The organism is Streptomyces sp. NPDC057565 (genome assembly GCF_042801455.1).
Taxonomy (GTDB): domain Bacteria; phylum Actinomycetota; class Actinomycetes; order Streptomycetales; family Streptomycetaceae; genus Streptomyces; species Streptomyces yanii.
This window is the reverse complement of record NZ_JBHVFU010000031.1, coordinates 1-55,676: the sequence shown is the minus strand read 5'-3', so window position 1 is coordinate 55,676 and position 55,676 is coordinate 1. Positions and strand designations below refer to the sequence as shown.

The following is a 55,676-nucleotide window of genomic DNA, read 5'->3' as shown; positions in this document are numbered from 1 at the left end:
CCGATGAAGCCCAGCACCGACGGCAGCAGCGGCCAGGACACCGCACCGCCGGAGGACGGGTTGCCGAGCAGCACCATCAGTCCCCAGGTGGGGATCATCGCCCAGCGCCCCATCAGGGTGTTGAACATGGTGAAGACCATGCCCGTGGTGAACATCGTGAAGGCGAGGATCATCCACGACTGGACGAACGGCAGATCGACGGAGCCGAGCAGCCAGTCCACCACGGCGGCGATCGCGAAACCGCCGAGCAGCGCGTACGCGACGGTGAAACCGATCCGCTCCAGCGGGTCCAGCCCCTTGGCGTGCACGCTCAGCTGGATGGCGCCGACGAAGCCGATGACGACCGCGGCGAGCGAGATGTAGAAGAGAGCAAGGCCACGGGGATCACCGCGTTGCAGTGGTTTCACATCGGTGACCTTGACCGGCACATGGGTTGCTTCCGCCACCTTCAGTGCGGACTCTGCGAGCAGCTGGGCGACCGAGGCTCCGGACGCGCTCGCGACATCGAGGGCGACCCCGCCGTTCGCGGACCGCAGGACGGCGAAGACCTTCTGCTCCTCCAGTGCGGTGCGGGCCTCGGCTTCGGTGGCGTACTCGCGCAGCACCAGCGAGGTGTCGAGCGCGACCTCCAGCCGGGCGAGGAAGGCCTTGTCGCGCACCGAGTCGAGGCCGCCGACCGCAGCGGCCGGGATGTTGCGCGGGGTCGGATTGGCCATCGCGTACGTGTAGGACCCGGCAAAGAGACCGGCCGCCGCCGCAATGATGAACAGCAGCACGACGGCGGGCAGATACGGGGACTCCTTGAACGCCGCCCAACTGTCACCGCGGGTCCGGGGGCGGGCGTGTTCCCCGTGCGGCGTGACGGGCTCCAGGTCGGGCGCGCTCATGCCTCCCCGTCCTCGTCGCGCCGGGCGCGGCTCGGCTGGACCCGCTTGGGTTCGCCGGGCATCTTCGGGTACTCCGGCGGGTAGGGCATGTCGCCGAGCCCGCGCTCCCGCTCGTCCCGATCCGCCAGTTCCAGCAGCCGGTCGAGCCGGAAGGCGTGGTCGTCCATGTCCGCGTGCACGTCGCCGACCTCCATGTACCGCTTCGGCATGGTGCGGATATCGAAGTCCTGCGGCTCGGCGTCGTCGATCTCGTCCCATCGCAACGGCGCCGAGACCGGGGCGTGCGGGTGGGGTCGTACGGAGTAGGCGGAGGCGATCGTCCGGTCGCGGGCGGTCTGATTGAAGTCGACGAAGATGCGTTCGCCGCGCTCCTCCTTCCACCACGCGGTGGTCACCCGGTCCGGCATCCGGCGTTCGAGTTCGCGCCCCGCCGCGATCGCCGCGCGACGGACCTCGGTGAAGGTCCAGCGGGGTTCGACGGGGACGAAGACGTGGATGCCGCGGCCACCGGAGGTCTTGGGCCAGCCGCACAGACCGTGGTCGTCGAGGACGACGCGCAGCTCATGGGCGGCGGTGACCGCGTCGGCGTAGTCCGTGCCGGGCTGCGGGTCGAGGTCGATGCGGAGCTCGTCCGGGTGGTCGGTGTCGGCCTTCCGTACCGGCCAGGGGTGGAAGGTGAGCGTGCCGAGGTTGGCCGCCCACAGGACGGCGGCGAGTTCGGTGGGGCAGATCTCGTCGGCGGGCCGGCCGCTGGGGAAGGTGATGCGGGCGGTGGGGATCCAGTCGGGGAGGTTCTTCGGGGCGCGCTTCTGGTAGAAGAAGTCGCCGTCGACACCGTCGACGAAGCGCTGGAGTGTGGTCGGCCGGTCCCGCAGGGCGCGCGTGATCCCGGCGCCCACGGAGAGGAAGTACTCGGCGACGTCCCTCTTCGTGTAGCCCTTCTCCGGGAAGTACACCTTGTCGGGGTTGGACAGCCGTACCGCCCGTCCGTCTGCATCCAGCTCCACCGCCGCGCCCATGGGGCCACGGTAGGCCGAGAGCTCGCATATGCCGTATATCGGGAGTCGTGTCGAGGTATCCGGGCAAGAATCGGTCCATGGATCTGCCAGTGATGCCGCCCGTGAAGCCGATGCTCGCCAAGTCCGTGTCCCGGATCCCGCCGGGCATGCAGTACGAGGCCAAATGGGACGGCTTCCGGGCGATCGTGCACCGCGACGGCGACGAGGTGGTGATCGGCAGCCGCACCGGCAAGCCGCTCACCCGGTACTTCCCCGAGCTGGTCACGGCGGTCCGGGAGAATCTGCCGCCGCGCTGTGTGATCGACGGCGAGATCGTCGTCACGTACGACGGGAAACTGGACTTCGACCGGCTCAGCGAACGCATCCATCCGGCCGATTCACGGGTGCGTCTGCTCGCCGAGCAGACGCCGGCCAGTCTGGTCGCCTTCGACATCCTCGCGGTGGGCGACGACTCGCTGCTCTCCACCCGGCAGGCGGACCGCCGAGCCGTCCTGGAAGCGGCGCTGTCCGGTGCCTCGGCCCCCGTCCATCTCGCCCCCGCGACCACCGACCCGGCCGTCGCCCAGGAGTGGTTCGAACGGTACGAGGGTGCCGGGCTCGACGGTGTCGTCGCCAAGCCGCTGGATCTGCCGTACCGCCCGGACGCCCGCGTCATGTACAAGATCAAGCACGAGCGGACCGCCGACTGCGTGGTGGCGGGATACCGCTTCCACAAGAGCGGACCGGTCGTCGGCTCGATGCTCCTCGGCCTGTTCGACTCCGAGGGCGTCCTGCAGCACGTCGGGGTCTGCGCGGCGTTCTCGATGAAGCGCCGCGAGGAGCTGGTCGCCGAGCTGGAGCCGTTGCGGACGGAGTTCGCCGACCATCCGTGGACGGCGTGGGTGGATGCCGCCGCGCACGAGACCGCCCGGCTGCCCGGTACGCCGAGCCGCTGGTCCGGGAAGAAGGACCAGTCATGGGTGGCGTTGCGTCCGGAGCGGGTGTGCGAAGTCGGTTACGACCACATGGAGGGCGACCGGTTCCGGCACACGGCCCAGTTCCGCCGGTGGCGGCCGGACCGCACACCCGGGAGCTGCACCTACGCACAGCTGGAAGAAGTGGTGCGGTACGACCTGGCCGAGGTGCTGTCAGCCCGCTGATGCCGCGCCCGACCGGGCGGCGAAGGGGGCACTAGCGATCGTCGGCACGGCCGTCCGGGTCGTCGGTGTCGTCGGACGCCAGCCACTGGTCGGTGATCGGGTGGTCCGGCATGGCTGCCACCATGTCGGTGAGCCGCGCGCAGAGACGCTTGATCTCGTCGTGGGTGCGGTTTCGCTCGGTGATGACCGCCGCGAGCAGCAGCGCGGTCAGTGCCGTGGCGCCGTTGAAGGCCTGGAGCGTGACCATATTGGTGAAGAGGTCCTCATGGGCGAAAGGACCGGCGCCGCGACCGGCGGCCAGAATCGCCAGCGTGGAGACTCCGAGCGCACACAACGCGGCCCCGGCACGTTCGAAGCGGAACGCGGCCCAGATCAGGAACGGGAAGACAAGGAAGAGCAGGGTGACAGTGCTGCCGCCCGTCACCAGGAGCGTGATCGCAAGGGTGCCGAGCAACAGGGCCGCCGCTTCGGCCCACCGCCGGAGTGCCACACCCCGGGGCCACCGCGCCTCACGAAGGACGAGCAGAAACGGTGCGACGACCAGCACACCCATGGCGTCGCCCGTCCACCACACCGACCACGTGGACCAGAAATCGCCTGCGGGCAGGGCGCCGGAAAGCACCAGGACGCTGCTGCCCACGGTCGCACTGATGAGCATCCCACCCAGGGCACCGATGAAGACCAGCGCCAGCGCGTCGCGCAGCCGGTCCAGGTCGTTGTGGAACCCCGCACGCCGCAGCATCAGGTAGGAGCAGACCGGTGCGATCGTGTTTCCCACCATGATGACCAGAACGGTGAGAGCCGTCGGCCCGATGAACACGTTCGCGAGAAACGCCCCGATCGCAATGCCCGGCCAGACCCGGAGTCCGAAGACGAGCAGACCGGCCAGGGCAATGCCGGTAGGGGGCCAGAGCGGCGTGACTTGTCCGCGCACCAATTGTTCGAGCAGGCCGAGCCGGGCGGCACCGTAGTAGACGGCTGCGACAGCGAGGGCCAGGAGAGTCGCGACGCCCTTGCGCCGAAGCTCCGGATTGGTCACCACGGCAGCCATCAGACACCACCTGCAAGGGCTCTACCGGCCAGGACGCGCCGGGAGCCACCTCGGTCGTTGCAGTGCGGAGCATGCATCGCGGGCCATGGCTACCCTGCGCCGGGGAGGCCGGCATATCGAACGACGAGGACGGCGGCATCGTCGCAGTGGCCCGTCAGATCGGCCACCTTCACCACTTCACGAGCCAGCTCGTCGGGGTCGCCGTCGTAACCGCTGCACACCCGCCGTACCACCTCCTCCAGCCCTTTCTCGATCGGGTAGGTCGGTCCTTCCACCACCCCATCGGTGACCATGACCAACGATCCCGGCTCCTCCAGCCGTCGTCGCGTCACCGGATAGATCTCCCCGGGGAGAATGCCGAGGGGCGGGCCGCCGCTGTCGAGGATGATGCCGGAGTGACCGGCGGACGTGGCCCAGACCATTGGAATGTGGCCTGCCCGGGAGATGGCGAGCGCGCCGCTGAGCGGGTCGAAGGTCAGGAAGCAGCAGGTCGCGAAAAGGCCGCAGCCCATGGAAATGAGCAGATCATTGGCGCGGCTCAGCACCTCGCCCGGATCGGTCGTGGCGCAGGCGAGGGCCCTCAGGCTGGTGCGGGCCTGTCCCATGAAGGCAATGGCTTCCACGTCGTGACCCTGCACGTCGCCGATGGCGATCCCGACCGTCCCGTTCGTCATCGGAAAGGCGTCGTACCAGTCGCCCCCGACATCGAGACCGTCATGCGAAGGGGTGTAGCGAGCCGCGATGGCCAGGCGGGGCAGCTGCGGAAGCTGGGGCGGGAGCAGATGGCGCTGCAATGCCTCGGCCAGTTCCACACGCGCCCTCTGGACCCTGATCCGCTCCAGCGCCTCGTCGACAAGACGCCCGAGGGTGAGCAGGGCTTCCTGGGCGCTGTCGGGATGGGTGGTGCGGTGTCGGCGCATGGCCCCTCCGGGGGCGTTCCTACATAACCCCTATACCACCTTAGTTCTCTTCGCACCGGGGAGCCGGACTACTGGCCGACGGTGCAGGAACCCCCACGGGATGGGGTCACGGTTGTTGGGGCGACTCCTCCGACGTAGGCGGACCACGACCACTCACCACCGGATCCGGTCCCGACGACGACGCCGTCGTCCATAGGCGTCACGATTTGGTGCCGGGCGTCGTCGGCATGGTCGGCGAAAGGAGTGCCATTGATCTTCACATCATAGAGGCGTGGAGATTGCCTGAAGGAGACCGTGGAATACGTTGTCCTCGCGGTACCGGAACCGATATCTCCCGTGGAAATGATGATCTGCCCGTTCTCGAACTACACTTTCGCGGTCACCGGCTGAAATCCGAAAGCCAATAAAATTGGAATCGGCACCCGGAAGCTTCAAGTTTCCTAAGGGCTGTCCCGTAATCCCTGACGGAACAGCGCGCGGCGTCAGATGCGGCGCATCGCAAGGCGGAGGACCGTCCTCGGCAGCCGCAATCTGCCCGTTCAGCGCGGTCAGGTCGCCCTGCGGCTTCCCCACAAGGGGATCGCCTTCAGGCGGGAAACGATTCAGGATGCCTGGTCGAGTGAGATCACACGTAGCAGGCAACCGGTTCCTGGGTTGATCGGACGAAGTGACGGTGATGCTCAAGATGGCCGGCTCGCGCCCGGAGATGGGCTCAGCCCAACTGAGCATCACCACCACTGCTCGCCCCAGCAGCACGCCGCAAGCCGCTGAAGGGATCCGCGCGGCTGCAGGCGCACGCCCGCTGGAGATCGGATCGTCAGCTGAGGAATCGGGAGAACGTCCGGTACATGAACGCGGTCCCCTGCCTCAGCGCCTCGACGTAGATCCGTTCGTCGTTTCCGTGCATCGTGATGAGCTGGTCGTTGTCGAGTACGTACGGGTAGACCCCGTATCCGGGGATGCCGCGCTCGCGCCACGGCGCCAGGCTGGTGCCTGCTTCGAACAGGGCCGGTGCGAACACCGCGTTGGGGTAGGTCTCGCTCGCGGCGCCGGCGAGAGCGCGGAACAACGGAGTGTCGATGTCGGCGGGCGCCGTCGCCCACCTCTCGTCGAGATCGTCGAGATACTGCGCCTCGGTCTTGCCCGCCGGGGCAACAAGCGTCACCTGGATGCCGCGACGGGCCGTCATCTCGCGGACCTGGGCGAGGAACTCGCGAGGCTTCTGACCACCCGGTATGCCACGGCAGTTGAGTCGGACATGCGCCGAGGACGGGATCACATTCTCCTTGTAGCCGGAGTCCTCGATGACGAACGCATGCGTGGTCCGGAGCAGGGCACGGTGCAGCCACGGGTAGGACGACTTCGACACAACGACGCTCGCGGCCCGTTCCCGTGCGTTCTGACTGCGTGCGGAGAGCATGAGCTTGACGGCTCGGGCGAACTCCGCGTCGTCGGTTGCCTTTGCCAGCGCCGCGAAGTACTCGCGCGTCACCTCGGTGAGGTGCACCGGCGCGAGCCAACTGCCGAGTTCGGCCACCGCCCTGGACAAAGTCACGATCGCGGAGTCGGGGTTGGGCTTGGAGGAGTGCGTGGCGGTGCCGTCGGCGGTCAGGTCCAGGTTGAAGTAGACCTTGTCCTGCCGGGTGGCGGTGATCAGCATCGGGGTGGTCCTGTCCTTTTGTGCCAGGAACCAGCCACCCTCGGTGAGGACCATGCCGGCGTTGACCTTGCTCCAGTGGTTGGCTGCCAGCCAACCCGACCCGAACGAGCCGGCCTCCTCGTCGCAGTCGGTAAGTACGATGATGTCGCGCTCGAACCGGGACCCCTCGGAGATGTGCCTCAGCAGAGCACTGATCGTCGCGGAGTTGGCACCCTTCATGTCGAGGGCGCCACGGCCGTACACCTCCCCGTTGCGCACCGTGCCGGAGAACGGATCGACGGACCATGCCTCCCGTTCGACCGGCACCACGTCGGAGTGGCCAAGCATCAGCAGAGGCGCAGCGGAACTGGATCCGGGGATCCGCGCGATCAGGTGCACATTGTCCGGCTGAGGGGTATCGATGATCTCCGCGGGCACCCCGGCGTTCTCCCACACCGCCTTGAGCATCTGCGCGTGGGCGCGGGTGTTCGCACCCTTGCCGTAGTTTTGCGTGTCGTAGGACAACATCCGCTGGAGCAGGTTGAGCGGGTCCTTGTCCACTTCCGGCACCGCGGTGGCGGCCGCCGCGGGGCTCAGGGTGGCGCCGGTGAACAGGCTGATGCCCCCGAGGCCAGTGGCGCCGAGGGCGGCGACGCCCACTCCGCCAAGGAAGGTGCGGCGACCGAGCGGCACTCGGGTCACGGCGGTCACGTCACGTGAGTCGTCCATGTTCTCCTCCTCGTTGCGGGGGTGGCTGTGTGAGAGGTTCGCGATCAACCCGGTTCAGGGGCAATGTGTGAGGGGCGTCGCAGTCGATGAGCGGTCTTTAATCTGCGACGAACGGCGTAGGGTGTGGTTCCGGTTGAGGGACCTGGTGACCAGGCGTTTCGGCTTGCGGTAGTCCGGTAAGCCCTTGGGCGGTAAGGGGGTTGGGCCCGGTGCGTCAGCGTCGACGGCACCGGGAAGCACGGCTGGAACAGGAGCTTTTCGCGCTGCGGAAGGGGCGTGAGGAAGCGTCCCGGGCCCGGGTGGAGAAGCCGCAGGGCGACCTGAACGGGCAGACCGTGGCTGTGTAGAAGGCGTCGACGTCTGCCGCGGCGCGCTGGACCAGCTCGATCGCCTGCCGCTTACCGATCCGGGTTCCGATGGGGCGCTCGATCGTGGCCTGCGCGTCGGCGCCGGTCCTCCTCGACCAGTTCGCCCGGCGCGGACTCGCGCCCATCGCGGTCAGCGCCAACCGGAGCGGCTGATCGAGACGCTGCGGATCTGGCTCGAAACCCGCGGCACCGCCGCCCGGATGGGCGAGCTGCTCGGCGTACACCCGTAGACGGTCCGTTACCGGAGGTGCAATCTGGAGACCGTCTTCGGCGAGCAACTCGTCGACCCCGAGTAGCAGTTCTCGACCGAGGCAGTGCTGCGTGCGATGCAGATGCGCACCCGCAGCGACGACGCGCCCCCTCTGATCGGCGCAGCGCGGATTCCGACCGAGCACGTACCTCGCGTGGAGTCAAGTTACTTGCGGGTAAGGGTAAATAGCCGGTCACTCTCAAACGGTTGCCAGACGGAGACGTTCTCAATGAGAAACCCGGAACTGCGTCCCGTTACATAAGGAGGAGTCGACCGCCCACCCGGCGGCCGCAAAGCACCACCTCCTGGTCAACCATCCGAGAGGGAACCCCCATGACCGCCTCGCACCTCCTCGTCCCCGTGCCGATCCCGGACCGGGTCGCCGAACTGATCGGGTCCTGCATCCCGCCGCACATCGTGCAGGCGGAGTTCGACGCCGAGTGCGCCGCCCGGGAGGTCCGCAGGTTCCGCGGCCCCCGGCTCGGCATCGAGGACCAGGCCGATCGCGAGCAGGCATTGTCCGAACTGGCCCGGGCCAACAAGGTCCTGGCCGCCCACCATCCCCGGCTGGCGGTGCGCCCCGGCAGCTCCTGGTGATTCACCCGCATGCCGCCCGCTCCGCGCCTCCCGACGCTCGTGATGGGTCCGGCGGAGTTCCTCAAGCTCACCCCCGGCAACGGCGATCCCGTGACCATGTCCATGATGCGCAAGCTGAAGGTGGTCGGCGATGTGGGTCCGACCTCGGGGCCGACCCGCGACGCCAAGATCTACACGATCTTCGAGGGCACCAGCGAGATCCAGCGCCTGGTGATCGCGCGGGCGATCACCGAACGGCACATCCGCTGAGAACGGGGTCGTCAGCGCCCCGCGGGGGGCTGTACGGATGCAGGGCGAGGATCTTCACCTCGAAACACATGCCGCCGCCGGGCACCACACCTCCGCGGACGCCTCCGGAGAGCGGCCCGGCAGCCGACCACGCCCGAGCCCCCCGCCCGTGCGGGCGAGGGGCTCTCTGCGGGCGCGACGCCCGGGGCCTCTCGTTCGGATCCTGCCGGCTCGCGGGGTCCGGAACGCACATCTGCCGCGTTGCTGTCGGTCGACGACGCTCCGCTCCCCGCTCCAGCCTCATCCGAACGAAGAACCCTAGTCGTGCTTGAGGGAGTCCTTCACACCCTTCACGCTTTCGCCCGCGTGGTGCACGGCACCTTTGACCTGACCCTTGGCCTGGTCCGTCTTGCCTTCGACCTTCTTGCTTCGGTCGCCGGTCATCTTGCCCATGGCTTCCTTGGCCTTGCCCTTGGCCTTGTCCTTGGCGCTTCCGCTTGTCACTACAGCTCCTTGGATCGTACGGATTGTGCCTGCCCAACGTAGGACAAATCCATCCATATCGCCTGCCGTGAGATGGGCGACCCCACCGATTCCGCCGCCTCGAACCCGTTGTGGCACCTGCGCCGAACCGTAAAGGCAGCCATGCACCCGCCCCGGCCGCCCATCAGCGCCGTTCGAGACGCCGTAAGGGGTGGCCGGGTGAGACGCGAAACCCTACGATCACATGCGGCCGGCGCACGGGGGGCGACGTCGGCCACACCATCGCATGCGTGCCCCCAGAGGGAGATTCCATGCGACCAACCACCCTGTGCTCGCTGGCAGTCGTCACGACACTCGCCTCGGCACTGCTGAGTGCCGTGCCCGCCTCCGCCGAGACCGCAGCACCCGGGAAGGACGGCTGGGCGCCCGCCCCCACCCCATCGCTCGACTATCCGGCCGGAGCGCGCTGCGACTTCCCCATCCACACCGAACCGATCGTCGACGAGGTCGTGAAGAAGGTGCTGGTCGTCCATCCGGACGAATCCCCCTCGAAGATCGCGTTCAAGGGCGATCTGGTCGTCCGGGTCACCAACACCGACACCGGCGCCTACTACGACGCCGATGCCGGTGGCAGCGCGATCGTCGACATCCACACCGACCGCTCGCAGCTCTGGCACGTGGTCGGGCCGGTGCTCGTCGGCGTGGGTGAGAACAACGGCAATCTGCCACGCGGCGAATACCGCATCGACGGCGTCTACACCCTCGCCATCAGCTCCACCGGGTACAGGACGCTGAATATGTTCAACGGGTCCACGGACGACGTCTGTTCGCGCATCGGCTGAGGGTCGCTCCGGTCAACCGGAGGCGGGGCTGAACCGTACCGGCAGCAATTGCGGACCCCTGGTGAAGACGCCCTGTTCAGCCGGCGTGAATCCGTCCGCGAGCCGCAGGCCGGGCATCGCGTCCAGCAGCTGGTTGACCGCGGTCTCCACCTCCGTCCTGGCCAGCAGCGCCCCGACACAGAAGTGCCGGCCGAGCGCGAACGCCAGGTGGTCGGCGGCGGCCGAGAACGCGTTGGTGCTGGTCAGGTCCGTACGGAAGAGGTCGAACCGGTCGGGTTCGTGGTAGCGGGACTCGTCCCGGTTGGCGGAGCCGATCAGACACGTGACGGTGGCGCCGGCCGGGACCGTACCGCCGCTGAGCTCCACCTCGGTCGCCGCCTGACGCATGATCATGTGGACCGGCGGGGTGTAACGCAACGTCTCGGCGAACGCCCGGTCGATGAGGCTGCGGTCCTCCTGTACCGCCGCGAGCTGCTCCGGATGGGTCAGCAGGTTGGCGAAGACCGAGGCGATGGCCTTGTCCGTGGTCTCGCCGCCGGCCGCGAGCAGCAGGCTGCAGAACGCCTTGATGTCCTCGTCGCTCATCCGTACGCCGTCGACCTCGGCGGCACAGAGCGCGGAGAGCAGATCGTCGCCGAGCGCGTCCCGGCGCTGCCGGATGACCGGGATCATGTACGCGGCGAATTCCTGGCGGGTCCGCTCGCCTGCCGCAGCGACCTCCGGGTCCCCGGCGAGGTTGCCGAGGAAGGCGATGACGGTGGTGTACCAGGCGTGAAAGCGGTCGTGGTCCGCGCGGTCCAGCCCGAGCATGTCGGCGATGACGAGGACCGGGAAGCGGGTGGCGAACCCTCCGACGAGATCGGCCTCGCCGGTGCGCCGGAAGGTGTCGATCAGTTCGCGCGCGTTGCGTTCGATGACCGGAAGGAACTTCTCCTGGAGGTCGGCACCACGGAAGGCGGGGGCGACCAGGGCCCGGCGCACCGCGTGCTCACGCCCGCTGAGCTGCAAGATCGTCCGGCCGTGCACCGGTTCGATCTGCCAGTCGTAGTTGTCGGTGGTGAACTCTCCCGCCTTGTCCTTGAAGACCCGCTCGACGTCCTCGTACCGGGAGACCAGGTAACTGTCCGTGGCCTCGTGGTGGATCAGCGGGGCACTCTCCCTCATGGTCCGGTAGGCCCCGTAGGGATCGGCGGCGAAGGCGGGCGAGAGAATGTCGGGCAGTGGCGACACGTGCGACTCCTGTGGGGCAGAGGTCATGATGCTCCAACGTGGTGAACCGGCAACGCCATCAAGGTTATTGATCCGCTGTCCGCCCCCAAACCCCCTGGGAGAACGTCATGCACGCCGGTCCGCGCCCGTCCATCCTCTTCGTCACCGACCTCGCGTACCCGGCGCGCGGCCGCCGCTACTGCGACGAGGACATCTTCCTCACCTCGCGGCTGCGCGAGGAATTCGATGTCGCGCTCTGTCATCCGCGCGACGCGGCCGCGCTGCTCGACGGCTTCGACGCCGTCGTTGTCCGCAACAGCGGCCCGGTGCTGCACTACCAGGAGGCGTACGACGCGTTCTGCGCCCGCGCCCGCGAGCGGAAGGTGCCGGTGTACAACCCGCTGACCGGGCGCGGTGACATGGCGGGCAAGCAGTATCTCGTCGATCTGAGCGCCGCGAAGTACCCGGTGATCGCGACCGTGGACCGGGCGGGCGATCTGGGGCTGCTGCCCGGGGCCGCCGAGTATGTGATCAAGCCGAAGCTGGGCGCGGACTCGGTCGGGCTGCGCTTCGTCACGCCCGAAGCACTCGCGGCCGAGGTGGGCGCCGAGCCGGACGGCAGCGTGCTCGTCCAACCGAGGATCGACTTCCGCTACGAGGTGTCCTTCTTCTTCATCGACCGCGACTTCCAGTACGCGCTCTACGCACCGCACCCCGAGCAGCGCTGGGTACTGGAACCGTACGAGCCGACGACGGCGGATCTGGCCTTCGCCCGCCGGTTCGTGGAGTGGAACGACCTCGCGCACGGCATCCAGCGTGTCGACGCGTGCCGGACAGCGGACGGTGACCTGCTGCTCGTCGAGCTGGAAGACCTCAATCCGTATCTCTCGCTGGACCGGGTGACGGACGAGGTGCGGGAGGCGTTCGTGGCCCGGATGAAGACGTCGGTGCGGGCCCTGCTGCGCTGACCCGTCCGGTCGTCCCCCCGCATGCGGCCCCGGACCGTCTCCGGCTCCCGGTCGGAGACGGTCGAGGAACGGCTCGGGATCACCACGGCGCCCGGCCCGACAGCTGGGCACGTCATCCGCGCCCAATGCCGCGCTGCCCGACCGGCACGGCGCGTCACGCGGGGCGGCCACCCCGTAGCCATCACCTCTCCGGCCGTCGCGGCGCGATCGGACAGAAGGCGCCACTCCGGTACCGAGCTGCTCGCGTCATTCCGTGGTTGGGCGGTGCCGGCCGGAGGCCCAGGCGTGGCTGGTGGCGACGATGGACGTGACGATGTCGAGTTCGGCTTCGTCCCGAGGCCCGTAGACGAGCACCATGCCCGGAGCGAGCCGGACTCCGGCGAGCGGATGTGCCACGGCCCAGCCGTGCGCGACCGCGTCGGCAGCCAAGTGCACAGGCAGCGCGACATGCAGCGAACCGTCGGGGTCCGGGTGCAGGTGGGCGAACTCCCCGGCATGCGGTACGAGGAACGCGTCGTCGGGTCCGGCCTGCGGTGCTGTGACCATGAATCCACGCGCGCCCGGGACGGAGAGGGCGGACTGACGGCTGTGTACGCCGGGTAGCGCGCTCAGCCGGGCGAACAGCTTCTCCTGCACCTCGACAGGTGCGTTGTCGGTACGTTGCCGCTGAGGAATCGTCGTACTGACGTCGGAACGCGGACCGGCCCGGTCCGGGAGGTCCCCGGACAACGTCTCCCAATGAGCCGGCGCAGGTACCGGCCCTCCCTGCCGGGCGAGGAAGACTGCCCGCTCGACCAGCCAGCCTGCCAGGGCAGCCAGCGCGTCACGGGCGATTCCGTGGCCGACCTGGTCGCGCCGGGAGATCGCAGGTGCCCCCGATTCGACGGTCAGGTAACGCCATGTCCGGTCGAGCAGATCGCGGGGAATGACCTGGTCGTGATCGCCTTGTGCGACGAAGACCGGCACTCCGGCGAGCCGTGCGGCATCGGTGGGCACCCCCGCCTCGAACGGCAACGTTCCGTACAGGATCGCCGCACCGGCGAACCGAGCGGGATCATCCAGCAGAAGACCTCCCGCGAAGGCGGCTCCACCGCTGAAGCCGACGAGAATGACCGGGCGGCCCGGCGGGGCGATGCCGTCGAGCCACAGCCGGAACCAGTCCATGGTGGCCCGCAGCGACTCCGCCACGGGACGGCCGATGCCGCGGTTGGCGAACCAGGCGAAGCCGCCGTGTTCAGCGATAGGAGCGCGAACCGCCGCGTAGGAAAGGCCACGGGGCAAAGCGTCCGCCAGCCCGATGATCTCGGTCTCACGCGAGCCGCGGCCGTGCAACAGAACGACCAGTGGCCCCTCCGCGTCTCCTCGGGTCACCACAACAGGTGTGTCGAACCGGCTCACCACGCACCTCCGGTGTCAGTGCCGTGGGTCGGTGTCGCAGGATTGGTGCTCACGAATGCTGTCCCTTCAGGCGGTGGGGCCGAGCAGTGCCCGGCCGGTCCGCCGAGGCCGGTTGTTGCCGGCGGTGGGTGAGATGGTGAAAAGACCCGGCTCGTGATCCGTGTCCTGGGCCGCCCGTCCGGGCAGCTCGTGCTCGACGACGAAGCCGAGGCCGTTGCTGGAGAAATGCACAGCGAACGACTGCGGTCAGTTACGGATGAGCAGCACGAGAGCAGCGATCACAGCGGCAAGCACCAGGGCCGCGACCCCGTATCCAAGCCGATGGGTCCGCAGCCCGGGGAGAAAACGGTCGACGGCGAACCTGCCCGGCCCGGTGAGGGCCAGCCCGGCCGCACCTGCGGACAGCAGGAGTTCGTACTCGACACCCGTCGGCGCGAAGAAACCGCCGCCCCACTTGACTGCGAGCGCATTGATCATTGTGCCGAGCACGGCCGCACCCGCGAGCGGCGTGAGCAGCCCGAGCACAAGGCCGAGTCCGCCGAGGACTTCACTGAGCCCGGCAATCAGCGCCATGGTTTCGCCGGAAGGATAGCCACTCATGGTGAAGAACTGACCAAAGCCTTCAAGCCCGCCGCCACCGAACCAGCCGAAGAGCTTCTGCGCGCCGTGGGCGGCCACCGTCAGACCGAGGACCAGCCGCAGGATCAGCAGCCCCACATCGTAGGCATGCAGAGAGGGGCCCTCCGCGCGAGCGCCGGAGGAGGGGGTGGTGTGCGGGATGGAGGTCATTTTTACACGTGCCCTTCTGTGGGGAGTGGAAGTTGAACTTTCAAGCGTTAGGGCAAGCCTACCTGTTGCGTGAAACTTCAAGCAACTTGTCCGCCGTCACGATGACCTCCCGAACGTCGCCCCTGATCCCGGCGGTCTCCTCGTCGACAGCGCGAGGAGCGCAGCGTCCTCCGGCGTTCGCCGGACCCGGAATCGGGCAGGACGGTCACGGTGACGCCCTACGGCGAGGACAACTGGTGCCGTAATGTGCCCACGGTCACCGGCACCACCGCAACGCGTCTCTTCCTCGACGCTCAGGAGCCGGTCGCCCCATCGGTCGCGGACCACCAGTGCGTCTCCGCGGCCACCGGCGGCCGGTACGTGGCGCGTGTCGACGACGCGCACATCCTTTACGGGGTGCCGGCTGTCACGTATGTATTCGCGAGACAGTGATGAGGGAGCCTATGAGGGGCGGGATCGGGGACGTCGTCCGCGGGGGCGTGTGCCTGCTGCTGGCCGCCGTCCTGCTGGGGGCGGCCTGGCCGCTCTGGCAGCAGGCCCAACGGCTGCGCGCCGACGACGTGGACTTCGCGAAGGTGGCGGTGGTCGAGGACGGGCGCCCCACCGACCAGCTGAAGGTGTGCGGGGACCGCTACCGCAAGCCGTACTGCATGCAGCGGGAACGCGTCACCGTGCGGGACACCGACTACGAGCTCAAGCGCGCGTCCACGGTGTACACGCTGGAGCTGACCCGGGCGGACAAGCGCGCGATGGAGCTGCGCTACCGCGACCACCGCTCGCACGAGGAGCGGGACTCGGTGTACGGACGGGCACGGGCCGGGGAGCCGGTGACTCTGTTGTGGTGGCGCGGATCGGTACGGATGATCCAGGCCGGTGAGGGCGTCGACACCGCCACCGTGCGCACCGGCCACTACCCGGGACGGCTCTTCAGCGGGCCCGCCGCCCTGACCTCCGTGCTGTGCGGGATCGGTCTCGGGCCGCTGTGGGCGGCGCTGTGGCTCCTGCTGCGCGGGCGGCGCAATCCGCTGACGATGGCCTGGCAGTGGCTGGCGCCGACACTCGCGCTGGGGGTCGCGGGCGGCGTCGGCGCGCTGGTGGCGCTGATCGCGCCGCGGCCCGAAGCGGTGGGGCGGGGCTTCGCGGTGGCGGCGGTGGCACTGCTGGTACCGACCCTGCTGTGGCTGCGGTGGTGGACGCGGACACGGCTGCCGCGCAAGTGCGAGGTGGAGCCGGTGGAACCGGTCGAGGTGCACGCGGTGGACGGCGCCGTCGCGGGAACGGGCCCGTGGAAGCTGGACATCAAGGGCCCTCTGTACGTGGGGCCCGGGGTGCTGGGCACGACTCCCGACCCCTGCGCGAAGGTGGCGTTGAAGCCGCTGCCGGGCCCGCTGCGGGTGCTCGCCGTACGGCCGCCGTTCCGCAGTGATCCGCGGGCGGTGCGGCGGTACTCGATCACCCCCTACATGGACGAGGAAGCGCGCGCGAGAAGACCGAAGGGCCGGTACCAGAAGATGGGAGCAGAGGCGACCCATCCACTGGTCGCCGTCTGCGAGGTACTGGACGGGCCGGGGCGTGGCTCGCGGGTGCTGATAGGGGCGCCGGTGCAGGACATGCCCGAGGTCCTGGGAGCCATCGCCTCGCACGCGCGGCGATGGCGCTGAGTCAGTACGTCAACAGCGCCTGTGGCGTCCGATCGTCGCGCACGCGCGAGGGGGGCCGACGGCACACGGCGCTGCCCCGCCGCACGATCTGCTGCCACTGCCGACCGGCCCGAGCACATCGCGGACACCCCGGCCGCCGGACAGGTCGCCCAGTGCCTCGTCCATGGTGACGACCAGGTCGGTGTTGTGGATCAGCAGATCGGCGGTGGTCACGCTTCCCCGTCGGTGTAGTCGTCCAGGATGGACAACGCCGCGGCGGTCGCGGCGATCGGATCGCCGGCGAGTACGGCCTCGAACAGTGCGGTGTGGAACGGGTCGTCGCCCGCGTCGTCCATGCACTGATTGGCCTTGACGGTCTCCCACAGGGCGTCGCTCATGTTCCGGTAGAGGTCACCGAGTAGCCAGTTGTGGGAAGCCTCGGCGATGTACAGGTGGAAGTCGACGTCGGCGTCGGTGAAGGCGTCCAGGTCGGCCGCCCGGCCTGCGGCAGCGCGACGTTCCATGGCCTCCCGCAGCTTGTCCAGATCCTCCTCGGTGCGCATGGTCGCGGCCAGTCGGGCCGCGACGATGTCCAGGCCCCGCCTGACGTCGAGAATATCGGCGGTCTCGGCCCGGCCGAGGTGGCGACGGAGCGCGACCTGGCCCTCGTCCGTGGCGGTCACGTAAGTACCGTCGCCCTGACGGGCGGTCAGCAGCCCGGCGTGAATGAGCACGCGGACAGCCTCGCGGATCGAGAGCCGGCTCACGCCCAGAGTCTCGGCGAGTTGGCTCTCCGGGGGGATCCGGTCACCGACCTGCCAGGCGCCCCGGGAGATTTCCCTTCGCAGTTCGATGATCAAGGTGTCGACGATCGTCACTCGTCCAACTGGCTTCACCCAAACCTCTTCTCAGTCATCTGATGACCTGATAACTATATGAATCCCCTGGGCCAGGGTCCAGTCCTTCCAACAGATTCAAGGGGGTAACGACCCATGGGTCATGTGCTGTTCACCCGGGTCCGCCCGCACGGCGGCGCCCTTCGCGACCTCCTCGTGACCGATGGCCGCATCGCCGCCATTGATCCCACGAACCGGCCGGAACATGTTCAAGTCATCGAAGGTGGCGGCGCACTCGCGCTGCCCTCACCGGTCGACGCACACATCCACCCCGACAAGTCGACCTGGGGCCAGCGCTGGCTGAGCCGGGAACCCGCCGAAACCCTGCGCGAGCTGATCGACGGCGACGGCGCCACGCGGATGCGGATGGCCGCCTCGGTCGAGGAGCGCGCCGGCGCTCTCCTCGCCCACGCCGTCGGCCGGGGGACCCGGGCGATGCGTGCGCACGCCGATGTCGCACCGGTCTACGGAATGTCCAACGTGCACGGGGTCCGCGCCGCCGCCACGCCCTTCGCCGAAGCCATGGACCTTCAGGTGGTGGCCTTCCCCCAGCTCGGCCTGCTCACCGAGCCCGGCACCGCCGACCTGCTGGAACAGTCGCTGAAGGAAGGGGCCGACATCATCGGCGGCCTGGACCCGATCGGCGTCGACGGCGACCTCGACGGCCACCTGGACGTCCTGTTCGGCATGGCGGAGCGGACCGGCGCGCCGATCGACATCCATCTGCACGACCGCGGTCGCCCTGGCCTGGCCCAGGTCACCGAGATCGCGCGCCGCGCCCGGACGGCCGGCATGCAGGGAAAGGTCACCATCAGCCACGCCTTCTGCCTGGCCGAATGCGACCCGGCCGAGCTGGAGCGAACAGGTGAGTTGCTCGCCGACGCGGGAGTGGCGCTGACCACCTGCGCGCTGGGAGACGAACCGGTCGTCCCGTTCCCGCCGCTGCGCGCCCGTGGCGTGCTGGTCGCCGCGGGTTCCGACGGCGTACGGGACCCGTGGACGCCGTTCGGCGACGGAGACATGATCACGCGGGCGCACCTGCTCGCCTACCGCACCGACGCCAGGACCGACGAGGAACTGACGGCCTGCTACGCCGTCGTGGCGCACGGGGGCGCCGACCTCCTCGGCCTGGACCGGGCCGACCTGCGGGTCGGCGATCCGGCCGACTTCGTCCTGCTGACCGGGGAGACGGTCGCGCAGGCCGTCGTGGACCATCCCCTGCCCGGCATGGTCGTACGCGCCGGGCACGTCATTGCTCGTGCCGGTCACCTCGAGAGGAATCCCCGATGAAACGTCGTACTTTCCCCCTGGCCGCGGGCGGCCTCGCGCTCGTCCTGACCGCCTGCGGCGGATCGGCCGGGACCACACCGCGCGCTGTCGAGAAGCTCGACCTGAAGACCACGACCGCGCCGGCCGGCACCGGCCTGGACAAGATCACCTGGAATCTGCCGTACGAGCCGCAGACTCTGGACCCGATCCGTTCCTTCAACTACGCCGAGAACACCGCCCTCGCCAACATGTGCGAGAGCCTGATGCGGCTCACACCCGACCTGAAGATCGAGCCGGGGCTGGCCGAGAAGGCGGCGAACCCGAACCCGACCACCTGGGTCTACACGCTCCGCAAGGACGTGACGTTCTGGGACGGCACCCCGCTGACCGCCGACGATGTGGCGGCCAGCCTGAACCGCCACCTCGATCCCGCGCTGGGCACGTGGTGGAGCGACTACTTCCGCACAGTCGACTCGATCAAGGCAACCGGGCCGCACCAGGTCACGGTCGTCCTCAAACAGCCCGACGTGCTGTTCAACCAGGCCATGGCCACCGCAGCCGGGGCGGTGGTGGAGAAGTCCTTCCTCAGCAAGGCCGGCAAGGACCTCGGCTCGCCCAAAAGCGGGGTCATGTGCACCGGGCCCTTCAAGTTCACCGGCTGGACGTCGGGCAACTCCATGACGCTGACCCGCAACGACACCTACTGGGACGCCCCGCTCAAGGCCAAGTCGAAGTCGCTGGTGTTCCGCTTCATCGCCGACGAGACGACCGCGGTCAACGCGCTGCGCTCCGGCGAGATCGACGGACAGTACTTCTACCTGCCGCCCGCCGGGCTCGGCCAGCTCCAGAAATCACCCACCGGCTCGGTCACGCTCGGCCGCTCGCTCACCTTCTGGACCCTGCTCGGCGCCGCCAAGACCGGCCCCTACGCGGACCCGCGGGTCCGCGGGGCGCTGTCGGCAGCCCTCGACCGCGCCGCCATCGCCAAGGTGATCTTCCAGGGCGCAGCCTCCCCGGACCGCGCCCTGGCCAACCCCGACTACTGGGGCTACTCCACCGACAGCTTCCGGAAGGCCTACGACACCCTGCCGGACGGTGGCGTCGACCTGGCCAGGGCCAACAAGCTGCTCCAGAAGGCCGGCAAGCCCTCCCAGCCCATCACCATCGGCATCCAGGGCAGCTCGGCGGTGCACGAGCAGACCGCCAACCTCCTCAAGGCCACCGGCGAAGCGCTCGGCCTCAAGATCAACATCAAGGTGATCCCGGTCGAGCAGTACGGCAACCTGTACAGCGACCCCAAGGCCCGCGTCGGCATCGACGCCTTCCTGAGCACGTGGTACGGCAACGTGCCCGACCCGCTGGATGTCTACCGTGTCTTCACCAAGGGCGGCCGGTCCAACTTCAACGACTACCCGGCCGTCGACGCCGACATCTTGAAGGCCCAGGCCGCGTACGACCCGGCCGAGCGCGCGGCGCTCGTCACCGGCATCCAGGCCAAGGTCACCCGCGACGTCCCCTGGACGCCGCTCAACAACCTGCCCGTCATCCTCTACATGAACAAGCGGGTCACCGGCGCGGTCGCCTCCTTCCCCTACCTCTACTACCCCTGGGCCGCCGGGCTCGGTGCGCGATGAGCTGGCCCCTCTTCCTGGCGCGGCGGCTGGCCGCGCTCGTGGCGGTCCTCCTCGTCGCCTCGTTCCTGGTCTACGGGCTGCTCTATCTGGTCCCCGGCGGGCCGATGGCCTTCCTGCTGGGCAATCGGAGCGGCAGCCCCGAACAGATCGCCGCCATCCGTCATGAGTACCGGTTGGACGATCCGTTCCTGATCCGCTACTTCGGCTGGCTGGGCGACGCACTGCGCGGCGACTTCGGCCAGTCCCTGGTCTACCGGCAGGGCGTCTCCGACCTGATGTCCACACGGCTGGCGACCACCGGGCTGCTCGTCCTCTACGCCACCGTGATCATCGTGGTGGCCGGCGTCGGACTCGGCGTCCTGGGAGCGCTGCGGCGCGGCACGGTCGACGCGGTCATCTCCCTGGTGAACAGCATCTTCCTGGCCACCCCCACGTTCGTCGTCGGAGTCCTGCTGGTCATCGTCTTCGCCCTCGGACTCGGCTGGTTCCCGGTCTTCGGCCCGGGGACAGGACTGCCGGACCGCCTCTACCACCTGACGCTCCCGGCAATCGCTCTCAGCCTGGGCAGCGCCGCCTTCCTCGCCCGGATCACCCGGGCCTCGGTGGGGGAGGAACTCCGCCGGGAACACGTGGAGACCGCGCGCAGCCGCGGCTTCTCCCAGAGCCACATCGTCCGCAGGCACGTCCTGCGCAACGCCTCCATCCCGGTCGTCACCGTCACCGGCCTCACCGTGGCCGGCCTGATCGCCGGCTCGGTCGTCGTGGAGAACATCTTCGCTCTGGACGGACTCGGTTCCCTGCTCGTCCGGGCGATCCTCCAGCGGGACTTCGCGGTGGTCCAAGGCGTCGTGCTGGTCCTCGTCACCGCGTTCGTCCTCATCAACCTGGCGGTCGACGTCTGTTACTCCCTCATCGACCCACGCCTGTCTCCCGGGGAGGCGACATGAAGGCACGCCTGGGCCCTCTGGGGCTGGCCACCGTACTGCTGCTCGGCCTCCTTGCCGTGGTGACCGCCTGCGCACCGCTGCTGGCCCCTCAAGATCCGAATCAGCCCGACCTCTTCAACGCGCTGGCCGGCAGTTCCGGAGCCCATCCGCTCGGCGGCGACGCACTCGGTCGGGACGTGCTGTCCCGACTGATGTTCGGTGCCCGTACGACGCTGCTGGGCCCGCTGTTCACCATCGTGCTCTCCACGGTGGCGGGCACGGTGCTGGCGGTCACCGCCGCCTGGGCCGGCGGCCGGGTGGACGCGGTCATCTCCCGGCTGCTCGACGTGCTGTTCGCGATACCGGGCATCGTGTTCGCCCTGGTGACCGTGGCGGTCCTCGGACCCGGCATGACCGGTGTGGTCGCCGGTCTGGCCGTCGCCTACACCCCCTACGTGGCCCGGGTCGTGCGCAGCGCGGCCCTCCGGGAGCGCAATCTCCCCTACATCGCGGCCGCCTGGGTCCAGGGCAGATCAGCCGTCGCCATCTGCAGCCGCCATCTGCTGCCCAACCTGCGGCCGATCATCGTGGCCCAGTCGGTGTCCGCGCTCGGCTTCGCGATCATCGACGTGGCCGCGATCTCGTTCCTCGGCCTGGGCGTACAGCCGCCGACCGCGGACTGGGGACTGATGGTCAAGAACGGGCTGGACAGCGCGGTACGTGGCCAGCCGATGGAGGCGGTCAGCGCGGGTGTGCTGATCGCGCTCGTCGTGGTGGCGGTGAATCTGCTCGGCGACCGGCTCGGCAGGCAGGAAGGTGATCTGAGGTGAGCAGGGATCTTCTGGTCCTGGACCAGGTGAGGCTCGACGTCCCGGCCGGCCGCGACTGGCGGACACTGGTCGAGAACGTCAGCCTCACCATCGCCCCGGGCGAGGCCGTCGGGCTGGTCGGCGAGTCCGGATCGGGCAAGTCGATGACGGCCCGCTCCGTACTCCGGCTGGCCCCGCCCGGTGCCCGGCTCAGCGGCCGGATCGAGTTCGACGGCATTCCGGTCCTGGACCTGGGCCCGCGCGACCTACGTGCTCTGCGGACCCGCCGGATCGCGATGATCTTCCAGGATCCACGTGCGCACATCAACCCGGTCCGCAGTGTCGGCGACTTCCTCACCGAGGCCATGGTCACCCATCTGTCGGTACCGGCGCGGGAAGCGCACGCCAGAGCCGTACGGCTGCTCGCCGATGTCGGTATCGCCGACGGTGAGCGCCGTATGCGGCAGCATCCGCACGAGCTGTCCGGCGGGCTGCTGCAGCGCGTCATGATCGCGTCGGTGCTGGCCGTCGAACCCGACCTGGTGCTCGCCGACGAGCCCACCACCGCACTGGACGTGACCACCCAGTCGGAGGTCATGGCCATCCTGGACGACCTCCGCAGAGAACGCGGCATGGCCATGCTGCTGATCACCCACGATCTCGAGCTGGCGGCCGCCACCTGTGACCGCATCGCCGTCATGTACGCCGGGCGGATCCTGGAGGTGCAGTCCGCGGAGGCACTTGTCCAGGCGCCCCGACACCCGTACACCACGGGGCTCATGGTCTCCCGGCCCAGCATCGACCGGGTCGCGCATCGATTGCCGGTCATCGCCGGACGGCCGGTCGCCGCCTTCGAGGCAGGGGCGGGCTGCGCGTTCCAGCCGCGCTGCACCCAGGCAGGACCGGAGTGCCTGACCGACCGGCCCCCGCTGCGGGAGCTGGCCGGCGCCCAAGTCGCCTGCGTACGAGCGGAGGAATCGTGACCGAGATCCTGGTCAGGGCCGAGGGGCTGCAGAAGGTCTTCGGGAAGGACATGGTCGCCGTCGACGACGTGTCCTTCACGGTCGCCCGCGGTCAATCGCTGGCGGTCGTGGGGGAGTCGGGCTCGGGCAAGACCACGGTCGCCCGCATGCTGCTCGGGCTGGAGACCCCCACCGGCGGGACGATCAGTGTCTGCGGGCGCGTCCGGCAGGGCCGGGCGGGTTCGGCCGAGCGCCGTCGCCGGGCCCGGGAGATCCAGATCGTGTTCCAGGACCCGTACTCCTCCCTGGACCCGTTGCAGCACGTCGGCGATGTCATCGAGACCGGCCTCGCCCTGCACTTCCCGCTGACAGCGACGGAGCGGCGCACCCGCGCCCTGGAGCTGCTGGAGGCGGTGGGGCTGACCGAACGGCATGCCGTGATGTTGCCCCGCCAGCTGTCCGGCGGGCAGCGGCAGCGCGTCGCCATCGCCCGGGCCATCGCCGTCGAACCGAAGGTGCTCGTCCTGGACGAGGCGGTCGCTGCGCTGGACGTGTCCATCCAGGCCCAAATCCTCAACCTGCTCGCCGACATTCGGGAACGGACCGGCATCAGCTACGTGTTCATCTCCCACGACCTGGCCGTCGTCAACCAGATCAGCGACACCGCCATCGTGATGGCCGCCGGCCGGGTGGTCGAACGCGGACCCACCGCCGAGCTCCTGCGCGCCCCCCAGGAGGACTACACCAAGGCGCTCCTGGCCGCCGTCCCCCGCCCCGGCTGGAAACCCCGCCGCCGCACCCCGTCGCCCAGCGGTTCCCCGGCCGGAACCCCGTAACCATCCAGGTTCGGCGTTCATCGGACCGACCGGCAATTGCCGGTCGGTCCGAGCCGTCTGTTTCGCTTCGACGCACTGGGCGGTGTCCGTTCACCGCACGGACGCGGTCTGCGGTGGCGTCGGTCTCGTCCTTGCGCAGGACAGGCGGACCGCGTCGAGCGCAGTCCGGGACGTGCGCCCCCGGCTCCAGGGCCGCGACGAAGGAGCTCGGACGGCCCGGGGCAGAACAGCTGCTCCGGGCTGGTGGCACAGCGCCTGCACGGGGGCCACTCGCCCCCGGCAACAAAGCACCGCTGCCCAGGAGAGTGGCGCCCCGGCCCTTGGACCGGGACGCCACCTTCAACCAACGCAACGCTTCTCGACACAACCCGGACAACCCCAGGCCGGCCCCCTGCAAGGACTGTCTCGCGATCCCTCGCTCGGAACCGCCGTCGATCCCTCTCGACGAACCATCAACGCCCCGGCTCACAGAGCACCCGACGCACCACCTACCACCCCTGGGACGACACCGGAAATACCGGCGGAAAGAGTTCGTCCACCGGGCGCCGACGACAGTCGCGCTCCGGATAAGCCGCGCGCATCACATCGAACAGCTGCTGACCGGCTCGCCTCAGTGCGGTGAGATCGACACCCGGGATCGAGCCGTTGCGCATGACCACCTTGCCCGCGACCATCGTCAGGACTGCGTCGCGGGCAGTGCCGTTGAGCACCAGGGTGCGCAGCGGATCCTCCGTGACACCCATGCGGAAGTCGTCCAGGGCGAACGCCGCCAGGTCGGCGGTGGCCCCCGCGGCCAGACGCCCGAGGTCCCCGCGGTGCAGCGCGGTCGCCCCACCGGTCCAGAGCGCATCGAAGTAGCCGGTGAGATGGCCCTGGCCCAGGTCGCCGGCCTGGAGCTTGGCGACCTGGGTGCCCACGTCGATTCCCCGGATCAGGTCGGGCGGGAAGGAGTCCGTGCCCAGACACAGGTTCACCCCCTGTGCCCGGTAGCCGGCGAACGTGTGCAGGTTGTGGGCATACCGGGCGTTGGTCAGCGGGCAATGCACGATCGAGACGCCGGCGTCGGCCAGCACCGCAACATCTCCGGTGTCGCTGCCGAGTACGTCGGGATGCACATCCAGCACCACCCCGTGCGGAACGATCAGCCGGTCGGACAGCAACCCGGAGTCGGCGATCAGCTGCAGCGGGGTACGCCCGTAGGTGTGGTGGATGTATTCGCGCTCCGACATGCCTTGCAGGGCGTGCAGGCGCACCAGCGCGCCGCGTTGGTCCGCGGCTCGGGCGACGTCGCGGAGCAGGTCGGGAGTCAGGGTCTCGATCCGGCACGGGAGCAGCACCCCGGTCACCAGAGGGTCGGCGAGCTGTGCGGTGTGGTCCAGGAACCGCAGCGCATCGGCCAGACCCCGTCGGCCTGCCTCCTCGTCGAACCTCACGGTGCGCTTGCCGTCGGCGCCGATCACGTTGACCCCGGACCGGAACGACGGCCCGAGGAAGGCGCGCAGACCCAGTCGCGTGGACACCTCGGCCATCGCCACGAAGTCCTTGTAGGTCTCCGCCCAATCGCTGTGCACCTCGGAGGCGATCGGCATGTAACTGGTGATGCCGTGCAGGGCGAGCTGGGCCAGCGCGTACTCGCGCACCGTGCGCCGTTGCGCGGCGTCGAACACCGCCCGGGGCGCGGCGAAGTACTCGGTCGACCACGTGAAGCCGGCGGCCAACTCCGGGGACGCCCAGGAGTCCAGGATCAGATGGTCGATGTCGGTCAGGGCGTCCAGGTCGATGAGGCCGGGGGTGACCACCGCGTCACCGAGGTCGATGCGTTCGTCGGCCTGGTGCCGGTCGAGTTCGGCGCGCTCGCCCACATCGACGATGGTGTCGCCGTCGATCAACACGGCCCCGTCCGGTATCTCCACGTGCGAGCGTCCGTCGTGGGCGATCACCCAGGAAGCGGTCACCAAGGTCTTCATCGACATCCTTTCAGATTTGGTCCACCAAATAATCGAGTTGACCACCGCTGACCCAAGCGCGAGTCGCCACAACCCTCCACCGAAGGACTCACCGGCTGCGGCCCGCAATCCTTTGCATGACCGCAATTCATTCACCACAAGGGAAGTGTTGTGGCTGACGGTCCGCACGGCGGGGATACACCCGATGTCACAGCACCCTAGTGGAAACCGCGATTATTGGTATACCGTTCCGGCCACCCACACCCCCGAGCACCGAAGGATCGACGTGCCGGATCCGTATGAGTCGCCGAGTCGGACGCGCCGCTCCAGCACGCCGGAGCCCTCCGACGGGCAGGTGGCCACCCTGTCTTCACCGGAATCCGCGGCCGCGACAGCCGAGCGCAGGCCCACTGCGGAGATCGCCACCGCGCGGTCGCTGCTGGGCACGGCGTGGCTCCGGATTCGGCGCAGCCGGATCGCCGTCGCCGCGCTGATCGTGGTGGCCCTGATGGTGCTGTTCGCGATCCTGGCCCCGGTGTTGACGGCCATCGAGGGATCGGATCCGTTCACCGCCCGGACCGGGCCGGACTTTCTGGACGACTTCTACACGCCGGGCCTGCCGCTGTCGTACTACCGTTTCCCGTCGGGCGAGCACTGGCTCGGCCTCGAACCAGGGCTCGGTCGCGACATCTTCGCCCGCATGGCCTACGGCGCAAGGATCTCTCTGACCATCGCGCTGCTGTCCACGGCGGTGTCGGTGGTACTGGGTACCGTGCTCGGCGCCGCCGCCGGATACTTCGGCGGCAAGGTCGACATGGTGATCAGCCGAGTGATGGATCTGTTCCTGGCCTTCCCTCACCTGCTGTTGGTACTGTCGCTGACTCCGATCATGCAGTCCCGGCTGCGTGACACCGCGCTCGACTCGGGCAGCCTGGTGCCGATCGCCTCACTGGTGATCATTCTCGGATTCTTCGGCTGGGCTTACCTGGCCAGAGTCGTGCGCGGCCAGGTGCTCTCGATCCGGCAGCAGGAATTCGTCGAGGCCGCCCAGGCCTACGGAGCTTCGCATCGAAGCATCATCTTCAGGCAGATCATCCCGAACGTCATGGGGGTCGTGCTGGTCTACGCGACCATGATGATCCCTACCAACATCACCGCAGAGGCGGCGCTGTCGTTCCTCGGCGTCGGGGTCAAGGACCCCACGCCCTCCTGGGGCCAGATGCTCAACGCGGCCCAGTCGGGGAACTGGTACCTCTCCGACCCGTGGTTCCTGGCCGTCCCGGCCGGCGCACTGGTGATCACCGTGCTCGCCTTCAATCTGCTCGGCGACGCGGTCCGGGACGCGCTGGACCCCAAGTCCTCTCGAAGCTGATGCACCCGTGATCCACCCTCCACGTCCCTTCCTCGTCCGCAAGGAGACGCAGTGAAACGAAGCACCATGACGGCGCTCGCCCTGACGGTCAGTGCCGGGCTGGCTCTGACCGCCTGTGGCGGCGCCAAGCCGGCCCCTGGTTCCGGCTCCGACTCCAAGGCCGACGCCTACGCGCCGGTGACGATCGGGAAGGGCTACACCACCAAGGGGGGGAACATCAACGTCCTGATGTCCTCGGACTTCCAGACGCTGGACCCCGGCAACAGCAACTACGTGCAGACCGCCAACGTCGGGCAGCTGTACTACCGCACACTGACCATGGCCAAGGAGACCGCCGGCCGGCCGCCGACCATCGTGCCGGATCTGGCCACCGACCTGGGCAAGCCCTCCGCCGACGGCCTCACCTGGACCTACACCCTCAAGAAGGGGGTGAAGTTCGAGGACGGCACACCGATCACCAGCCAGGCCATCAAGTACGGGGTCGAGCGCACCTACGCCCGCGATGTCTTCACCCAGGCACCGCAGGAACTGAACTCCGCCCTGGCCGACGACGGGTACAAGGGCCCGTACTCCGGCGGTGACTTCAAGGCGATCGACACCCCGGACGACCACACCGTCGTCTTTCACCTCAAGCAGCCGTTCGCCGAGTTCCCCGCCCTGGTTTCGCGGTCGAACACGGCGCCGGTGCCACGGGCCAAGGACACCAAGCTCGACTACACCAACCACCCGGTCTCGTCGGGCCCGTACAAGATCAAGTCGTACGACCGCGGCCGGTCGATGAAGCTGGTCCGCAACGACCAGTGGGACCCGGCCACTGATCCGAACCGGCCCGCCCTGCCGGACACGTTCACCTTCACCCTGTCCACCGCCCAGGCCACCATCAGCCAGCAACTGCTCGCCGACTCGGATCCGACGGCGATCACCTTGGACAGCAACGGTGGCCTGCAGGCGTCCGACGCGGCCAAGCTCAACGATCCCAAGGTCAAGACGCGCACCGCGGCGGGCCTGCTGGGCTGCACGGACGTGCTGAACTTCAACACCGAGACGATCAAGGATCCTCAGGTGCGCAAGGCGATGGCGCTCTCCATCGACCGGAGCGCCGTCCAGGTGCAGTACGGCGGCGGACGGTTCGGCAAGCTGGCCCAGTCGTACATCAACCCGGCTCAGCGTGGATACGTCGAGCAGCACACCGACCTGGACCCGACCGGCAAGCCGAAGCTGGACGAGGCCAAGAAGCTGCTGGAAGGCAAGAAGGTTCCCAAGAAGCTGGTGTACGGCTACGCCGACACCAACGCCCGGTACAAGAACGTCGGCACCGTGCTGCAGCAGAACTTCAAGAAGCTCGGTATCGACCTGCAGCTGCGCCCGATCCCGGCCGCCAACTACTACACCGTGCTGGCCGGTGACCAGATGCCGGACATCGCCCGCAGCGGCTGGTGCGGCGGCGCGGACAGCGGTTCGGTGCGCACCACCATCGACCCGAACGTGGGGCCGAGCCTGGACGGGAAGACCTACGGCTTCTCCAACATCCCGCGGTACCACGACCCGAAGATCTCCAGTGACATGTACAAGCTGCGTGGCACCAACGGGCCCAGCGAGGAACTCGGCAAGAAGTGGGCCACCCTGTTCGACCGGGCCATGCAGGACTACCCGCTGGTTCCGTTGGTGCGCAGCTACACCAGCAGCGTGGTCGGCTCCAAGGTCCGCAACGCGCAGATGGGTTACTTCTTCGGCGCCATAGACCTGTCGATCGTCGGCGCCGAGCGCTGACGCTCGCGGCACAAGAGAGGTGGAACGGTGAGTTCATCCCGAGCCGGCAGGTCACGCCCATGACCGGATTCCTGATGCGGCGGTTCGTCGCGATGATCGTGCTTTTGTTTGTCATCAGCTTCGTGACGTTCAGCCTGTTCCAGCTCGGTCCGGCGGACCCTGCCGCCGCGGCCTGCGGCCAGGAGTGCACTCCGCAACGCATCGCGGAGGCCCGGGTCGCGCTCGGGATGGACAAACCGTTCCTCACCCAGTACCTCACCTACATGTCGGGGCTGCTGGGCAGCCATATGGTCGGCGCGCCGGGCGCGGAAACCCTGTGCTCCTGGCCGTGTCTGGGCAAGTCCTTCCAGACCAACGAGGATGTCACCACGATCATCGAGCGGGCCCTGCCGTACACGCTGTCGATGGCCAGCGGTGCGATCGTGCTGTGGACCATCGCCGGCGTCGGGCTGGGCCTGCTCGCGGCGCTGCGCAAGGGCCGGTTCACCGACAAGCTGATCGTCGGCGCCGCCTCGGTCGGGGTGTCCCTCCCCATTCCGGTGACCGGCCTGTTGCTGCTGCTGTTCTTCGTCAGCACGCTGAACCTTCTGCCGTTCACCACCAATGAGATCGCCTCACCGTTCGGCGCCGCGGGTCCGGGCGGCTGGTTCTTGAACTACCTGCTGCCCTGGGTGGCACTGGCGGTGCTGTTCAGCGCGCAGTACATCCGGGTCACCCGCAGCAACATGCTGGAGACCTTCGGCGAGGACTTCATGCGCACCGCGCGCTCGAAGGGCCTGTCCCGGCGGCACGTCGTGTTCAAGCACGGTGCGCGGGCCGGCATCACTCCGGTGGTCACCATGCTCGGGCTGGACATCGGCGGCCTGTTGGGCGGTGCTGTGCTCACCGAGCAGATCTTCTCGGTGCCGGGTGTCGGATTCACCGCGGTGCACGCCGCGCAGGCCGGCGACCTGCCGGTCACCATGGCCATCACCATGATGGCCGCGTTCTTCATCATCGTCGCCAACGTCCTGGTCGACATCGCCTACGCGGTGATCGACCCGCGAGTGAGGGTCGCCTGATGACCACGCCCGAAGCCGCGCCCATGCTCGCCATCCGCGACCTGCGGGTGAACTTCCCGACCGATGACGGCGTGGTGCACGCGGTCAACGGCATGGGCCTGACCCTGGCGCGCGGGGAAACCGTCGGAATCGTCGGCGAATCCGGCTCCGGCAAGACCGTCACGAGCCAGGCGCTGATGGGGCTGCTCAAGGGCACCTCGGCCACCGTCACCGGGCAGATCCTTCTGGACGGAGAGGATCTCAACGCGCTCACCGAGGCGCAGATGCGTGCCCACCGGGGCAAGAAGATCGCGATGATCTTCCAAGACCCGCTGTCGGCGATGCACCCGTTCTACCCGGTCGGGGTGCAGATCGCCGAGGCCTATCGGGTGCACAACGACGTGTCCAGGAAGGCCGCGGCGCAGGTCGCCATCGATATGCTCGGCCGGGTCGGGATTCCCGACCCGAGCCGCCGTTACTCGGCGTACCCGCACGAGTTCTCCGGCGGCATGCGGCAGCGCGCGATGATCGCCATGGCGCTGGTCTGCGAACCCGAGCTGCTGATCGCCGACGAACCCACCACCGCGCTGGACGTCACCGTGCAGGCCCAGATCCTCGATCTGCTGGGCGAGCTGCAGGAGGAGACCGGGACCTCGGTGATCCTGGTGACCCACGACCTCGGCGTGGTCGCCGAGGTCTGTCACCAGGTCGTGGTGATGTACGGCGGGGAGTGCGTGGAGCAGGCGACCGTCGCCGACCTGTTCAGCGACCCGCGACACCCCTACACCCAGGGGCTGCTGGCTTCGATGCCGTCACTGGCAAGGCGGTCCGAGCGGCTCAACCCGATCCCGGGTTTCCCGCCGTCGCTGCTGGCGCTGCCCGACGGCTGCCTGTTCGCGGACCGCTGTCCGAAGACACACCTGGTGCCCGACAACGCCTGTGGTACGCGCCGGCCGACCCTGATCGGACCCGACGGGCACCCATCTCGGTGCCACCTGGAGATCCTGCAACCGACCGGAGATGTGGTCCGATGACGCCGCTGCTGCAGGTCACCGACCTGACCAAACACTTCCCGATCCGCTCCCGCGCCTTCCGGTCCGCCGGCGGCGTGATCAAGGCCGTTGACGGCGTCAGCTTCTCGGTCGACGCCGGGCAGACCCTCGGGCTGGTGGGAGAGTCAGGTTGCGGCAAGTCGACCACCGGCCGACTGCTCATGCGGCTGCTGGCGCCCACGTCCGGGAGCATCCAGCTCGACGGCCGGGAGATCGCCGAACTGCGCACGTCGGACCTGCAGGAGTACCGCCGCCGGGTGCAGATGGTGTTCCAGAACCCCTCCTCCTCCCTCAACCCGCGTCAGTCCGTGGGCAGCGCGATCGCCGCACCGCTGCTGGCCCAACGGGTCACGCCGGCCGGCGGCGTCAAGGCCAAGGTGCGGGATCTGATGGACCGGGTGGGGTTGCGCCCCGACCACTACAACCGCTTCCCGCACGAGTTCTCCGGCGGCCAGAAGCAGCGCGTAGGCATCGCCCGGGCGCTCGCCCTGGACCCGCAGCTGATCATCTGCGACGAACCGGTATCCGCGCTGGACGTCTCGGTGCAGGCGCAGGTGATCAATCTGCTCGAGGACATCCAGCGGGACACCGGGGTGGCGTACCTCTTCATCGCCCACGACCTGTCCGTGGTCCAGCACTTCGCCGACCGCATCGCGGTGATGTACCTGGGCAAGATCATGGAATACGGAGACACCGAAAGGGTTTTCGGCGCTCCGGAACATCCCTACACCCGGGCGCTGCTGTCCGCCGTCCCACAACCGGACCCGGCGGCAGACCGGAGCGGGCGGATCCGGCTGTCCGGAGATCTGCCCAGCCCGGCCGACCCGCCGCGCGGCTGCGTGTTCCGGTCCAGGTGTCCGGTGCATCCGCGGCTGGACCCACAACGCCGGCAGCTGTGCACAGACAGTGTGCCGAGCGGCAACATCGCCTGCCATCACACCGATGTCGCAGCCGAGGCACTGGCCACGACAACCCGGTAACCCGTTCCGCATCCGGGTGAGCAGTCCCACCGCACAACAGAAAGGTGACAACAGTGTTGATCCGTGACGTCCGTCCCTGGGGTGGCCGGCGCAGCGACGTCGACCTGTCCGGCGATCGCATCGCGGCAATCCGACCGCACGACCCGGCCGCGCAGCCGGCCGGCGAGGTGGTCGAAGGCCGTGGCCGGCTGTTGCTGCCCTCGTTCAGCGATGTGCACGTGCACCTGGACTCGACCCGGATCGGCCTGCCGTTCCGGCCGCACACCGGCGGCCCGGGAGTCTGGACGATGATGCTCAACGACCGGCAGAACTGGCGCACCGCAGAGGTTTCGCTCATGGAGCGAGTGGCCGGCACCCTGGAGCGGATGATCGCCCGCGGCACCACCCGGGTGCGGTCGTACGCCCAGGTGGACGTGGACTGCAAGCTCGAGAAGTTCGATGCCGTGGTGGCCGCGAAGGAGAAGTTCGCCGGTCAGGCCGACGTCCAGATCATGACGTTCCCGCAGGCCGGCATCCTCCGTGAGAAGGGCACCGTCGACTACCTGGAGGCCTCGCTGAAGGCGGGCGCCGATGTGATCGGTGGCATCGACCCCTGTAGCCTCGACCGGGATCCCAAGGGGCACTTGGACATCGTGTTCGGGCTGGCCGAGAAGTACCAGGTCGAGGTGGACATCCACCTGCACGAGCCGGGTCATCTCGGGGTGTTCTCCACCGATCTGGTGCTCGAGCGCACCCGGGCACTGGGCATGCAGGGCAAGGTCACGATGTCCCACGCCTACGAGCTGGGCTCGATCTCCGAATCGGTGAGCCGCCGCATCATCGACGACTTCGCCGAGCTGGACATCGCGATGGCCACCGTGGCACCACCGGACCGCGGACAGCTGTCTCTGGTGGCGCTGACGGAGGCCGGTGTCCGGGTGGGCCTGGGCGAGGACGGCCAGCGCGACTACTGGAGCCCCTACGGCAACTGCGACATGCTCGACCGCACCTGGCAGCTGGCCTTCACCAACAACTTCCGCCGTGATGATCTGATCGAAATGTCGCTGGCGGTCGCGACCGTCGGCGGGGCCTCGATCATGAGCCACGACGTTGCCCGGCCGGCCGGGGTCACCGACCGGCCCGGCGTGGCCGTCGGCGACCGTGCCGACCTGCTGCTGGTCGACGGCGAGACGCCGACCAGTGCCGTGATGGACCGCGGCAGCGACCGCACCGTCCTGCACGACGGCGTCGTCGTCGCCGACCAACTGGCCCTGGTACGCCGCTGAGCCCGCGAGCAACAGCCCTTGCCCGTCCCGACGCCGAGAACTGCAGCTCGCCGTCCCGGACCACCGCTCGCCCGCCGGGCATGACGAGTTCACGCCGAGCGGCTCGGCCCACAACGTCCGGCACGCTCTCGGCGTCGATCAGAACGTGTCCGCCGGTGCACCCGGCCGCGAGGTCGCGGTTGCACCGGCGCACGAATCCCGCTGCGCAGGGTGATCGGACGTCGCGGAGTGCGCTGCCGCCTCACCAGATGCACACATTCCGGCTGGACAAGCAGGTGTTCCTGAACACGCCGGCGAGGCTGTCGGCCGTCCGGCAGTCGTGGCTCCGCGAGCTCTACGACCGGGTGCGGAAGCCGCGCAACACCTTCCTGGACCAGTGCCGTGACCGGCAGGCTCTGCCGGTCACGGCACTGGGGAAGCGCGCGACTATGCGGCCTCGTCTCCGCTGTACCTCAAGAGCTGAGGAACACAGAGCGCGAGCACCGCAAGCACCGCGACCAACAGCAGTGCGCTCAGGAACGTGGTCGTCCCCACTCCGGCCCACTGCGCCGCCGCGCCGAGACCCAGCGACGCGAACGGCATGACACCGATGGCCAGTTCCTGGATTCCCAGGACGCGCCCCTGGACCGACGGTTTGGTGACCATGAGCAGCAGGGTCGTCTGCAGTACGCCGAAGGACGCGCTCATCACACCGATGCACGCCATCAGGACGAAGGAGAGAGCCACGCTGTGGGACAGCGCGAAGAGTGACCACAGGGACGCCCACGTCGCCGTGCCGAAGACGAACAGGCCGCCCTTGAACCTGAAGTCGCCGAGCATGGCGATGACCAGCGAGCCGACGAGTCCGCCCGCGCCGCTGCAGGTCAGGAGCCAGCCCAGGCCCGCGGCGTCGAGGCCCAATGCCTCTTGGGCGAAGACGGGCATGAACGCCTGGTAGATGGGCCACAGAAGGACGTTCGCGGCGAGTGTGACACCGAGGACGCTCGCGGCGAGCCGGTCGGTGAGCACGGTACGGACGCCGGCGCGCAGCATCGTGACGAAGGACCCGGGGCCGAAATCGGATGCGACCCCGGTCGTGCGTCCGCCACTGCTGCGGAGCGGCCACAGGGCGGCAAGTGACACCCCGTACCAAGCAGTTGAGATCCAGAGGGCCTCGGGTGCACCCAGGGTGCTGATCATCGCGCCGCCGATGGCCGGTCCGACGACCTGGGTCATGTTCATCGCCATGGCGTTCAGGGCGTTCGCGTTGCTCAGGTTCTCCCGTCCCACGAGATCGAGGACCAACGCGAAACGGGCGGGCTGCGACGGCGACTGGGCCAGGCCGATGGCAAGCCCGCCGAGCACCAGCGCCCAGTACGGAACCCGGAAGAACGACTCCATCGTCGCCACCACCGACACCGCGCCCAACGCCCAGGAGCAGGCGAGGGCGAGGAGGCGCACCCGGTCGTACCGGTCCGACAGCACACCGGCGAACGGGCCGAGCAGCATCGGGGCCAGGCGCACCGCGGTGAACACGGCGAGGAGCATCTCGGAGCGGGTCGTCTCGAAGACGAGCCAGCCAAGGATCAGCGTCTGCGTCCAGGCCCCGCAGAAGAAGAACAGGTTGGACACCCACAGCCACCGGAAGCCGGTGCTGCTCTGCAGGGACGACAGCGCCCTGGTCGCTCTCGGGGCCGTGGGTGTCGCAACGGTGTGGTTTCTGGGAGGGGAGGCCATCTACCGCGCGGCCGCCGGCCTCGTGAGGACTCGCTCCAGAACCACGTACGCGACCACCGCCACGACGAGGCCGCTCACGGCGTCCGAGAACTGCGGCGCATACCAGTGGACGAGCCCGCCCACCATGGCGCCGGCGGCCCACGCGGCGAAGGCCGTGGGCCGTACGGCAGTGGTGGGGCGCCGGTCGACGCGGCTGCGCAGGATCACCTGGTCGGCGATGAGCACGCCGCCGAGGGGCGGGACGAAGACGCTGAGGACGACCAGCCAGTCGAGGAAGTGGTCCCATACGCCGGCGAGAGCGGCGGCAGTGCCGATGATGCCCAGGACGAGGGTCGTGACCCTCATCTTGGTACGGGTCAGATGCGACCAGCTGAGCGCCCCGTTGTAGAGGCAGTGGCTGCACACCGAGCCGAGGTTGACCAGGACGAACACAGCCGCGAGGGCGTCGAGGAGGACGCCGTGGTCACCGGTGAGGATCGGCAGGAAGTTGCCGCCGACCGTGGCTGCTGAGGCGATGGCACCGGCCGCGACGACAATGCCGCCGGTGATCTGGGCGACCATGCTGGCCAGCGGGAACGCGGTCGCGGTCGCGAGGACGGCCTGCTTGCCGTTCTTGGACCATCGGGTGAAGTCCGCGGTCATCGTGCCCGAGTCGGCGAACGTGGCCATGATGAGCGACACGGCCGCGCCGAACGTCATGGCGTTGTCAGGTGCGACGCCCTGGTAGTCGAGCACCGCACCCAGGCTGTGGTCCCGGGACACGATGACGATGGCTATCAGACCGACGATGATGAACAGCGGCGCGGCGATGGCACCGAGCCACGACAGGGCACGGATGCCGAGATAGGTGATCGCGACGAAAATCGCGCCCGCGAGTACGGCGACGAGTTGTTCGTGCCAGCCGAAGGCCTGGTTGAGGGTCGCTCCGGTGGCACCGGTGTTGAAGGCGAACCAACCCACGACGATCGTGGCCAGGAAGCCGGAGGCGACGACGTGACCGATGCGGCCGAAGGTCTTCGTGGCCTGGAGGGCGAAGTTCTCGCCGGTGCTGCCCGCTCGATGGCTGAGCAGACCGACGTACACGAACATGACGAGGTTGGCGACGAGGATGGCGGCCAGCCCGCGCCAGAAACCCAGGACTGCGACGACGACCCCGCCGGGTACGGCGTTGGTGAGGATCATCGGGAATCCGAACCACACGGCCGACACGGTCAGGAGGGACTTACGCCGTTCCTGGGGAACGGGGCTGTGCTCGTACTCCGAGTCGAGCTCTGTGCTCGGGTGCGCGGCATCGGCCGCGACGGGTATACGACTGTCCATGGGCGAGTCTCCGAGGTGGGGCAGGTCCTGCCGTCCCACTCCCGTGGTCGCCGGGAGGGCGGACGGGAGTGGGACGACAGGAACTGGCGCGTGGTCAGATGAGGGAGTCGGCGAGGGCCTTGGCGGCCTTCTCGAAGACCTCGACGGGCGGGTGTGTGATGCCGGCGCCGATCATGCCGATGCCCGCTTCCTTGTGGGCGATCGCGGTGTTGATGACCGGCAGGATCCCGGTGGCCAGGACCTTGCGTACGTCGATCCCGGTGGGGATGCCCTGGAAGTCGAGCATGGGGATGGTGACGTTGGGGTTCTGTGCCGTGGTGATCTCGCCCATCTGGCGTGTGAAGCCGATGGCCTCCTGCACGGTGCCGCCGACGAGGGCGACGATGGCGGGCGCGGTGGCCATGGCGAAGCCGCCGAAGCCGTAGGTCTCGCTGATCGCGCTGTCGCCGATGTCGAGGCCGGAGTCCTCCGGCTTGTATCCGGCGAACATCGGGCCGACGACCTTTTGGGCGGGCCCGGTGAACCACTGGTTTCCGCCCAGGCCACTGACCCGTACGCCGAACTCGACGCCGTTGCGGGCCATCGTGGTGACGATGGTCGAGCCCTCGATGCCATGGGCCGCGTCCATGGCGGCCTTCGCCATGGCCAGCCATGTCGGGCCGGAGAAATAGTCCGAGCTGGCGATGAAGTCGAAGACTTCCTTCTTCTGCTCGGTGGTGAAGCCGGTCTGCAGCAGGGACGGGGCGAGCGCCTGCAGGAGCAGCAGGGTGCCCGCGATATTGCGGTTGTGGCACTCGTCGCCCATGTGCAGCGCCTGCGAGAGCAGCAGCCGCAGATCGATGGGGCCGCCGATCTCCATGGCTTCCTTGAGCATGGGGCCGAGCACGTCGCGCATCCAGACGAGCCGCTCGATCACCGACTCGTCGTTCGCCCCCATGCGGAGGATCTTCGCCATCTGCTCGGACAGGTTGGTGTACGCCGTGTTGCCGTATGTCTCGTTGTGGACGATGTGCATGTACATCGACGCGGAGGTGACTCCGGCCATCGAACCGACGCAGTCGTGCTCGTGACACGGCGAGAAGGTGATCTCACCGGAGGCGGCGAGTACGGCGGCCTCTTCCAGGTCGGCGGCGAGACCCTCGAAGACGAGCGCACCGGTGACGGCGCCCTTCATCGCTCCGGCCATGCGGTCCCAGGTGATGGGCGGTCCCGCGTGCAGAATCGTCGTCGGGGTCATACCGGGTACGACGTCGATGGCGCGGCCGAAACCGGTCAGCATGGGCCGGGAGTTGGCGATCCGTTCGACGGCGAGGGCGTTGGCCTCCTCGATCCGCGCGGCAACCTCCGGGACCTCCAGGGCGTCGAGGGCGGCGAGGATCTCGGGCTTGCCTCCACCCGGCGGCGTCCAGTCGAGCGTGGTGACCTTGGCGCCCTGGGCGGCGATGTCCTCGTCGAACATGACCAGGCCGACGTTGACGACGTCGAGGTCGCTCTCGAAGAGGCTGGTGATGCGGTTGCTCATGCGTGCTTGACCTTCCGGGCTATGGCACGGGCGAACTGGCCCGTCTCGGTGCTGCTGCGGGTGACGGTGACGCCGGCTGCCTGCAGGGCGGCGATCTGGTCGGCCGGCACCGGGGTGTCGAGGTCCGTGCCCAGGACGTAGCCGACGATCTCCAGGTGGCGGCCCGCTTCGGCGGCGATCGCCTTGGCCTGCTCGATGACCGGCAGGGTGACGCCGACCGGGTCCTCGTGGGCGCCGAAGCCGAGGATGAAGTCCATGACGACGGCGGCGACCTCCGGGTCCTTGGCCTCCTCGACCAGGCGGGCCAGCCGCAGGGAGGGGTCGATCATGGGGTGCGGGCGGCCGTTGGTGAAGTCGTCGTCACCGAAGTCGAGGAAGGTGTGCCCCGTGCTGGGGCTGTCGGCGGTCAGCCGGCGCTCGGGGTCCTTCTGGATGTTGCTCCATACGTCGTCGCCGCTCTCGAGCATCGCGTACATCGACTCGTCGCACAGGGTGCCGCCGCAGAACAGGCCGCGTACGAACCGCTGTTCCGGCTTGAGGAGGGCGGCGACCTCGTCGACCCGGCGCGTGTCGAGCGGCTCGACGGCCGCGTCCGGGTTCACGCCGAGACGTACCGCCTGCAGGGCGGCGTCCTGGCTGCCGGACGCGAAGTGTCCGCCGGCCGCGACGACCGCTTCCTCGGAGCCTCCGACGAAGTAGACGACGACGGGCTTGCCCGCGGTGGCGATCTCGGCAAGCACCTTCTTCTCGACCGAGGGGGCCGGCGGCTTGGAGACGAGCACGATCACACTGGTGGCCGGGTCGGCAGCGAGTGCCCGGATGCCGTCGATCATCATGATGCCGCCGACCTGCTCGCTCAGGTCGCGACCGCCGGTGCCGATGAGCTGCGAGACACCCGCGCCCAGGGCGTGGATACGGACGCTGACCTCCTGCGCGCCTGTGCCCGATGCGGCGACCACGCCGACCGAGCCGGGGCGGACGGCGTTGCCGAAGCACAGGGCGACATTGTTGATGATCGCGGTGCCGCAGTCCGGGCCCATCATCAACAGGCCCTTTTCGTGGGCCAGTTCCTTGAGGGCGACCTCCTCCTCGACCGGGACGTTGTCGCTGAAGAGCAGTACGTGCAGGTCGTTCTCAAGGGCCTTGCGGGCCTCACGGCCGGCGTAGGCGCCATTGACCGCGATCACGGCGAGGTTGGCGGCCGGGTTGTCCTGCGCGGCGGCCGCGATGGTCCGGTGGGTGATGGTCGCCTCGCCCGTGGCGGACGCCTTGCGCTGGAGGAGCTCTTCGACACGCGCGAGGACCTCGTCGGCGTCGGCTCCCTCGCGGGCTTCGACCACGACCATGAGGTCGCCGTTGCCCGCGGCTTCGAGTTCGGGTGTGAGCAGGCCGAGGTTGCCCAGCACCCCCTTGTTCATCTCCGTGCCCATGGCCACGAAGGCCTGCTTCACCTCGTCGAGGCTGTTCGCCTTCGTCGAGATGGCCATCAGGGATACGGAGTCGAAGTAGGTGTTCTTCTTGACGACTGCTGTGATGCTCACAGCGAACCTCGCAGTTCTCTCTCCAGGTGAAGCCCGGTCACCAGACCGGACAAGGTGTCGGTGCCGGAGGTGTGGCCGTGGGCCAACGCGCGGCGGACCGGGGCTCGGACGGTTTCGATCGCCTGCACTTCGCTCTGCCCGGGGGTGGCGGCGAGGGAGCACAGCACGTCGACCAGTTCTGCGCGGACGCGTCCTGACAGTGCCTCACGCAGGGTGGTCGTACTCAACAAAGTCGTACGGCCGGGCTGCTCGTCGAGTACGTCGTGGAGTGCCCGGGCGAACAGGCCGAGTCTGCTGCCGTCGAGCGACGACAGCAGGACGATGGCGGTGAGGAAGTCGTCGCCGGACGGGGTGAGTCCGGGGCCGAGGCCCAGGAGGGCGAGGACAGCGTCGCGCATGCCGACGGTGTCCGAGGAGCGTACGGCCCGCACCAGCGCATCGCGTCCGTGCTTCAGCGCCGCGCAGACAGCCACCTCCATCGGCGCAGCACCCGGCGATGCGCCGAGCATCCCACCGAGCTCGCCGTCGACGGACACCAGGTGGTGCAGGGCCCGGGCCGCAACTGCAAGGTCTGACGGTGTCAGGGAGTCAAGGCGCGGCAAAATGGGATGCCATTCCGTGGCCCCTCGCACGGAGACCCGAAGGTCACCGAAAGCACCCTGCAGGGCGATACCCTCCGGGCCGAACTCGACGACCCGACCCGCTTCCACCCCACGGTCGAGCCAGTGGGCGATGTCCACGACAAGGGTCCGGGGAGCGTCCCCACTCCCCCGCACAGCCAGCGCCATCAGCCCGCCATCCGGCAACAACAGGTTGGTCACGCCCCGAAAGACGCTCTCCACGCTCCCGCGCCCCCTGAGCGTGCGCAGGTGCGCCAGGAGCACGGCATCACCGGAACACGGGCGCAGAACCGCAGTCGCGCTCACCGATACCACCGCCACTCCTGTCCGACCGGACCGCCAGGGCGCGCTGCGCCTAACCTCAACCGCTGGAGACTGGTATACCATTTTGCAGCCGGAAGCGAACTAGTCGGAGGAGGAGTCCATGCGCATCGTCGTGGCTCTCGGAGGCAACGCGTTGGCACGGCGAGGCGAGCCGATGACGGCGGACCATCTGCGTGCGAACGTCAGGACATCCTGTGAGGCACTCGCCGGACTCGCCGGCGAGCACGAGGTGGTGATCACCCACGGCAACGGCCCGCAGGTGGGCCTGCTCGCCCTGCAGAACCTGGCCTACCAGGACGTCGCTGCGTACCCGCTCGACATATTGGGCGCGGAGACGCAGGGCATGATCGGGTACGTCATCCAGCAGGAGCTCTCGAACGCACTGGGTGGCCGGCGCGAGGTCGCGGCGGTCCTCACGACCACCGAGGTCGACGAGTCCGACCCCGCGTTCAGCCATCCCACCAAGCTGATCGGCCCCATGTACTCCGCCCACGACGCCGCCGACGCGGCGGCCGAGTACCGGTGGACCATCGCGCGTGACGGCGTCGGCTTCCGCCGCGTCGTCCCCTCACCCCACCCGTTGCGCATCGTGCAGGCCCCCCTCGTCCGCACTCTCCTGGAGAACGACCGACTCGTCGTGTGCGTCGGCGGTGGCGGTGTGCCTGTGAAGACCGACAGCAAGGGCCGCCAGACCGGTCTGCAGGCGGTCGTCGACAAGGACCTCGCCAGCGCCGCCCTCGCCGCCGAACTCAAGGCGGACATGCTGGTCATGCTCACGGACGGCGACTACGTCAGCGAGAACTGGGGGACGCCCGAGCAGCGGGACATCCTCACGGCCTCGCCGGAAGCCATCTCCGAGCTGGCCTTCGCCGAAGGGTCGATGAAGCCGAAGGTGGATGCCGCGGTGCGGGTCGCGAAGGCCGGCGGACGCGCGCTCATCGGCCCGCTGGACCGCCTGGACGACCTCCTGGCGCGACGGGTCGGCACGGAGATCCGCTCCGATGTCGCCGATGGGATCGTCTTCGTCTGAGCCGAGGGGTCGCCTTGGCGTGCGGCCGGGGGATCCCCTTCGTACGCCCCGAGAGGGTCACCTCGGGGCGTGGCTGAGGGATCCCCTTCGCGTGCGCCGAGGGATTCACCTGGGTGCACGCGAAGGGGTTCACCTTCGTACGAGCCGCCGCACGAGCGCCCGCGTCTGGCTCAACCGACCGGCTCCGCCTACTCCTTGGAGGACCGCAGATGGGCCACAGCCGCGCTGCGGCCCATCTCCAGGTGCTTCAGCACGAGCTCCTCGACGCGCGGCACGTCCCGCGCCACGATCGCGTCGTAGAGATTCTCGTGCTCCCTCGCCATACCCAGCAGGTCGTCGTGCCGGCTGAGCAGCCAGCGCATGCGGCTGCGAAGGGTGCGCTCCAGCTCGCTCAGCAGCTCGTTCGCGGCCAGTGACGTCACTGTCTGATGGAAGTCAGCCGCGGCGCGCCTCGCCTGTACGGCGTCTCCGCGCCGCGCCGCCTCCAGTTCGGCATCGAGGTCGGCGCGCAGCTTCTCCAGTCCCGCGCGGGTACGCCGCTGAGCCGCCAGCCGGAACGTCAGCGTTTCCAACGCGGAACGCACCTCGCCCAGGTCCGAGACGTCGGTGGGGCTGAACTCCCGCACCACCGCCCAGGTCCGCGGGCGGGGCGTCACAAGGCCCTCCGTCACCAGTGCCTTCAGGGCATCGCGGATGGGCAGCCGGCTCACACCGAGCTCGGCGGCCAGCTCACGCTCGACGAGCTTGCTGCCGGGCCTGCGCACACCATCGAGAATGTCGTCGCGCAACTGACGAGTAACCCGATCCGACTCGGGCTCGAAGCCTTCAGAACCTGCCATGCCGCTCATTCTCTCATCACGTCGAGGAACGTCAGGTTTGGTATACCGCTACTGCCGTACTGGCAATGCCACCCCATGACGAGCGTCCTCCGGTGCGTGCGGTCGCAAGGCGGCCGGAAGTCCTTGGATGGGGTCTCCCCTGCTCGTTCAGGCGGGTGTGTAGCCCCGCTCCCGCACCAGGCGGCTCGCGAGCCGGGCGAAGGCCCGAGCCGCCGCACTCTGGTACGCGCTGTCGCGGCGCAGGAGGGTCACTCGGCGCGCGGGCAGGGGTGGGTCAAGGGCGATCGTTGTGAGGTGCGGATGGTCGTGCGTGATGGCGTCCGGCAGCACTGTGGCCAGCAAGGGGGTGCGCTGCACGATCTCGATGAGGGCCTGAATGGAGTTGGCCTCCACCGCGATGGGCGGGTCGATGCGGTGCTCGGTGAAGTAGCTGTCGATGTGTCCGCGCGTGACGAAGTCATTGCTGAGCAGCGCGAGACGCTGCTCGGCCAACCTGCCGGGCGGCATCGGCTCCCGCGCCGCGGAATCCGCGTCATGGGCCGCGACGACCAGGCTCAAGGTCTCGGTGAACAAGACGTGTGCGCTGATGCCGGCGGGATGTGGCGCCTCGAACGCGATCCCCAGGTCGATCTCGTCCGCCAACAGGCTTGCCTCGATGCGATCCTGTGTCATCTCCCGCACTTCCAGGGTGATCCCGGGATGGCGGGTGTGCAGCTCCTGCACCAGCGGGCCGATGAGGTAGGCCGTGAACGTCGGTGTCATCGCCAGCCGCAGCCTGCCCCGGGACAGGTCCGCCACGTCGAGTACCGCACGGTCGGCCGCCGCGAGGTCCCGCAGGGCCCGCCGGGCATAGTGCACATAGGCGTCGCCGGCGTCAGTGAGCCGGACACTGCGGCCGCTGCGGTCGAGCAGCTGGACGCCGACCACTCGCTCCAGCTGCTTGACCTGCTGGGACAGCGTGGGCTGAGAGATGCGCAGCTCCTCGGCGGCGCGGGTGAAGTTGCCGTGCTCGGCTACGGCGATCAGGTAGCGGAGGTGGCGTAGCTCGGGACCCATGGCCCGAACTATAGGTGTGGGGGCGCGCCCCCTCCTGGTCAGGGCTTCTCGCCGACTGCGGCCTTCTCCGAGCGATCACGGATGTCCGCGCGGAGGCCGTCGGGCAGGGCGACCATGCGGCGCGATGACGCCCCCGCGTATACGCGACCCCCGTCATGCCACGCACCGCACGAGCGACCGCTGGCACTCGGCCCTGCACACCCGCCGTACGCATATAGATGCCATCTATAGCAGTCATGGAAATCAAGTCTTGGACACTATAGGCGCGGTTCATGCATGGTGAATGACGTCGGCCCGCAAGGGCGGTCGGCCACCCCGATGGGAGTGAACGAATGCACCATCTCTCAGACGGCATCGCGCATTTTCGCCGTACCGTATTTCCCGCCAAGCAGCAGCTTTTCGCCCGCCTGGCCACACATCACCGGCCCGAAACGCTGTTCATCGGTTGCTCCGACGCCCGGGTGACTCCCGAGCTCATCACGCAGAGCGAACCGGGCGAGCTGTTCGTCATCCGGACCGCGGGCAATCTGGTTCCCGCCTACGCGCCCGGCGCGGACGGTGTCGCAGCGAGCATCGAGTACGCCGTTGCCGTACTCGGTGTGACCGACATCGTCGTCTGCGGTCACTCCGCCTGCGGTGCGATGACCGCCCTGGCCGAGGGGCACGACCTGAGCGCGGCCCCGGTGATCGCGGACTGGCTGCGGCATGCGGACGCGGCCCGCGCCAGGGCTCGGGCGACCGCGGCTCCTGCCGAATCGGCCGAGTCCAGGGTGACCACCCTCGTACGCGCGAATGTGGTCGCCCAGCTGCAGAACCTGCGTACCCACCCCTCGGTGGCCCGCGCGCTCGCCGAGCAGCAACTCTCGCTGCATGGCTGGATGTTCGACATCGCATCCGGGGCGGTCGAAACGCTCGACGACGTCGATCGCGTCTCCGCGGCGGCCTGACCCCCGGCCGTTCCGTTCCCGCTCCCCCTCTCACCTGCCGCGCCGCCCCCTGGCCGGCACCACAGGAAAGGAAACCCTCATGGTTCACGCCCAGTTCTCCCCCACCGCCCGTGAGGCCGTGTCCGCGGCCGCTGTTGCGGCCAAGACCAGCAAGGACCTGACGTGGCAGGAGATCGCCGACGCGGCCGGTCTGTCCGTGGCCTTTGTGACGGCCGCCGTTCTGGGCCAGCATGCGCTGCCCGAGGACTCCGCCAAGGCGGTCGGCAAGCTCCTCGACCTCGACGAGGACGCGGTGCTGCTCCTGCAGACCATTCCGACCCGTGGCTCCATCCCCGGCGGCATCCCGACCGACCCGACGATCTACCGCTTCTACGAGATGCTCCAGGTCTACGGCACCACCCTCAAGGCCCTGGTCCACGAGCAGTTCGGCGACGGCATCATCAGCGCGATCAACTTCAAGCTCGACGTGAAGAAGGTCGCCGACCCCGAGGGCGGCGAGCGGGCCGTCATCACCCTGGACGGCAAGTACCTGCCCACCAGGCCTTTCTGACCGTAAGTCAGTGACGGCGTACGTCAGGGTTCGAACACCGGCGCACGCCGAAGGCCCCGTGACGGCGGTGGGCCGCAACACCCCTCCCGGCCCACCGCCTCCCCTTGCTCCCGTGACGCACCACCCCGAAGCACCGCCCGCCCCGCAGTCGAAACGATTTGGTCAACCATTACAGCCCGTTCGCCCCGCCGCGGGAGGTCCCGCCGTGACGGTCCGGAGGGAGCGCACCCGGCGGGCGAGTCGGGGAACGACGAGCGCCCACGTCCCGCGCATCAACCGATCGGCTGACCCGCGGGTCGTCCCCACGTCCCCTCATCTCCAACCGGTTAAGCGACGGCGGACGCCCACGAGCGGACCGAGCATGGACTGTACTGCCCCTCGCGCCCACGGCCCGGTCACCGAAGCACCCCGCCACCCCGGTTCCAAGGACATCACCCACCACAGCTCCCCCACCGCACCGAAAGAGGAACGTCATGGCCTCTCTGGGCCGCACCACTCGCCTGTTCGTCTCCCTCGCCGGCCTGGCCGTGCTCGCGACCGCGTGCAGCGCGCAGTCCGACGGTGACGCCTCCGCCCGGCAGAAGCCGTCGGCGGGCAGGACCGGCTCCGCATCCCCCGAGGACAAGGCCGAGCGCTCGGCCTCCCCCAAGCGTCCGGCCGCCGACCCGGCCGCGAGCCGGGACCTGCTCGAAGGCGCACGTTCCGGTGACGCCGACGCCATACGCAGCGCGATCAAGCGGGGCGCGGACCTGGAGACGCGCGACAGCAACCGTCGCACCCCTCTGCTCCTCGCGGCCACCGGCGACCATGTGGAGGCGGCCGAGGTACTCGTCGAGGCGGGCGCGGACCCCGATGCCCTGGACCAGCAGCACGACACGCCCTGGCTGGTGACCGGCGTGACCGGCAGCGCCGCCATGGCCCGCACCCTGGCGAAGGCCGACCCCGACTACACCATCGTCAACCGGTACGGCGGCACGTCCCTCATCCCGGCCGGCGAGCACGGTCACGTCGACTACATCCGGGAGGTCACCACCAACCCGGACATCGACGTCGACGTCAACCATGTCAACAACCTCGGCTGGACCGCCCTCCTGGAGGCCGTCATCCTCGGCGACGGCGGAGAGGACCACCAGGAGTCCGTGAAGCTCCTCCTGGACGGGGGCGCGGACAGGTCCATCGCGGACAAGTCCGGCACGACGGCACTCGAGCACGCCGAGGAGCACGGCTACGACGAGATCGCCCGACTGCTGCGCAAGTGACGCACCTCCTGCCGCAGCATGCGACTACAGGTGTACGTCTTCCACGGCAGCGACCTGCCGGAGGCGTGGATTGCGGGCCACGAGGGCGTCCTCTGTGGCGACCTCACGTCCTCGTGGCCGCTGCCGTTGTCGGTACCGCCCGGTGGTTGTCCCGTCATCCCTGACGGGACAATCCTCAGACCAGCTTTCCGTCGCGGGCGACGACCCGGCCGCCATGGACGACCAGGTCACGGGTGGGCATGTCCACCACGACCTGCGGCAGCCCTTCTCCGCGTACGAGGATGAAGTCGGCGGGCGAGCCGGGCCGCAGGTCGGCCCGGTCCAGGCCCATCACCTCGGCGCCGCCGTACGCGCCCGCCTCGAAGCAGTCCGTCAGCTCCTGGTCCAGGCGCGCGCCGGTCACCCAGCCCAGGATGTGCGCCCGGTGCAGCATGTCGGCGTTCCCGAACGGGCTCCACGAATCGCGCACCCCGTCCGAACCCAGACCGACCCGTACACCGTGCTCACGGAGCTTGGCGACCGGCAGCACCAGCGACGCACTCGGCGCGACAGTCGTCAGCGAGATGTCGAGATCGGCCAAGTCCTTTGCAATGCCTGCCAGTTCACTGTCGGACAGGAACGGCAGGCAGAAGACGTGGCTGACGGTGACCCTGCCGCGCAGGGACAGCGCCCGGGTGCGGTCGATGATGCTGCGCAGGACCGGCATGCCCTTGTCGCCGCGGTCGTGGAGGTGGATGTCCACCCCGACGCCGTAGCGGTCGGCGAGGCCGAAGACCAGATCCAGCTGCTCGTCCATGGCGTTGTCGAAGCTGATCGGGTCGATGCCGCCGATGAAGTCCACGGCCCCGCTGCGGACCGCCTCCTTGAGCAGGTCCTCGGTACCTGGTGCGCGGATGACACCGTGCTGCGGGAACGCCACCGTCTGCACGTCCAGGGCATGCTTCAGGCGCTCACGAGCCTCGGCGAGCCCTTCCACGCACGCCAGCCCGTAGGCCGGGGCGACATCTGCGTGCGCACGCATGGCACGGGTGCCTCGAGTCACCGCGTGAGCCATCAGGCCGTACGCCCGCTCCCCCACCGGGCGCCGCTGGCTTCGGAACAACTCCGCGTCCTGCTCGGCCAGTTCGGCGATCGAACCGGCCGGTTTGCGCGACACCCACTCACCACCCCATGTCGTCTTGTCCGGGTGAATGTGCGCGTCCACGAAGGACGGCAGGGCGATCCGGCCTTCACCGTCGATCACATCGGCCCCCGCAGGAGCCGCACCCTCACCGATCCGGCCGTCGACCACGACCAGATCCACGGGCCGGCGCGCCCCGAAGGGCCGCACATTACGGAAGACCACGTCCCTCACCGGTCGTGTCCCGGTGTCGGCGCGAGCCGATGTGGATGCCGTGGACGGTTCGGCCGGTGAGGTACGGGACGTCATGTGCGAGGACTCCTTGGGATCGAGTGAGTGCAGCGGGGTCAGAGCGGGAGGCCCTGTCGGACGACGCGGACCGGCGTCTTGAGAAGGGACAGATCCTTGTGCGGGTCACCGGACAGGAGGACGGCATCACCGCTGAATCCGGGGGCCAGCCGGCCCAGGGTCCGCTCCTGGCCGAGGAGTCGGGCAGCGGACGTGGTCGCCGTACGGATGGCGTCCAGCGCGGACAGACCGGACTCCTTCATCAGCTCCACCTCCCGGCCGATGGGGCGGACCCGGCCGCCGGACGAATCGGTGCCTGCCGCCAGCGGTACGCCCATCTCGTGCGCGTCAAGCACGGCACGCTTGAGTATGGGCAGGTAGGCGCGCCCACGCTCGGCCAGGATCGGGTTGTCGGAGTCGGCGAGCCCGGCGATGGCCGTGAGGGTGGGGGTGAAGTACGTACCCCGGCGGCGCATTTCGTCGAGCGTGTGCTCCCCGACGAAGACGCCGTGCTCCAGGGAGCGGATGCCCGCGGTCACGGCGTCGTGGCAGCCCTGGCGGCTGTAGCTGTGGCAGAGGACACCCTTGCCGCCACGGCGTGCGGCGGACACGATCTCGGACAGCTGCTCGTACGAGTACACCTGTGCGAGCGGGTCCTGCTCGGGCAGGCCGGCGCGTTCGTTGACGCGGGTCTTGATCACGTCGGCGCCGCGGGAGAGGTTCACCTCGACCACGCGGCGCAGCGCCTCGGCCGACCGCACGCCGTCCTTGAGGCGGGCCAGCGGGGTGAGGTCCGGGTCGGCGAGAATCGTGTCGCCGAGGTCGGGCGTGACGAAGACGCCCGCGGCGCTGAGCCTGGGCGCCGATTCAGGCAGCCGACGGGCCAACTCCCGTACGGCGATGTCCTGGTAGAAGTTGGTGGAGCCACTGCGTGCGCTGGTCGCGCCCTGGCGGACCGCGTCCCGCGCCTCGGCGACGGTGTTGATGTGGATGTGCGCGTCCACCAGACCGGGCAGCACCCAGCGACCCTGTGCGTCGAGGCGCGGCAGGCCGTCCGGCGTGTCCACACGACCGCGGGCCCCGACCGTGCGCACCACTCCGCCGCGGATCACGACGACGGCGTCCTCGGTGACCTCGCCGGTCTTCGGATCGAGCAGTGTGCCGCCCTCGATGACCAGGTCCCCGGTGCGCTGGGCGCCCTTCGGGGTGGCACCGAAGGCCTGGGGCGCGGCACTGAGTACGGCGGCGCTGCCGGCCAGGACGGCGGCACCCGCCAGCACTCCGCGACGGGTGACCCGGCTTGAGGGGGGTGGGACTGACTCGACACACATGGCGGACTCCTAGGCGTTTAGTACATGCCTCCCCGGCTCACTTTTTGTATACCAAATGAGTAAGGCAAGGCAAGATCCCGCCTCATCAATCCCAAATGATGCACGTAGAGGCACCTTCCTTCAGAGGGATTTTGGTATACACAAGAAGGTCGAGCATGCGCATCAGGACCCTGCAGTACGTGCGGCCCACGTCGGACATCCGGAGGGGAAGCCTGCCCGGCCATGCGGTGGGCGGTGAACGACCCCTTCGAGCCCCGGGAGGTCGGCCGGTCCGGGAGGGGCGGCAACGCGTCCGCAGGTGGTCGGCGACCCGGAGAAGTACGCCGGGCTCGCGGACGGGGCCGACGGAAGGCTCGTACTCGACGACCCGGCGGCCTTCCCGACCGCTCGGCGCATCTGTCCTACGCGGGTCTCGCGGTGGCACTGGTGGACGAGGCCGAGAAGCCGATGCTCCACCGCACGCGGGTGTCCGTCTTCGACTGAGCCGTGCACGGGCAGCCGTCAGTCGATGAAGACCGCCGTCGCGTAGACCCAGGCGCCCTCGTGGCGGACGAACCGGCTCTTCTCATGGAGCGAGTCCGGTCGGCCGTGGTCCATGTAGTGGGCGCGGAAGGTGACCGTGCCCGTGGTGTGGAACGCGCTGCCGTCCGTCGTCTCCAGGATCTCCAGGCGCACCCAGCGCATGCCGGGATCGAAGTCGAGAACGGGCGGCCGGGTGTCCGGGTGCCAGGTGCGGAGGAGATACGCCGCGTCCCGGACAACGAAGGCGGCGTACCGCGACCGCATCAGCGCCTCGCAGGTCGGCGCGGCGGCGGTCCCTGCGTGAAACCTTCCGCAGCAGTCCGCGTACGTGGCGGGCAGGCCGCACGGGCACGGCGAAGCCGGAGTGATCGCGCTCTCCGGGGCGGTCCGGGTGCTTGCGGCGGAGGGCTGCCGGGGGCGTGGGCTGCGTCGGGACATGCGTCCATTGTGACCTGCGGCGGGACCGGGTCGGTGCGTCAGGGTGAACCTGCGTCGGTACTCGGTGGGGGTGAGCCCGGTACGGCGGCGCAGCTGGGCGCGCAGGTTCGTCGCCGTACCGGGTCCGCCGGCTCGGGCGACCGCATCGAGGCGTTCCTCGCCTCGCCCCAGCAGCCGGCAGGCCAGGGCGATCCGCCGCTCGGTCAGCCAGGCGAGCGGCGTCGTCGCCGGCTGGGCGCGGAAGCGGCGGTGCAGGGTGGCGGGGCTGACGGCGGCGCGGGCGGCGAGGCCGGTCACCGTGAGCTCCGTCCCGAGGCGTTCCTCCGCCCAGGCGAGCAGCGGGCCCAGCGAGGTGTCGGGGACCGCGGGCAGCGGGTGCTCGACGAACTGGCGCTGGCCGCCGTCGCGGTGGACCGCGAAGACCAGCCGGCGGCTGACGACGGCCGCGATCTCCGCGCCGTGATCGCTCCGGACGATGTGGAGGCCTGTGTCGAGGTCGGCGGCGCTGCCCGCCGCGGTGATCACCCGTCCGTCGTCGACGAACAGCACATCGGGGTCGAGTCGGACCTGCGGGAAGCGGGCGGTGAAGGCGTCGGCCCAGCTCCAGTGAGTGGTGGCCCGGCGCCCGTCCAGCACACCGGCGGCGGCGAGCGTGAACGTGCCCGTGCAGAAGCTGACCAGCCGGGCACCCCGGTCGGCGGCTCGTCAACGACTACGACGTACGGGTCGCGAAGGTCCGGGGCGAGCATGTCTGGCACGTCCATGACGACACCGACGAGTTCTTCCTCGTCCTCGACGGCGCACTGGACATCGCCCTGCGCGAGGACGGCAGCGAGCGCACGGTCACGCTCGACCGCGGCGCGGTGTTCGTCGTCCCGCGCTCCACCTGGCACAAGCCGCTCTCGGCGGACGGCGCCTCGCTGCTGCTGTTCGAGCCCTCCGGTACGTCGACGGTGGGCGACCGGCACGACGTCGTACCCGGGCATGTGGACGCGACGACCGGGCATGCCTTGGACGACTGAACACGGGCTGGAGCAGTGGGGGTTGACACTCCGTCGGGCTGCGGGCCAGAGTCCCGCCGATGGAGATCACCGAGCTGACAGCCGCCGAGCGCCGTGTCCGGGACGCATTCCCGCGCGGCACAGCCGTCGATTTCCGTACAGGGGTGGCGGCCGAGGACGATCCGGAGGCCGGGGACAGCTGGGGTCCTGAGCGCACGGTACGTGCCGAGGTGCTCAGGGCGCTGCTGGTCGGCAGCCCGCAGGAGGAGGGGCAGGTGTCCGCACTGCGGGTGCTGGGCGCACGGATCACCGGCGCTCTGAACATCCGGTACGTGACCGCGGAGTGCGCGGTCGCGCTGTCCGGATGCCGGTTCGAGCAGGCGCCGAACCTGTACGGCGCGCGACTGCGGCAGCTGGCGCTGAGCGGTTCGGTGCTGCCGGGACTGACCGCGGCGACCGTCCACATCGACGGCGTGCTGCGGCTCACCGACTGCCGGATCTCCGGACCGGTCCGGCTCGGCGGTTCGAAGATCGCCCAGGCCCTGTTCTTCGACCGGACCCGCATCGGCGTGAACGCGGACGGTACGACCGCGCCCAACGGCGAGGCGGTGCTGCAGCTGAATCACGCGGTCGTCGAGGACGACTTGTGGTGGCCCGGTCTCGTCGTGCACGGAGAGACGCGGCTCGGCGGCGCCGCCGTCACCGGACAGATCCAGCTCGACGACGCCCACCTGTGCAACCCCGGAGCGACCGCACTGCATGCCGAGAATCTCGGCGTCGGCTCCGACCTGCACGGGATGCGGATCCAGGTCCAGGGGCGGGTCGACCTGCGCGGCGCCCGGATACCGGGGCAGCTCAACCTCGCGTACGCCCGGCTGTCCAACCCCGGCGGCGTGGCGCTCCGCGCCAGCAGCAGCACGATCGGCGAACTCTGGCTCCGGGAGGCCGCCCCGATCGACGGCAGGGTGAATCTGCGCCGGGCGAAGGCCGACCTCATCCATGCCACCCCGTCGGTCTGGCCGGAGCAGGTCCGGCTCGACGGGCTGACGTACGCCACGCTCCTCCCCCATCTCCCGGCGGAGCGGCGGCTGCCGCTGCTCGAACGGGAGGAGGAGGGCTATGTGCCGTACGCGTACGAGCAGTTGACGGAGGCGTACCGGCGGATCGGCGACGACGACGCCGCGCGCACGGTGCTCCTCGCCAAACAGCGCAGACACCGCGCCACCCTGCCCGCGTACGCACGGCTGTGGGGGCATCTCCAGGATGTCACCGTCGGGTACGGCTTCCGGCCGGTGCGGGCCGCGGCCTGGCTCTCCTCGCTGCTGCTGGCCGGGTCGCTGGTGTACGCGCTGCATCATCCGAGCCCACTGAAGGCGGACGAGGCTCCGCCGTTCAGTCCGTTCGTCTACACACTGGACCTGCTTCTGCCGATCGTCGACTTCGGGCAGGAGCGGGCGTTCAATCCGCAGGGCTGGTACCAGTGGCTGTCGTACCTCCTCATCGCGACCGGGTGGCTGCTCGCGACGACGATCGCCGCGGGCATCACCCGGTCGGTCAGCAGGCAGTGAGCATGCCGGGGACGGCCCCGGTCAGGGCTTGCGGGCCACACCCGCGTAGCCGGGGATCGGCTCGTCGCCGGGTACGTCGATGACCTCACCGAGTTCCGGGTGCCAGTCGGCGGAGAGCGAGACGCCCGGCTCCACGAGTTCGAGTCCGTCGAAGAACGCGGTGAGTTCGGCGTGCGAGCGCGGACGCAGCGTCATCCCGCGGGCTTTGTACATGGCCGACGCCTGCGCCGCACCCTCGGGGTTGAAGTCCCCGGTGGTGTGCGAGAGCACCAGGTAGCTGCCCGAGGGAAGCTTCTCCACCAGCCGGTCGACGAGCTCGGCGGCACCGTCCTCGTCGTCGAGGAAGTGCAGCAGGGCCAGCAGGGACAGCGCGACCGGCTTGCTGAAGTCGAGTACCTTGCCCGCCTGTTCGAGTATGGTCTCCGGCTCGCGGGCGTCGACCTGGAGGTACTCGGTGGCGCCCTCGGGGGTGGAGCGCAGCAGGGCCGCCGCGTGCGCGAGGACGATCGGGTCGTTGTCGCAGTAGACGATGCGCGCGTCCGGGGCCGTCTGCTGGGCGATCTGGTGGAGGTTCGGCTCGGTGGGGATGCCGGTGCCGATGTCGAGGAACTGCCGTACGCCCTGGTCGGCGAGCCAGCGCGTGGCGCGGTGCATGAACGCCCGGTTGACCCGGGCCATGTCACGGCCGCGGGCGTCGAGGGCCAGGAGCTGCTGCGCCATCTGTTCGTCGACCGGATAGTTGTCCTTGCCACCGAGGAACCAGTCGTACATCCGGGCGGGGTGCGGCTTGCTGGTGTCGATCTCGATGGGCTGGGGCTCGTGCCCGGCCATAGCGCGCTCCTGGAGTCCGTGGATCGACGAACTGAGACTGAGTGTGGGAAGGACGGACGCCGGAGGCGTCAGGTTCCGGTGAGGAGGAAGTCCGCCTGGCCGGCCTTGGCTCCCTGGATGAAGGCCGCGATCTCGAGGTGGGTGTAGATCAGGGCGGGGCCGTCGGGATCTGCGGACTGGCGTACAGCGACTCGGCCGTCGGCCAGCTTCATGGCCTCGACGCAGTTGCCGCCGTTCCCACCGCTCCACGGCTTGTACCAGCCTTCGGAGCCGAGTTCGCGGGCGGGCATGCCGTTGTATATGGGGTCCATCGATCACAGCTCCTTGCGGAATTCCCGGAGGATTTCCTTCGTGCGTTGTGCAGTTGCGGCCTGAGCCGCCATGCGGTCCATGACTTCGAGGTAGGAGGCCACCTCGGGGCGCGCGTCGAAGTAGACGGCGCCGGTCAGGTACTCGCTGTACACCATGTCGGGCAGTTCGGGGACGCCGAAGCGGAAGAGGACGAACGGGCCGTAGGTGCCCGGGTGGTGGCCGGTCGCGAACTCCGCGATCTGCAGTGTCACATGGGACATCTCGGTGACATCGAGCAGCCGGTCGATCTGCGCTCGCATGGCGTCGGCGCTGCCGACGGGACGGCGCAGGACCGTCTCGTCCATCACCACCCACAGCTTCGGGGCATCCGGCCGCGTCAGCAGGGACTGCCGCTCCATCCGCAGCGCCACATGACGCTCGATGTCCTCGGGCCGGGTCTGGCCCACGGCGCCGGTGCGCATCACCGATCGGGCGTAGTCCTCGGTCTGCAGGAGTCCGGGGACGAAGTGCGGTTCGTACATGCGCAGGAGGCTCGCCGCGCCCTCCAGGCTGACGTACATGCTGAACCAGTCGGGCAGGACGTCGTGGAACCGCTGCCACCAGCCGGGCTTGTTGGCCTCCTCGGCCAGCTCGACGAAGGACTCGGCCTCCTCGTCGGCGATCCCGTAGGCCTTCAGGAGCAGTTGCACATAGGGGATCTTGAGCGCGACCTCGGCGGTCTCCATCCTGCGTATCGTCGCGGGAGCGACCCGGAGCACCTTGGCAGCCTGGTCACGGTTCAGGCCGACGCGCTCCCGCAGATCCTGCAGGCGCTTGCCGAGAACGACCTGACCCACGGTCGGGGCGGACCGCGGTTCGCTCACTTCAGACCTCCCGTTGCGCTGTTTGCGAGCAGTGTGCCATGCGTATGCCGTCAAAGACACGACCACTCTGAAAATTTCAGAGTGCCCCTTGCCAAGTGTTCACGACAGGGGGAGAGTTGGTGAGTGAACCAGTTCACTCAGTCATGCCCGCCCTCATGCCCTGAGATGCGCGGCGTGACGAAGCCCCCACTGTGAGGAATCGGTCGTGGCACCTGGCAGTGCGCTCATCCCCCGGCTCATCGACCTCAGCCCCGGGACGGAAGCGCTCCGATACTGCTTCGCGCTCCCTGCGCACCCGGAGTCGGTGGCCGGTGCGCGGCGGCTGACAAGGACCCGGCTGGACGAGTGGCAGCTGGACACGGAGGCGCACGACGCGGCGATCCTGATCGTGTCGGAACTGGTCACCAACGCGGTGGTGCACACCGCGAGCGCACGCGTCGTGTGCGAGCTGCGCTGTCTCGAGAGACGGCTGCGCATAGCCGTACAGGACCAGGGGCACCAGCCGGGTGGCCCGAAGCTGTGCCGCACCGCCGACGACGAGCACGGACGCGGCCTGCTGCTCGTCGACGCGTTGAGCAGTGCCTGGGGATCCCGTGACGCGGGCGACGGATCGGGCCGCATCGTCTGGGCAGAACTGCCGCACGGCACGGAGCGGACATGTTGAGGAACGCGATGTCCCATCTGCTCGGATCTCGCCTGACCCGCGAGTCCCGGCCGCCCGGCTCCGGGGGTGGCCTCGTGCAGCTGGCGCTGCCTCCCGCACTGTCGGCGAGCCTGGGCTGCGACGCGGTGGGCGTGCCTGCCGGGTACGGCTTCCGGCTCATGTCCCATCTGCCGCGCACCGGCTGCGTCTTCGCGGACGCCGACCGCTGGTGGTGGATCGTACCGGCGGGCTCGGACCTCGATCTGGACTGGCCGTCGCAGGTCGCGTACGCCAAAGGCGCGTACGTCCCCGCCGTGCGGCCCCGGCTGATCCACGCACCCGACAGCCGCACGCCGTACACCCCACCCATCCCGCTCTTCCTGATGGTGTGCCAGGTCACGGGTGTGACGCCGTCCTGGGCGGCGGCCGGTGGTCCGCACGCGGTACCCGCCGGCTGATCGGCCCGTAGGGCCGAGGGGGCCGGGGCGTCGTCACCGTCGCCGCGGCCCCTCCGGCCTCCGCTGACCGTGCGCAGCAGCTTCGCCGGCTGTTCCTGCCAGGCGCGCCTACCGCCGGTCGACCGCACCGGCAGCACGCCCGCGAGCAGCCCGTCCGGACTGTCCAAGGCGCACCTGGAGCACGCCGCGCCCGCCGGGGCCCGGTGCAGTCAGGCGGGCCGTCAGGTGACCGGCGCCCGTGCCGAACTGAACGTCCCGGAACCCGATCCGGTCGCCTGAGCGGAGCACCCCGGTCGCCGTGTCGCCCCGTCCGGCCCCCTTGAGGTCGGTGGCCTGTTCGCCCTGGAAGGTGGCAGCGGCGTCCGGTCCGTCCGCGTGGAGGCGGTTCTCGTTCACGGCCCAGGCGGTGTCGCCGGGCGCGGTGCGGGTGATCCGAAGACAGCGGACGGTGGTGGGGGGTGAACACCGCGTCCTGGGTGAAGGAGCGACCGCCGGCCCGGGCCACCGGCTCGCTCCACCGCATGCCGTCGCGGCTGTGGACCGTCACGCTGCGTTGTCAGTGGCGGGATCTAGTGTCTTGAGTCTTTATTTCATTGCAGAAGTAGGCTGGGTTCATGGCGCGTATGGGTCGGCCGACGGTCGAGGTGGTTCTGGCGGATGAGGA

The 55,676-nt window shown here is 69.1% G+C and carries 53 protein-coding genes and 5 pseudogenes (1 of these 58 running past the window's edge); 30 read left to right on the top strand and 28 right to left on the bottom strand.

Going from position 1 to position 55,676, the window contains the following annotated elements:
• A protein-coding gene (locus ACFU8W_RS34460; protein WP_384045777.1) for an ABC transporter permease crosses the window boundary here: on the bottom strand, positions 1-887 show its 5' portion. 193 nt of this gene lie to the left of the window's left edge; the window shows 887 of its 1,080 coding nt (coding positions 1-887); its start codon is at positions 885-887; its stop codon lies beyond the left edge, outside the window.
• Positions 884-1,906 carry a non-homologous end-joining DNA ligase gene (gene ligD / locus ACFU8W_RS34455; RefSeq protein ID WP_384045774.1) on the bottom strand — a complete coding sequence of 341 codons (1,023 nt, stop codon included), beginning with the start codon at positions 1,904-1,906 and terminating at the stop codon, positions 884-886. Before ligD ends, ACFU8W_RS34460 begins: the two co-directional genes overlap by 4 nt.
• 77 nt (positions 1,907-1,983) lie before the next feature.
• Here ligD and ACFU8W_RS34450 point away from each other — a divergent pair, with 77 nt between their 5' ends.
• A complete protein-coding gene (locus tag ACFU8W_RS34450; protein ID WP_384045771.1) occupies positions 1,984-3,045 on the top strand; it encodes an ATP-dependent DNA ligase in 1,062 nt (353 codons plus the stop codon).
• Positions 3,046-3,076: 31 nt separating this feature from the next.
• Here ACFU8W_RS34450 and ACFU8W_RS34445 read toward each other — a convergent pair whose 3' ends face one another.
• From ACFU8W_RS34445 to ACFU8W_RS34435, 3 genes are all read right to left on the bottom strand, one after another.
• Positions 3,077-4,096 carry an MASE1 domain-containing protein gene (locus tag ACFU8W_RS34445; RefSeq protein WP_384045768.1) on the bottom strand — a complete coding sequence of 340 codons (1,020 nt, stop codon included), beginning with the start codon at positions 4,094-4,096 and terminating at the stop codon, positions 3,077-3,079.
• Positions 4,097-4,185: 89 nt separating this feature from the next.
• Positions 4,186-5,016, bottom strand: a complete 831-nt coding sequence (locus ACFU8W_RS34440; protein WP_345516292.1) for a PP2C family protein-serine/threonine phosphatase — start codon at positions 5,014-5,016, stop codon at positions 4,186-4,188.
• A gap of 817 nt (positions 5,017-5,833) precedes the next feature.
• On the bottom strand, positions 5,834-7,384 hold the full coding sequence (locus tag ACFU8W_RS34435) for a M20/M25/M40 family metallo-hydrolase (RefSeq protein WP_384045764.1): 1,551 nt from the start codon (positions 7,382-7,384) through the stop codon (positions 5,834-5,836).
• A 209-nt stretch (positions 7,385-7,593) separates the two neighbouring features.
• Between ACFU8W_RS34435 and ACFU8W_RS34430 the strand changes: the two genes are divergently transcribed.
• From ACFU8W_RS34430 to ACFU8W_RS34410, 5 genes and pseudogenes are all read left to right on the top strand, one after another.
• The gene (locus ACFU8W_RS34430) at positions 7,594-7,731 is read left to right on the top strand and encodes a hypothetical protein (RefSeq protein WP_384045761.1); all 138 of its coding nucleotides are present in this window, start codon (positions 7,594-7,596) and stop codon (positions 7,729-7,731) included.
• A 96-nt stretch (positions 7,732-7,827) separates the two neighbouring features.
• Positions 7,828-8,114 (top strand): annotated as a pseudogene (locus tag ACFU8W_RS34425) (helix-turn-helix domain-containing protein); the annotation flags it as partial.
• 221 nt (positions 8,115-8,335) lie between these two features.
• Positions 8,336-8,599 carry a hypothetical protein gene (locus ACFU8W_RS34420; RefSeq protein ID WP_266979138.1) on the top strand — a complete coding sequence of 88 codons (264 nt, stop codon included), beginning with the start codon at positions 8,336-8,338 and terminating at the stop codon, positions 8,597-8,599.
• 33 nt (positions 8,600-8,632) lie between these two features.
• Positions 8,633-8,758, top strand: a pseudogene (locus ACFU8W_RS34415) (acyl-CoA synthase); the annotation flags it as partial.
• Positions 8,753-8,848, top strand: a pseudogene (locus ACFU8W_RS34410) (acyl-CoA dehydrogenase family protein); the annotation flags it as partial. The pseudogenes ACFU8W_RS34415 and ACFU8W_RS34410, both read left to right, overlap by 6 nt.
• 297 nt (positions 8,849-9,145) lie before the next feature.
• Here the strand turns inward: ACFU8W_RS34410 and ACFU8W_RS34405 are convergent.
• Positions 9,146-9,331 carry a CsbD family protein gene (locus ACFU8W_RS34405; protein ID WP_345516289.1) on the bottom strand — a complete coding sequence of 62 codons (186 nt, stop codon included), beginning with the start codon at positions 9,329-9,331 and terminating at the stop codon, positions 9,146-9,148.
• A gap of 290 nt (positions 9,332-9,621) precedes the next feature.
• On the opposite strand from ACFU8W_RS34405, the gene ACFU8W_RS34400 reads away from it, so the two are divergent.
• Positions 9,622-10,152: a hypothetical protein gene (locus ACFU8W_RS34400; protein ID WP_384045757.1), complete on the top strand. Its 531-nt coding sequence runs from the start codon at positions 9,622-9,624 to the stop codon at positions 10,150-10,152.
• Between the two features lie 12 nt (positions 10,153-10,164).
• On the opposite strand, the gene ACFU8W_RS34395 is transcribed toward ACFU8W_RS34400, so the two are convergent.
• Positions 10,165-11,409, bottom strand: a complete 1,245-nt coding sequence (locus ACFU8W_RS34395) for a cytochrome P450 (protein WP_384045754.1) — start codon at positions 11,407-11,409, stop codon at positions 10,165-10,167.
• 80 nt (positions 11,410-11,489) lie between these two features.
• On the opposite strand from ACFU8W_RS34395, the gene ACFU8W_RS34390 reads away from it, so the two are divergent.
• Positions 11,490-12,329 carry a hypothetical protein gene (locus ACFU8W_RS34390; RefSeq protein WP_384045752.1) on the top strand — a complete coding sequence of 280 codons (840 nt, stop codon included), beginning with the start codon at positions 11,490-11,492 and terminating at the stop codon, positions 12,327-12,329.
• Between the two features lie 246 nt (positions 12,330-12,575).
• On the opposite strand, the gene ACFU8W_RS34385 is transcribed toward ACFU8W_RS34390, so the two are convergent.
• The 3 genes from ACFU8W_RS34385 to ACFU8W_RS34375 form a co-directional block, all read right to left on the bottom strand.
• The gene (locus ACFU8W_RS34385; protein ID WP_384045749.1) at positions 12,576-13,727 is read right to left on the bottom strand and encodes a hypothetical protein; all 1,152 of its coding nucleotides are present in this window, start codon (positions 13,725-13,727) and stop codon (positions 12,576-12,578) included.
• A 66-nt stretch (positions 13,728-13,793) separates the two neighbouring features.
• The gene (locus ACFU8W_RS34380; RefSeq protein ID WP_384045748.1) at positions 13,794-13,958 is read right to left on the bottom strand and encodes a hypothetical protein; all 165 of its coding nucleotides are present in this window, start codon (positions 13,956-13,958) and stop codon (positions 13,794-13,796) included.
• A gap of 15 nt (positions 13,959-13,973) precedes the next feature.
• The gene (locus ACFU8W_RS34375) at positions 13,974-14,516 is read right to left on the bottom strand and encodes a DoxX family protein (RefSeq protein ID WP_384045745.1); all 543 of its coding nucleotides are present in this window, start codon (positions 14,514-14,516) and stop codon (positions 13,974-13,976) included.
• 210 nt (positions 14,517-14,726) lie between these two features.
• On the opposite strand from ACFU8W_RS34375, the gene ACFU8W_RS34370 reads away from it, so the two are divergent.
• Positions 14,727-14,948 carry a hypothetical protein gene (locus tag ACFU8W_RS34370; RefSeq protein ID WP_384045742.1) on the top strand — a complete coding sequence of 74 codons (222 nt, stop codon included), beginning with the start codon at positions 14,727-14,729 and terminating at the stop codon, positions 14,946-14,948.
• An 11-nt stretch (positions 14,949-14,959) separates the two neighbouring features.
• Positions 14,960-16,177, top strand: a complete 1,218-nt coding sequence (locus ACFU8W_RS34365; protein WP_384045739.1) for a hypothetical protein — start codon at positions 14,960-14,962, stop codon at positions 16,175-16,177.
• A gap of 9 nt (positions 16,178-16,186) precedes the next feature.
• Here ACFU8W_RS34365 and ACFU8W_RS34360 read toward each other — a convergent pair whose 3' ends face one another.
• Together ACFU8W_RS34360 and ACFU8W_RS34355 are read right to left on the bottom strand one after the other, a co-directional pair.
• On the bottom strand, positions 16,187-16,390 hold the full coding sequence (locus ACFU8W_RS34360; RefSeq protein WP_384045736.1) for a hypothetical protein: 204 nt from the start codon (positions 16,388-16,390) through the stop codon (positions 16,187-16,189).
• Positions 16,387-17,034, bottom strand: coding sequence for a FadR/GntR family transcriptional regulator (locus ACFU8W_RS34355; RefSeq protein ID WP_345516277.1), 648 nt, complete (start codon positions 17,032-17,034; stop codon positions 16,387-16,389). The genes ACFU8W_RS34360 and ACFU8W_RS34355 overlap by 4 nt, the downstream gene beginning before the upstream one ends.
• Positions 17,035-17,148: 114 nt before the next feature.
• Here ACFU8W_RS34355 and ACFU8W_RS34350 point away from each other — a divergent pair, with 114 nt between their 5' ends.
• The 6 genes from ACFU8W_RS34350 to ACFU8W_RS34325 are packed head-to-tail and all read left to right on the top strand — an operon-like array spanning position 17,149 to position 23,488.
• A complete protein-coding gene (locus ACFU8W_RS34350; RefSeq protein WP_384045732.1) occupies positions 17,149-18,342 on the top strand; it encodes an amidohydrolase family protein in 1,194 nt (397 codons plus the stop codon).
• Positions 18,339-19,955 (top strand): ABC transporter substrate-binding protein, encoded by a 1,617-nt coding sequence (locus tag ACFU8W_RS34345; RefSeq protein WP_384045730.1) that lies wholly within the window; start codon positions 18,339-18,341, stop codon positions 19,953-19,955. Before ACFU8W_RS34350 ends, ACFU8W_RS34345 begins: the two co-directional genes overlap by 4 nt.
• Entirely contained in the window at positions 19,952-20,902 is a 951-nt protein-coding gene (locus ACFU8W_RS34340; protein ID WP_384045727.1) for an ABC transporter permease, read from the top strand. Before ACFU8W_RS34345 ends, ACFU8W_RS34340 begins: the two co-directional genes overlap by 4 nt.
• A complete protein-coding gene (locus tag ACFU8W_RS34335; protein ID WP_345516273.1) occupies positions 20,899-21,711 on the top strand; it encodes an ABC transporter permease in 813 nt (270 codons plus the stop codon). Before ACFU8W_RS34340 ends, ACFU8W_RS34335 begins: the two co-directional genes overlap by 4 nt.
• The gene (locus ACFU8W_RS34330; protein WP_384045723.1) at positions 21,708-22,673 is read left to right on the top strand and encodes an ABC transporter ATP-binding protein; all 966 of its coding nucleotides are present in this window, start codon (positions 21,708-21,710) and stop codon (positions 22,671-22,673) included. Before ACFU8W_RS34335 ends, ACFU8W_RS34330 begins: the two co-directional genes overlap by 4 nt.
• Positions 22,670-23,488, top strand: a complete 819-nt coding sequence (locus tag ACFU8W_RS34325; RefSeq protein WP_384045720.1) for an ATP-binding cassette domain-containing protein — start codon at positions 22,670-22,672, stop codon at positions 23,486-23,488. The genes ACFU8W_RS34330 and ACFU8W_RS34325 overlap by 4 nt, the downstream gene beginning before the upstream one ends.
• A 488-nt stretch (positions 23,489-23,976) precedes the next feature.
• Here ACFU8W_RS34325 and ACFU8W_RS34320 read toward each other — a convergent pair whose 3' ends face one another.
• Complete coding sequence (locus ACFU8W_RS34320) at positions 23,977-25,455, bottom strand: chlorohydrolase family protein (protein WP_384045717.1); 1,479 nt, start codon at positions 25,453-25,455, stop codon at positions 23,977-23,979.
• Between the two features lie 343 nt (positions 25,456-25,798).
• On the opposite strand from ACFU8W_RS34320, the gene ACFU8W_RS34315 reads away from it, so the two are divergent.
• From ACFU8W_RS34315 to ACFU8W_RS34290, 6 genes are read left to right on the top strand one after another with little or no spacing between them, the layout of a single operon-like run.
• Complete coding sequence (locus ACFU8W_RS34315) at positions 25,799-26,806, top strand: ABC transporter permease (RefSeq protein ID WP_384045886.1); 1,008 nt, start codon at positions 25,799-25,801, stop codon at positions 26,804-26,806.
• Positions 26,807-26,857: 51 nt separating this feature from the next.
• Complete coding sequence (locus ACFU8W_RS34310) at positions 26,858-28,576, top strand: ABC transporter substrate-binding protein (RefSeq protein WP_384045714.1); 1,719 nt, start codon at positions 26,858-26,860, stop codon at positions 28,574-28,576.
• A 59-nt stretch (positions 28,577-28,635) separates the two neighbouring features.
• Entirely contained in the window at positions 28,636-29,637 is a 1,002-nt protein-coding gene (locus ACFU8W_RS34305) for an ABC transporter permease (RefSeq protein ID WP_384045711.1), read from the top strand.
• Positions 29,637-30,650 carry an ABC transporter ATP-binding protein gene (locus tag ACFU8W_RS34300; protein WP_384045708.1) on the top strand — a complete coding sequence of 338 codons (1,014 nt, stop codon included), beginning with the start codon at positions 29,637-29,639 and terminating at the stop codon, positions 30,648-30,650. Before ACFU8W_RS34305 ends, ACFU8W_RS34300 begins: the two co-directional genes overlap by 1 nt.
• Complete coding sequence (locus ACFU8W_RS34295; RefSeq protein WP_384045705.1) at positions 30,647-31,648, top strand: ABC transporter ATP-binding protein; 1,002 nt, start codon at positions 30,647-30,649, stop codon at positions 31,646-31,648. The genes ACFU8W_RS34300 and ACFU8W_RS34295 overlap by 4 nt, the downstream gene beginning before the upstream one ends.
• Positions 31,649-31,701: 53 nt before the next feature.
• The gene (locus tag ACFU8W_RS34290) at positions 31,702-32,913 is read left to right on the top strand and encodes an amidohydrolase family protein (protein ID WP_345516392.1); all 1,212 of its coding nucleotides are present in this window, start codon (positions 31,702-31,704) and stop codon (positions 32,911-32,913) included.
• Positions 32,914-33,339: 426 nt separating this feature from the next.
• Here the strand turns inward: ACFU8W_RS34290 and ACFU8W_RS34285 are convergent, their stop codons facing one another.
• From ACFU8W_RS34285 to ACFU8W_RS34265, 5 genes are all read right to left on the bottom strand, one after another.
• Complete coding sequence (locus ACFU8W_RS34285) at positions 33,340-34,524, bottom strand: MFS transporter (RefSeq protein ID WP_384045701.1); 1,185 nt, start codon at positions 34,522-34,524, stop codon at positions 33,340-33,342.
• Positions 34,525-34,629: 105 nt separating this feature from the next.
• Positions 34,630-35,949 carry a purine-cytosine permease family protein gene (locus tag ACFU8W_RS34280; protein ID WP_384045698.1) on the bottom strand — a complete coding sequence of 440 codons (1,320 nt, stop codon included), beginning with the start codon at positions 35,947-35,949 and terminating at the stop codon, positions 34,630-34,632.
• A gap of 94 nt (positions 35,950-36,043) precedes the next feature.
• A complete protein-coding gene (locus ACFU8W_RS34275; RefSeq protein WP_384045695.1) occupies positions 36,044-37,471 on the bottom strand; it encodes a DUF1116 domain-containing protein in 1,428 nt (475 codons plus the stop codon).
• The gene (gene fdrA / locus ACFU8W_RS34270) at positions 37,468-39,012 is read right to left on the bottom strand and encodes an acyl-CoA synthetase FdrA (protein WP_384045692.1); all 1,545 of its coding nucleotides are present in this window, start codon (positions 39,010-39,012) and stop codon (positions 37,468-37,470) included. Before fdrA ends, ACFU8W_RS34275 begins: the two co-directional genes overlap by 4 nt.
• Positions 39,009-39,854 (bottom strand): DUF2877 domain-containing protein, encoded by an 846-nt coding sequence (locus tag ACFU8W_RS34265; RefSeq protein ID WP_384045687.1) that lies wholly within the window; start codon positions 39,852-39,854, stop codon positions 39,009-39,011. The genes fdrA and ACFU8W_RS34265 overlap by 4 nt, the downstream gene beginning before the upstream one ends.
• 202 nt (positions 39,855-40,056) lie before the next feature.
• On the opposite strand from ACFU8W_RS34265, the gene ACFU8W_RS34260 reads away from it, so the two are divergent.
• Positions 40,057-40,986, top strand: a complete 930-nt coding sequence (locus ACFU8W_RS34260; RefSeq protein WP_384045684.1) for a carbamate kinase — start codon at positions 40,057-40,059, stop codon at positions 40,984-40,986.
• A 188-nt stretch (positions 40,987-41,174) separates the two neighbouring features.
• Here ACFU8W_RS34260 and ACFU8W_RS34255 read toward each other — a convergent pair whose 3' ends face one another.
• Complete coding sequence (locus tag ACFU8W_RS34255; RefSeq protein WP_345516251.1) at positions 41,175-41,825, bottom strand: GntR family transcriptional regulator; 651 nt, start codon at positions 41,823-41,825, stop codon at positions 41,175-41,177.
• Between the two features lie 147 nt (positions 41,826-41,972).
• Positions 41,973-42,881 (bottom strand): transcriptional regulator CynR, encoded by a 909-nt coding sequence (gene cynR / locus ACFU8W_RS34250; RefSeq protein WP_384045681.1) that lies wholly within the window; start codon positions 42,879-42,881, stop codon positions 41,973-41,975.
• A gap of 332 nt (positions 42,882-43,213) precedes the next feature.
• On the opposite strand from cynR, the gene ACFU8W_RS34245 reads away from it, so the two are divergent.
• The 3 genes from ACFU8W_RS34245 (at position 43,214) to ACFU8W_RS34235 (ending at position 45,637) form a co-directional block, all read left to right on the top strand.
• Positions 43,214-43,828: a carbonic anhydrase gene (locus ACFU8W_RS34245; protein ID WP_384045678.1), complete on the top strand. Its 615-nt coding sequence runs from the start codon at positions 43,214-43,216 to the stop codon at positions 43,826-43,828.
• A 79-nt stretch (positions 43,829-43,907) separates the two neighbouring features.
• The gene (gene cynS / locus ACFU8W_RS34240) at positions 43,908-44,378 is read left to right on the top strand and encodes a cyanase (RefSeq protein ID WP_384045674.1); all 471 of its coding nucleotides are present in this window, start codon (positions 43,908-43,910) and stop codon (positions 44,376-44,378) included.
• A gap of 473 nt (positions 44,379-44,851) precedes the next feature.
• Positions 44,852-45,637 (top strand): ankyrin repeat domain-containing protein, encoded by a 786-nt coding sequence (locus ACFU8W_RS34235; RefSeq protein ID WP_384045671.1) that lies wholly within the window; start codon positions 44,852-44,854, stop codon positions 45,635-45,637.
• A 175-nt stretch (positions 45,638-45,812) separates the two neighbouring features.
• Here ACFU8W_RS34235 and ACFU8W_RS34230 read toward each other — a convergent pair whose 3' ends face one another.
• The 4 genes and pseudogenes from ACFU8W_RS34230 to ACFU8W_RS34215 form a co-directional block, all read right to left on the bottom strand.
• Positions 45,813-47,066, bottom strand: coding sequence for an amidohydrolase (locus ACFU8W_RS34230; protein ID WP_345516247.1), 1,254 nt, complete (start codon positions 47,064-47,066; stop codon positions 45,813-45,815).
• A gap of 38 nt (positions 47,067-47,104) precedes the next feature.
• Positions 47,105-48,376 carry an amidohydrolase family protein gene (locus ACFU8W_RS34225; RefSeq protein WP_384045668.1) on the bottom strand — a complete coding sequence of 424 codons (1,272 nt, stop codon included), beginning with the start codon at positions 48,374-48,376 and terminating at the stop codon, positions 47,105-47,107.
• Positions 48,377-48,877: 501 nt separating this feature from the next.
• Entirely contained in the window at positions 48,878-49,336 is a 459-nt protein-coding gene (locus ACFU8W_RS34220) for a YchJ family protein (RefSeq protein ID WP_384045883.1), read from the bottom strand.
• 15 nt (positions 49,337-49,351) lie between these two features.
• A pseudogene (locus ACFU8W_RS34215) lies at positions 49,352-50,041 on the bottom strand (helix-turn-helix domain-containing protein); the annotation flags it as partial.
• Between ACFU8W_RS34215 and ACFU8W_RS34210 the strand changes: the two are divergent.
• Positions 50,041-50,358: pseudogene (locus ACFU8W_RS34210) on the top strand (cupin domain-containing protein); the annotation flags it as partial. The pseudogenes ACFU8W_RS34215 and ACFU8W_RS34210 sit on opposite strands and share 1 nt — an antisense overlap.
• 59 nt (positions 50,359-50,417) lie before the next feature.
• Positions 50,418-51,905, top strand: a complete 1,488-nt coding sequence (locus tag ACFU8W_RS34205; RefSeq protein WP_384045665.1) for a membrane-associated oxidoreductase — start codon at positions 50,418-50,420, stop codon at positions 51,903-51,905.
• A gap of 21 nt (positions 51,906-51,926) precedes the next feature.
• Here ACFU8W_RS34205 and ACFU8W_RS34200 read toward each other — a convergent pair whose 3' ends face one another.
• The 3 genes from ACFU8W_RS34200 to ACFU8W_RS34190 all read right to left on the bottom strand — a co-directional run bounded on the left by ACFU8W_RS34200 (position 51,927) and on the right by ACFU8W_RS34190 (position 53,911).
• A complete protein-coding gene (locus ACFU8W_RS34200; RefSeq protein WP_384045662.1) occupies positions 51,927-52,736 on the bottom strand; it encodes an SAM-dependent methyltransferase in 810 nt (269 codons plus the stop codon).
• 68 nt (positions 52,737-52,804) lie between these two features.
• The gene (locus ACFU8W_RS34195) at positions 52,805-53,047 is read right to left on the bottom strand and encodes a DUF397 domain-containing protein (protein WP_345516242.1); all 243 of its coding nucleotides are present in this window, start codon (positions 53,045-53,047) and stop codon (positions 52,805-52,807) included.
• Between the two features lie 3 nt (positions 53,048-53,050).
• A complete protein-coding gene (locus tag ACFU8W_RS34190) occupies positions 53,051-53,911 on the bottom strand; it encodes a helix-turn-helix transcriptional regulator (protein WP_345516241.1) in 861 nt (286 codons plus the stop codon).
• A 205-nt stretch (positions 53,912-54,116) separates the two neighbouring features.
• Here ACFU8W_RS34190 and ACFU8W_RS34185 point away from each other — a divergent pair, with 205 nt between their 5' ends.
• On the top strand, positions 54,117-54,575 hold the full coding sequence (locus tag ACFU8W_RS34185) for an ATP-binding protein (protein WP_345516240.1): 459 nt from the start codon (positions 54,117-54,119) through the stop codon (positions 54,573-54,575).
• Positions 54,569-55,012 carry a hypothetical protein gene (locus tag ACFU8W_RS34180; protein WP_345516239.1) on the top strand — a complete coding sequence of 148 codons (444 nt, stop codon included), beginning with the start codon at positions 54,569-54,571 and terminating at the stop codon, positions 55,010-55,012. The genes ACFU8W_RS34185 and ACFU8W_RS34180 overlap by 7 nt, the downstream gene beginning before the upstream one ends.
• A 108-nt stretch (positions 55,013-55,120) precedes the next feature.
• Here ACFU8W_RS34180 and ACFU8W_RS34175 read toward each other — a convergent pair whose 3' ends face one another.
• The gene (locus ACFU8W_RS34175) at positions 55,121-55,408 is read right to left on the bottom strand and encodes a hypothetical protein (RefSeq protein ID WP_384045657.1); all 288 of its coding nucleotides are present in this window, start codon (positions 55,406-55,408) and stop codon (positions 55,121-55,123) included.
• Between the last annotated feature and the right edge of the window lie 268 nt (positions 55,409-55,676).

Bases quoted from the DNA above. Each gene is read 5' to 3' on its own strand.
- ligD (WP_384045774.1), bottom strand. From the start codon at position 1,906: ATGGGCGCGGCGGTGGAGCTGGATGCAGACGGACGGGCGGTACGGCTG.
- ACFU8W_RS34450 (WP_384045771.1), top strand. From the start codon at position 1,984: ATGGATCTGCCAGTGATGCCGCCCGTGAAGCCGATGCTCGCCAAGTCC.
- ACFU8W_RS34445 (WP_384045768.1), bottom strand. From the start codon at position 4,096: ATGGCTGCCGTGGTGACCAATCCGGAGCTTCGGCGCAAGGGCGTCGCG.
- ACFU8W_RS34440 (WP_345516292.1), bottom strand. From the start codon at position 5,016: ATGCGCCGACACCGCACCACCCATCCCGACAGCGCCCAGGAAGCCCTG.
- ACFU8W_RS34435 (WP_384045764.1), bottom strand. From the start codon at position 7,384: ATGGACGACTCACGTGACGTGACCGCCGTGACCCGAGTGCCGCTCGGT.
- ACFU8W_RS34420 (WP_266979138.1), top strand. From the start codon at position 8,336: ATGACCGCCTCGCACCTCCTCGTCCCCGTGCCGATCCCGGACCGGGTC.
- ACFU8W_RS34400 (WP_384045757.1), top strand. From the start codon at position 9,622: ATGCGACCAACCACCCTGTGCTCGCTGGCAGTCGTCACGACACTCGCC.
- ACFU8W_RS34395 (WP_384045754.1), bottom strand. From the start codon at position 11,409: ATGACCTCTGCCCCACAGGAGTCGCACGTGTCGCCACTGCCCGACATT.
- ACFU8W_RS34390 (WP_384045752.1), top strand. From the start codon at position 11,490: ATGCACGCCGGTCCGCGCCCGTCCATCCTCTTCGTCACCGACCTCGCG.
- ACFU8W_RS34375 (WP_384045745.1), bottom strand. From the start codon at position 14,516: ATGACCTCCATCCCGCACACCACCCCCTCCTCCGGCGCTCGCGCGGAG.
- ACFU8W_RS34365 (WP_384045739.1), top strand. From the start codon at position 14,960: ATGAGGGGCGGGATCGGGGACGTCGTCCGCGGGGGCGTGTGCCTGCTG.
- ACFU8W_RS34350 (WP_384045732.1), top strand. From the start codon at position 17,149: ATGGGTCATGTGCTGTTCACCCGGGTCCGCCCGCACGGCGGCGCCCTT.
- ACFU8W_RS34345 (WP_384045730.1), top strand. From the start codon at position 18,339: ATGAAACGTCGTACTTTCCCCCTGGCCGCGGGCGGCCTCGCGCTCGTC.
- ACFU8W_RS34340 (WP_384045727.1), top strand. From the start codon at position 19,952: ATGAGCTGGCCCCTCTTCCTGGCGCGGCGGCTGGCCGCGCTCGTGGCG.
- ACFU8W_RS34335 (WP_345516273.1), top strand. From the start codon at position 20,899: ATGAAGGCACGCCTGGGCCCTCTGGGGCTGGCCACCGTACTGCTGCTC.
- ACFU8W_RS34320 (WP_384045717.1), bottom strand. From the start codon at position 25,455: ATGAAGACCTTGGTGACCGCTTCCTGGGTGATCGCCCACGACGGACGC.
- ACFU8W_RS34305 (WP_384045711.1), top strand. From the start codon at position 28,636: ATGACCGGATTCCTGATGCGGCGGTTCGTCGCGATGATCGTGCTTTTG.
- ACFU8W_RS34300 (WP_384045708.1), top strand. From the start codon at position 29,637: ATGACCACGCCCGAAGCCGCGCCCATGCTCGCCATCCGCGACCTGCGG.
- ACFU8W_RS34295 (WP_384045705.1), top strand. From the start codon at position 30,647: ATGACGCCGCTGCTGCAGGTCACCGACCTGACCAAACACTTCCCGATC.
- ACFU8W_RS34280 (WP_384045698.1), bottom strand. From the start codon at position 35,949: ATGGACAGTCGTATACCCGTCGCGGCCGATGCCGCGCACCCGAGCACA.
- ACFU8W_RS34275 (WP_384045695.1), bottom strand. From the start codon at position 37,471: ATGAGCAACCGCATCACCAGCCTCTTCGAGAGCGACCTCGACGTCGTC.
- ACFU8W_RS34260 (WP_384045684.1), top strand. From the start codon at position 40,057: ATGCGCATCGTCGTGGCTCTCGGAGGCAACGCGTTGGCACGGCGAGGC.
- ACFU8W_RS34255 (WP_345516251.1), bottom strand. From the start codon at position 41,825: ATGGCAGGTTCTGAAGGCTTCGAGCCCGAGTCGGATCGGGTTACTCGT.
- cynR (WP_384045681.1), bottom strand. From the start codon at position 42,881: ATGGGTCCCGAGCTACGCCACCTCCGCTACCTGATCGCCGTAGCCGAG.
- ACFU8W_RS34245 (WP_384045678.1), top strand. From the start codon at position 43,214: ATGCACCATCTCTCAGACGGCATCGCGCATTTTCGCCGTACCGTATTT.
- cynS (WP_384045674.1), top strand. From the start codon at position 43,908: ATGGTTCACGCCCAGTTCTCCCCCACCGCCCGTGAGGCCGTGTCCGCG.
- ACFU8W_RS34235 (WP_384045671.1), top strand. From the start codon at position 44,852: ATGGCCTCTCTGGGCCGCACCACTCGCCTGTTCGTCTCCCTCGCCGGC.
- ACFU8W_RS34230 (WP_345516247.1), bottom strand. From the start codon at position 47,066: ATGACGTCCCGTACCTCACCGGCCGAACCGTCCACGGCATCCACATCG.
- ACFU8W_RS34225 (WP_384045668.1), bottom strand. From the start codon at position 48,376: ATGTGTGTCGAGTCAGTCCCACCCCCCTCAAGCCGGGTCACCCGTCGC.
- ACFU8W_RS34220 (WP_384045883.1), bottom strand. From the start codon at position 49,336: ATGTCCCGACGCAGCCCACGCCCCCGGCAGCCCTCCGCCGCAAGCACC.
- ACFU8W_RS34205 (WP_384045665.1), top strand. From the start codon at position 50,418: ATGGAGATCACCGAGCTGACAGCCGCCGAGCGCCGTGTCCGGGACGCA.
- ACFU8W_RS34200 (WP_384045662.1), bottom strand. From the start codon at position 52,736: ATGGCCGGGCACGAGCCCCAGCCCATCGAGATCGACACCAGCAAGCCG.
- ACFU8W_RS34195 (WP_345516242.1), bottom strand. From the start codon at position 53,047: ATGGACCCCATATACAACGGCATGCCCGCCCGCGAACTCGGCTCCGAA.
- ACFU8W_RS34180 (WP_345516239.1), top strand. From the start codon at position 54,569: ATGTTGAGGAACGCGATGTCCCATCTGCTCGGATCTCGCCTGACCCGC.